Origin of the sequence: Enterobacter sp. ECC-219, assembly GCF_043966805.1 — a bacterium.
Taxonomy (GTDB): domain Bacteria; phylum Pseudomonadota; class Gammaproteobacteria; order Enterobacterales; family Enterobacteriaceae; genus Enterobacter; species Enterobacter cloacae_N.
The window spans coordinates 799,942-856,936 of record NZ_CP143680.1 but is presented as its reverse complement, the minus strand read 5'-3'; the positions used below and the strand labels follow the sequence as shown (position 1 = coordinate 856,936).

General features: G+C 56.3%; 53 protein-coding genes (2 of these 53 running past the window's edge). 27 read left to right on the top strand and 26 right to left on the bottom strand.

Features of this window, described 5'->3' with window-relative positions:
• The 4 genes from V1603_RS03965 to ghrB all read left to right on the top strand — a co-directional run.
• Window positions 1-509 carry the 3' portion of a sugar phosphate isomerase/epimerase gene (locus V1603_RS03965; RefSeq protein ID WP_116343074.1) on the top strand. Its footprint begins 241 nt before the window's first position, so the window shows 509 of its 750 coding nt (coding positions 242-750); its start codon lies off the left edge, out of view; the stop codon is at window positions 507-509.
• Window positions 510-512: 3 nt separating this feature from the next.
• Window positions 513-1,451 (top strand): sugar kinase, encoded by a 939-nt coding sequence (locus V1603_RS03960; RefSeq protein WP_233003606.1) that lies wholly within the window; start codon window positions 513-515, stop codon window positions 1,449-1,451.
• Window positions 1,452-1,568: 117 nt separating this feature from the next.
• Window positions 1,569-2,849: an MFS transporter gene (locus V1603_RS03955; protein WP_116343070.1), complete on the top strand. Its 1,281-nt coding sequence runs from the start codon at window positions 1,569-1,571 to the stop codon at window positions 2,847-2,849.
• A 26-nt stretch (window positions 2,850-2,875) separates the two neighbouring features.
• Window positions 2,876-3,850 carry a glyoxylate/hydroxypyruvate reductase GhrB gene (gene ghrB / locus V1603_RS03950; protein WP_166709726.1) on the top strand — a complete coding sequence of 325 codons (975 nt, stop codon included), beginning with the start codon at window positions 2,876-2,878 and terminating at the stop codon, window positions 3,848-3,850.
• A 58-nt stretch (window positions 3,851-3,908) separates the two neighbouring features.
• On the opposite strand, the gene cspA is transcribed toward ghrB, so the two are convergent.
• Both cspA and V1603_RS03940 read right to left on the bottom strand, forming a co-directional pair.
• Window positions 3,909-4,121: an RNA chaperone/antiterminator CspA gene (gene cspA / locus V1603_RS03945; protein ID WP_003860775.1), complete on the bottom strand. Its 213-nt coding sequence runs from the start codon at window positions 4,119-4,121 to the stop codon at window positions 3,909-3,911.
• A gap of 247 nt (window positions 4,122-4,368) precedes the next feature.
• Window positions 4,369-5,079 (bottom strand): DUF3053 domain-containing protein, encoded by a 711-nt coding sequence (locus tag V1603_RS03940; protein WP_045260020.1) that lies wholly within the window; start codon window positions 5,077-5,079, stop codon window positions 4,369-4,371.
• Between the two features lie 331 nt (window positions 5,080-5,410).
• Here V1603_RS03940 and V1603_RS03935 point away from each other — a divergent pair, with 331 nt between their 5' ends.
• The gene (locus tag V1603_RS03935) at window positions 5,411-5,698 is read left to right on the top strand and encodes an HTH-type transcriptional regulator (protein ID WP_116343066.1); all 288 of its coding nucleotides are present in this window, start codon (window positions 5,411-5,413) and stop codon (window positions 5,696-5,698) included.
• Between the two features lie 38 nt (window positions 5,699-5,736).
• Here the strand turns inward: V1603_RS03935 and V1603_RS03930 are convergent, their stop codons facing one another.
• On the bottom strand, window positions 5,737-7,356 hold the full coding sequence (locus V1603_RS03930) for an ABC-F family ATP-binding cassette domain-containing protein (protein ID WP_395313527.1): 1,620 nt from the start codon (window positions 7,354-7,356) through the stop codon (window positions 5,737-5,739).
• Between the two features lie 433 nt (window positions 7,357-7,789).
• Between V1603_RS03930 and V1603_RS03925 the strand changes: the two genes are divergently transcribed.
• Window positions 7,790-7,930, top strand: coding sequence for a hypothetical protein (locus tag V1603_RS03925; RefSeq protein ID WP_233003609.1), 141 nt, complete (start codon window positions 7,790-7,792; stop codon window positions 7,928-7,930).
• A 93-nt stretch (window positions 7,931-8,023) separates the two neighbouring features.
• Here the strand turns inward: V1603_RS03925 and glyS are convergent, their stop codons facing one another.
• The 3 genes from glyS to V1603_RS03910 form a co-directional block, all read right to left on the bottom strand.
• Window positions 8,024-10,093, bottom strand: coding sequence for a glycine--tRNA ligase subunit beta (gene glyS / locus V1603_RS03920; protein WP_163330050.1), 2,070 nt, complete (start codon window positions 10,091-10,093; stop codon window positions 8,024-8,026).
• Window positions 10,094-10,102: 9 nt separating this feature from the next.
• Window positions 10,103-11,014 carry a glycine--tRNA ligase subunit alpha gene (gene glyQ / locus V1603_RS03915; protein ID WP_003860141.1) on the bottom strand — a complete coding sequence of 304 codons (912 nt, stop codon included), beginning with the start codon at window positions 11,012-11,014 and terminating at the stop codon, window positions 10,103-10,105.
• 160 nt (window positions 11,015-11,174) lie between these two features.
• A complete protein-coding gene (locus V1603_RS03910; RefSeq protein WP_192984078.1) occupies window positions 11,175-11,480 on the bottom strand; it encodes a YsaB family lipoprotein in 306 nt (101 codons plus the stop codon).
• Between the two features lie 182 nt (window positions 11,481-11,662).
• On the opposite strand from V1603_RS03910, the gene V1603_RS03905 reads away from it, so the two are divergent.
• Window positions 11,663-12,658: an acyltransferase gene (locus tag V1603_RS03905; protein WP_316380438.1), complete on the top strand. Its 996-nt coding sequence runs from the start codon at window positions 11,663-11,665 to the stop codon at window positions 12,656-12,658.
• On the opposite strand, the gene V1603_RS03900 is transcribed toward V1603_RS03905, so the two are convergent.
• The 4 genes from V1603_RS03900 to xylA all read right to left on the bottom strand — a co-directional run bounded on the left by V1603_RS03900 (window position 12,651) and on the right by xylA (window position 17,052).
• Entirely contained in the window at window positions 12,651-13,571 is a 921-nt protein-coding gene (locus tag V1603_RS03900; RefSeq protein WP_233003611.1) for a GlxA family transcriptional regulator, read from the bottom strand. The genes V1603_RS03905 and V1603_RS03900 overlap by 8 nt on opposite strands.
• Entirely contained in the window at window positions 13,571-14,110 is a 540-nt protein-coding gene (locus V1603_RS03895) for an isochorismatase family protein (protein ID WP_233003612.1), read from the bottom strand. Before V1603_RS03895 ends, V1603_RS03900 begins: the two co-directional genes overlap by 1 nt.
• Window positions 14,111-14,213: 103 nt before the next feature.
• The gene (gene xylB / locus V1603_RS03890; RefSeq protein WP_395313526.1) at window positions 14,214-15,668 is read right to left on the bottom strand and encodes a xylulokinase; all 1,455 of its coding nucleotides are present in this window, start codon (window positions 15,666-15,668) and stop codon (window positions 14,214-14,216) included.
• Between the two features lie 61 nt (window positions 15,669-15,729).
• Window positions 15,730-17,052, bottom strand: coding sequence for a xylose isomerase (xylA, locus tag V1603_RS03885; RefSeq protein WP_116343112.1), 1,323 nt, complete (start codon window positions 17,050-17,052; stop codon window positions 15,730-15,732).
• Between the two features lie 371 nt (window positions 17,053-17,423).
• Between xylA and xylF the strand changes: the two genes are divergently transcribed.
• The 4 genes from xylF (at window position 17,424) to xylR (ending at window position 22,401) form a co-directional block, all read left to right on the top strand.
• The gene (gene xylF, locus V1603_RS03880; RefSeq protein WP_008502746.1) at window positions 17,424-18,416 is read left to right on the top strand and encodes a D-xylose ABC transporter substrate-binding protein; all 993 of its coding nucleotides are present in this window, start codon (window positions 17,424-17,426) and stop codon (window positions 18,414-18,416) included.
• Window positions 18,417-18,488: 72 nt separating this feature from the next.
• Entirely contained in the window at window positions 18,489-20,030 is a 1,542-nt protein-coding gene (locus V1603_RS03875) for a xylose ABC transporter ATP-binding protein (RefSeq protein ID WP_302219346.1), read from the top strand.
• On the top strand, window positions 20,008-21,189 hold the full coding sequence (gene xylH, locus V1603_RS03870) for a xylose ABC transporter permease XylH (protein ID WP_395313525.1): 1,182 nt from the start codon (window positions 20,008-20,010) through the stop codon (window positions 21,187-21,189). Before V1603_RS03875 ends, xylH begins: the two co-directional genes overlap by 23 nt.
• Before the next feature lie 33 nt (window positions 21,190-21,222).
• Entirely contained in the window at window positions 21,223-22,401 is a 1,179-nt protein-coding gene (gene xylR, locus V1603_RS03865) for a D-xylose utilization transcriptional activator XylR (RefSeq protein WP_021242460.1), read from the top strand.
• Between the two features lie 39 nt (window positions 22,402-22,440).
• Here the strand turns inward: xylR and V1603_RS03860 are convergent, their stop codons facing one another.
• Window positions 22,441-23,265, bottom strand: a complete 825-nt coding sequence (locus tag V1603_RS03860) for a protein bax (RefSeq protein ID WP_045630274.1) — start codon at window positions 23,263-23,265, stop codon at window positions 22,441-22,443.
• 314 nt (window positions 23,266-23,579) lie between these two features.
• Between V1603_RS03860 and V1603_RS03855 the strand changes: the two genes are divergently transcribed.
• Entirely contained in the window at window positions 23,580-25,610 is a 2,031-nt protein-coding gene (locus V1603_RS03855; protein ID WP_395313524.1) for an alpha-amylase, read from the top strand.
• A gap of 196 nt (window positions 25,611-25,806) precedes the next feature.
• A complete protein-coding gene (avtA, locus tag V1603_RS03850) occupies window positions 25,807-27,063 on the top strand; it encodes a valine--pyruvate transaminase (RefSeq protein ID WP_163330044.1) in 1,257 nt (418 codons plus the stop codon).
• 27 nt (window positions 27,064-27,090) lie between these two features.
• Here avtA and V1603_RS03845 read toward each other — a convergent pair whose 3' ends face one another.
• The gene (locus V1603_RS03845) at window positions 27,091-27,909 is read right to left on the bottom strand and encodes a helix-turn-helix domain-containing protein (protein ID WP_395313523.1); all 819 of its coding nucleotides are present in this window, start codon (window positions 27,907-27,909) and stop codon (window positions 27,091-27,093) included.
• Between the two features lie 221 nt (window positions 27,910-28,130).
• Between V1603_RS03845 and V1603_RS03840 the strand changes: the two genes are divergently transcribed.
• Together V1603_RS03840 and V1603_RS03835 are read left to right on the top strand one after the other, a co-directional pair.
• Entirely contained in the window at window positions 28,131-29,531 is a 1,401-nt protein-coding gene (locus V1603_RS03840; RefSeq protein ID WP_395313522.1) for an MFS transporter, read from the top strand.
• A gap of 10 nt (window positions 29,532-29,541) precedes the next feature.
• Window positions 29,542-31,491 carry a glycoside hydrolase family 127 protein gene (locus V1603_RS03835; protein ID WP_163330042.1) on the top strand — a complete coding sequence of 650 codons (1,950 nt, stop codon included), beginning with the start codon at window positions 29,542-29,544 and terminating at the stop codon, window positions 31,489-31,491.
• 29 nt (window positions 31,492-31,520) lie between these two features.
• On the opposite strand, the gene V1603_RS03830 is transcribed toward V1603_RS03835, so the two are convergent.
• From V1603_RS03830 to V1603_RS03820, 3 genes are all read right to left on the bottom strand, one after another.
• Window positions 31,521-31,925, bottom strand: a complete 405-nt coding sequence (locus tag V1603_RS03830) for a type II toxin-antitoxin system HicB family antitoxin (RefSeq protein ID WP_395313521.1) — start codon at window positions 31,923-31,925, stop codon at window positions 31,521-31,523.
• 14 nt (window positions 31,926-31,939) lie between these two features.
• Window positions 31,940-32,125, bottom strand: a complete 186-nt coding sequence (locus V1603_RS03825; protein ID WP_041911637.1) for a type II toxin-antitoxin system HicA family toxin — start codon at window positions 32,123-32,125, stop codon at window positions 31,940-31,942.
• Window positions 32,126-32,334: 209 nt separating this feature from the next.
• Complete coding sequence (locus V1603_RS03820; RefSeq protein WP_116343036.1) at window positions 32,335-33,075, bottom strand: MipA/OmpV family protein; 741 nt, start codon at window positions 33,073-33,075, stop codon at window positions 32,335-32,337.
• A gap of 117 nt (window positions 33,076-33,192) precedes the next feature.
• On the opposite strand from V1603_RS03820, the gene V1603_RS03815 reads away from it, so the two are divergent.
• Window positions 33,193-34,158 (top strand): LysR family transcriptional regulator, encoded by a 966-nt coding sequence (locus tag V1603_RS03815; protein ID WP_116343034.1) that lies wholly within the window; start codon window positions 33,193-33,195, stop codon window positions 34,156-34,158.
• Here the strand turns inward: V1603_RS03815 and aldB are convergent.
• The gene (aldB, locus tag V1603_RS03810) at window positions 34,155-35,693 is read right to left on the bottom strand and encodes an aldehyde dehydrogenase AldB (protein ID WP_166709708.1); all 1,539 of its coding nucleotides are present in this window, start codon (window positions 35,691-35,693) and stop codon (window positions 34,155-34,157) included. The two genes, V1603_RS03815 and aldB, sit on opposite strands and share 4 nt — an antisense overlap.
• Window positions 35,694-35,858: 165 nt before the next feature.
• Between aldB and V1603_RS03805 the strand changes: the two genes are divergently transcribed.
• Window positions 35,859-36,743, top strand: a complete 885-nt coding sequence (locus V1603_RS03805; RefSeq protein ID WP_316380427.1) for an ROK family protein — start codon at window positions 35,859-35,861, stop codon at window positions 36,741-36,743.
• Between the two features lie 3 nt (window positions 36,744-36,746).
• Here the strand turns inward: V1603_RS03805 and selB are convergent, their stop codons facing one another.
• Entirely contained in the window at window positions 36,747-38,585 is a 1,839-nt protein-coding gene (gene selB, locus V1603_RS03800) for a selenocysteine-specific translation elongation factor (RefSeq protein WP_166709704.1), read from the bottom strand.
• On the bottom strand, window positions 38,582-39,970 hold the full coding sequence (gene selA / locus V1603_RS03795) for an L-seryl-tRNA(Sec) selenium transferase (RefSeq protein WP_395313520.1): 1,389 nt from the start codon (window positions 39,968-39,970) through the stop codon (window positions 38,582-38,584). The genes selB and selA overlap by 4 nt, the downstream gene beginning before the upstream one ends.
• 226 nt (window positions 39,971-40,196) lie before the next feature.
• Here selA and V1603_RS03790 point away from each other — a divergent pair, with 226 nt between their 5' ends.
• Window positions 40,197-41,087 carry a hypothetical protein gene (locus V1603_RS03790; RefSeq protein ID WP_395313519.1) on the top strand — a complete coding sequence of 297 codons (891 nt, stop codon included), beginning with the start codon at window positions 40,197-40,199 and terminating at the stop codon, window positions 41,085-41,087.
• Between the two features lie 27 nt (window positions 41,088-41,114).
• Here the strand turns inward: V1603_RS03790 and V1603_RS03785 are convergent, their stop codons facing one another.
• The 3 genes from V1603_RS03785 to V1603_RS03775 form a co-directional block, all read right to left on the bottom strand.
• Window positions 41,115-41,723, bottom strand: a complete 609-nt coding sequence (locus V1603_RS03785) for a glutathione S-transferase (RefSeq protein WP_395313518.1) — start codon at window positions 41,721-41,723, stop codon at window positions 41,115-41,117.
• 90 nt (window positions 41,724-41,813) lie between these two features.
• Window positions 41,814-42,950, bottom strand: coding sequence for an HlyD family secretion protein (locus tag V1603_RS03780; protein ID WP_116343021.1), 1,137 nt, complete (start codon window positions 42,948-42,950; stop codon window positions 41,814-41,816).
• Between the two features lie 2 nt (window positions 42,951-42,952).
• Window positions 42,953-43,309, bottom strand: coding sequence for a DUF3302 domain-containing protein (locus tag V1603_RS03775; protein WP_116343019.1), 357 nt, complete (start codon window positions 43,307-43,309; stop codon window positions 42,953-42,955).
• A 636-nt stretch (window positions 43,310-43,945) separates the two neighbouring features.
• Between V1603_RS03775 and V1603_RS03770 the strand changes: the two genes are divergently transcribed.
• The 9 genes from V1603_RS03770 (at window position 43,946) to trmL (ending at window position 54,091) form a co-directional block, all read left to right on the top strand.
• Entirely contained in the window at window positions 43,946-45,853 is a 1,908-nt protein-coding gene (locus tag V1603_RS03770; RefSeq protein ID WP_116343017.1) for a PTS mannitol transporter subunit IICBA, read from the top strand.
• A 103-nt stretch (window positions 45,854-45,956) separates the two neighbouring features.
• Window positions 45,957-47,105 carry a mannitol-1-phosphate 5-dehydrogenase gene (mtlD, locus tag V1603_RS03765; protein ID WP_395313517.1) on the top strand — a complete coding sequence of 383 codons (1,149 nt, stop codon included), beginning with the start codon at window positions 45,957-45,959 and terminating at the stop codon, window positions 47,103-47,105.
• Window positions 47,102-47,692, top strand: coding sequence for a mannitol operon repressor MtlR (mtlR, locus tag V1603_RS03760; protein ID WP_047363332.1), 591 nt, complete (start codon window positions 47,102-47,104; stop codon window positions 47,690-47,692). Before mtlD ends, mtlR begins: the two co-directional genes overlap by 4 nt.
• Window positions 47,693-47,750: 58 nt before the next feature.
• On the top strand, window positions 47,751-48,113 hold the full coding sequence (locus tag V1603_RS03755; protein WP_395313516.1) for a YibL family ribosome-associated protein: 363 nt from the start codon (window positions 47,751-47,753) through the stop codon (window positions 48,111-48,113).
• 331 nt (window positions 48,114-48,444) lie between these two features.
• Window positions 48,445-50,100: an L-lactate permease gene (gene lldP, locus V1603_RS03750; RefSeq protein WP_116343013.1), complete on the top strand. Its 1,656-nt coding sequence runs from the start codon at window positions 48,445-48,447 to the stop codon at window positions 50,098-50,100.
• Complete coding sequence (gene lldR, locus V1603_RS03745; RefSeq protein ID WP_014882013.1) at window positions 50,097-50,870, top strand: transcriptional regulator LldR; 774 nt, start codon at window positions 50,097-50,099, stop codon at window positions 50,868-50,870. Before lldP ends, lldR begins: the two co-directional genes overlap by 4 nt.
• Window positions 50,867-52,054 carry a quinone-dependent L-lactate dehydrogenase gene (gene lldD / locus V1603_RS03740; RefSeq protein WP_006808631.1) on the top strand — a complete coding sequence of 396 codons (1,188 nt, stop codon included), beginning with the start codon at window positions 50,867-50,869 and terminating at the stop codon, window positions 52,052-52,054. The genes lldR and lldD overlap by 4 nt, the downstream gene beginning before the upstream one ends.
• 177 nt (window positions 52,055-52,231) lie before the next feature.
• Window positions 52,232-53,572, top strand: a complete 1,341-nt coding sequence (locus V1603_RS03735) for an MFS transporter (RefSeq protein ID WP_395313515.1) — start codon at window positions 52,232-52,234, stop codon at window positions 53,570-53,572.
• Window positions 53,573-53,617: 45 nt separating this feature from the next.
• Window positions 53,618-54,091 (top strand): tRNA (uridine(34)/cytosine(34)/5-carboxymethylaminomethyluridine(34)-2'-O)-methyltransferase TrmL, encoded by a 474-nt coding sequence (gene trmL, locus V1603_RS03730; RefSeq protein ID WP_116343009.1) that lies wholly within the window; start codon window positions 53,618-53,620, stop codon window positions 54,089-54,091.
• Here trmL and cysE read toward each other — a convergent pair.
• From cysE to V1603_RS03705, 5 genes are all read right to left on the bottom strand, one after another.
• Window positions 54,088-54,909, bottom strand: coding sequence for a serine O-acetyltransferase (cysE, locus tag V1603_RS03725; protein ID WP_008502718.1), 822 nt, complete (start codon window positions 54,907-54,909; stop codon window positions 54,088-54,090). The two genes, trmL and cysE, sit on opposite strands and share 4 nt — an antisense overlap.
• Before the next feature lie 75 nt (window positions 54,910-54,984).
• Entirely contained in the window at window positions 54,985-56,004 is a 1,020-nt protein-coding gene (gene gpsA, locus V1603_RS03720; RefSeq protein WP_116343007.1) for an NAD(P)H-dependent glycerol-3-phosphate dehydrogenase, read from the bottom strand.
• Entirely contained in the window at window positions 56,004-56,471 is a 468-nt protein-coding gene (secB, locus tag V1603_RS03715; RefSeq protein WP_003860835.1) for a protein-export chaperone SecB, read from the bottom strand. Before secB ends, gpsA begins: the two co-directional genes overlap by 1 nt.
• A gap of 32 nt (window positions 56,472-56,503) precedes the next feature.
• Entirely contained in the window at window positions 56,504-56,755 is a 252-nt protein-coding gene (grxC, locus tag V1603_RS03710; protein ID WP_028015037.1) for a glutaredoxin 3, read from the bottom strand.
• A gap of 11 nt (window positions 56,756-56,766) precedes the next feature.
• Window positions 56,767-56,995, bottom strand: the 3' portion of a protein-coding gene (locus V1603_RS03705) for a rhodanese-like domain-containing protein (RefSeq protein ID WP_014882007.1). 203 nt of this gene lie beyond the right edge of the window; 229 of the gene's 432 nt are visible here — the last part of the coding sequence; the start codon falls outside the window, past its right edge; the stop codon is at window positions 56,767-56,769.

The window sequence follows — 56,995 nt, the reverse complement described above, 5'->3', positions numbered from 1 at the left end:
CCCTCAACCCGGACCTGACCCGCTACCTCTCTGAGGCCAGCACCCTTAACGCCCTGTGGCTGAAGGTTTCCCTGGGCCATTTCCGCGACGCGCAGCCTCTCGACGCCCTGAGTAGCCTGCTGAACGCCAGCGGTATGGCGCTTGTCGTGGAGAACGATCAGACCGACTGCGGTCAGCTCGCGCCGATGCAGCGCTTCCAGGCCGCCTGTCGGGAAATGGCGTTGCCCGTCACGCTGACCTTCGACATGGGCAACTGGCTGTGGGTGGGCGATTCGCCTGAGGAGGCCGCGCGTCGCCTGGCCCCTGCGGTGAGCTATATCCACGTTAAAGCCGCCGTGCCGCATAAAGATAACTTCCGCGCCGTGGCGCCGGACCACGCCGATGCGCGCTGGCTGGATCTGCTCGGCCAGCTGCCTGCCGATGCCCCGCGCGGTATCGAGTTCCCGCTGGAAGGGACGGATTTAACCGCCGTTACCCGCCATTACGTCAATCTGCTGCGCGAGGAGTAAACCATGCACAAGACGCTGGATGTCATCACGATCGGCGAAGCCATGGCGATGTTTGTCGCCACTGAGACGGGCGAACTGAGCGCGGTAGAGCACTTTATCAAGCGCGTGGCGGGCGCAGAGCTGAACGTCGCGACCGGACTGGCGCGTCTCGGCCTGAACGTCGGCTGGGTCAGCCGCGTGGGGGACGACAGCTTTGGCCATTTCGTCCTCGACTCGCTGAAAAAAGAGGGTATTGATGCCGCAGGTGTCACCCTTGATGGACGCTTCCCTACCGGCTTTCAGCTTAAATCTAAAGTCGAAAATGGAACCGATCCCATTGTGGAGTATTTCCGTAAAGGATCGGCGGCAAGCCACCTCTCTGTGGCGGATTACCACGCCGACTATTTCGCCTCCGCGCGCCACCTGCACCTGAGCGGTGTGGCGGCAGCGCTCTCTGCCAGCTCGTATGAACTGCTGGATCATGCTGCAACGGCCATGAAGTCGCAGGGCAAAACGATCTCTTTCGATCCGAACCTGCGCCCGGTTCTGTGGAAAAGCGAAGCGGAAATGGTCGAGAAGCTCAACCGCCTGGCGTTCCGGGCGGACTGGGTGCTGCCGGGCCTGAAAGAAGGGATGATCCTGACGGGTGAAAATACGCCGGAAGGCATTGCCGATTTCTACCTCAATAAAGGCGTAAAAGCGGTAGTGCTGAAGACTGGTGCCGATGGCGCATGGTTTAAGACGGCCAACGGCGAACAGGGCGCGGTCGCGGCGGTGAAGGTTGAGAACGTTGTCGACACCGTCGGCGCGGGCGACGGTTTTGCCGTGGGCGTGATTAGCGCCCTGCTGGAAGGCAAAACGCTGCAGCAGGCCGTCGCGCGGGGCAACAAGATTGGCTCGCTGGCCATTCAGGTGCAGGGCGACAGCGAAGGATTACCAACGCGAGCAGAGCTCGGCGTTTAAATTCCCTCTCCCCGTGGGAGAGGGTCAGGGTGAGGGCAGCAAGCCGCACCAAATAATTAAGCCACCGTGTACCCTACAGACAACGGCGGTAACAACCTCAACAACAGAGGCAAGCCTATGAACAGTTCGACCAATGCAGTAAAACGCTGGTGGTACATCATGCCAATCGTGTTTATCACGTACAGCCTGGCGTACCTTGACCGTGCCAACTTCAGCTTCGCGTCCGCGGCGGGGATCACAGAGGACCTTGGCATCACCAAAGGTATCTCCTCCCTGCTGGGTGCCCTTTTCTTCCTGGGCTACTTCTTCTTCCAGATCCCCGGTGCGATTTATGCGGAACGCCGCAGCGTGCGCAAGCTGATCTTCGTCTGCCTGATCCTGTGGGGCGCCTGCGCGTCACTGACCGGCGTGGTGAACAATATTCCTGCCCTGGCCGCCATTCGCTTTATCCTCGGCGTCGTTGAGGCGGCGGTCATGCCGGCGATGCTGATCTACATCAGCAACTGGTTTACCAAATCCGAACGCTCGCGCGCGAATACCTTCCTGATCCTCGGCAACCCGGTCACGGTACTGTGGATGTCGGTGGTGTCTGGCTACCTGATCCAGTCCTTCGGCTGGCGCGAGATGTTTATCATCGAAGGGGTACCCGCGATTATCTGGGCATTCTGCTGGTGGGTGCTGGTAAAAGATAAGCCTGCACAGGCAAAGTGGCTTTCCGAAGATGAAAAAGCCGCACTGCAGGCGCAGCTGGATAAAGAACAGCAGGGGCTGAAGGCGGTACGTAACTACGGCGAAGCCTTCCGCTCCCGCAACGTTATCCTGCTCTGCGCGCAGTATTTTACCTGGAGTATCGGCGTGTACGGCTTTGTGCTGTGGCTGCCGTCGATTATCCGCAGCGGCGGTGAAAACCTCGGCATGGTTGAGGTGGGCTGGCTCTCTTCCGTACCGTATCTCGCCGCGACCATCGCCATGATCGTCGCATCATGGGCATCGGACAAGCTGCAGAACCGTAAGCTGTTTGTCTGGCCGCTGCTGCTGATCGCTGCCTTTGCGTTCATTGGCTCATGGGCCGTCGGCGCGAATCACTTCTGGGCCTCTTACGCCCTGCTGGTCATTGCCGGTGCCGCCATGTACGCCCCGTACGGTCCGTTCTTTGCCATCATCCCGGAAATGCTGCCGCGTAACGTCGCGGGCGGTGCAATGGCATTGATTAACAGTATGGGTGCGCTGGGGTCGTTCTGCGGCTCCTGGTTTGTGGGCTACCTGAACGGTGCCACCGGCAGCCCGTCTGCATCGTACATCTTTATGGGGGTAGCGCTTTTCGCCTCCGTGTGGCTTACTCTGATTGTTAAGCCTGCTAATAATCAACAGCACCCCGTCGGTGCACGCCACGCCTGAATCCTTAAAAATCAACGGAGATTAGCATGAAGCCGTCCGTCATTTTGTATAAAGCACTGCCGGAAGATCTGCAGAAACGCCTGGAAGAACACTTCACCGTTACGCAGGTGAAAAACCTGAGCCCGGAGACCGTGGCGCAGCACGCCGACGCGTTCGCAAGCGCCGAAGGCCTGCTGGGTTCAAGCGAAAAAGTGGATATCGCCCTGCTGGAGAAAATGCCGAAGCTTCGTGCTACCTCTACCGTTTCAGTAGGTTATGATAACTTCGACGTGGATGCCCTGAACACCCGTAAAATCCTGCTGATGCACACGCCGCATGCCCTGACGGAAACCGTGGCCGACACGCTGATGGCGCTGGTACTCAGCACGGCCCGTCGCGTGGTGGAAGTGGCCGAGCGAGTGAAAGTCGGCGAATGGACAAAAAGCATTGGGCCGGACTGGTTCGGCGTGGATGTGCACGGCAAAACGCTGGGCATCGTGGGCATGGGGCGTATCGGGCTGGCGCTGGCGCAGCGCGCGCATTTCGGCTTCAACATGCCGATTCTGTATAACGCGCGTCGCCATCACAGCGAAGCTGAAGAACGCTTTAACGCGCGTTACTGTCAGCTGGATACGCTGCTGCAGGAAGCCGACTTTGTCTGCCTGATCCTGCCGCTGACGGATGAAACGCGCCATCTGATCGGCAAATCCGCGTTTGAAAAAATGAAGAAGTCCGCCATCTTCATCAACGCGGGTCGCGGCCCGGTGGTGGATGAGAAGGCGCTGATTGAGGCGCTGCAAAACGGCGAGATCCACGCCGCGGGTCTGGACGTGTTTGAGCAGGAGCCGCTTCCGGTGGATTCCCCGCTGCTGAGCATGCCAAACGTCGTTGCCCTGCCACACATCGGCTCAGCCACCCATGAGACGCGCTACAATATGGCGGCGACGGCAGTAGACAACCTGATTGCCGCGCTTGCTGGAAAAGTGGATAAGAACTGCGTTAACCCTCAGATCCAACAGTAGAAACGAAAAAACCCGCCAGAAGGCGGGTTTTTGAATTTTGTGCTACTGGGTTGGAAGCTTACAGGCTTACAACGTTACCAGCTGCTGGGCCTTTAGCGCCGCTTTCGATGGTGAAGGAAACTTTCTGACCTTCGTCCAGAGATTTGTAGCCATCGTTCTGGATAGCAGAGAAGTGTACGAACACGTCTTTAGAACCATCGTCAGGAGTGATGAAGCCGAAACCTTTATCAGCGTTGAACCATTTAACCAGACCAGTCATTTTAGCAGACATAGAAATTACCTTATTAACAAATATATTGTGCCTTCCGGCTTGATGGATTGCGTTACAGATTTTTAAGCGATGAAGGAAGGGTCACTACGAAGGGTATCTATGGATAACAATCTGGACTGCTTTACTAAACTGCTTTAGGTCTGTGTAACAAACCGACGCAGACAGTTATACCGATGTGGTAGAGGAATGACAAGCGTTATTTTCTGAATGCCGAAAAAAAACCCCGCCTGAAGCGGGGTTTTTCAGTTTATTCTGTGGCAGCAACTGCTGCGCCCCACGCCTGGCTAAAGGCCTGGTGCTGGGCGGCCAGCGGCCCAATCAGCGTATTGTACTGACTTGCCTGCTGCGAGGTCGGGAACTGAATGCCGTTGGCAACAAAGCTCACCTGCGTACCCTGCTGGGAGATAAAATCTCCGACCTGAACCAGCTGCTGAGTGAAGACTTGCGCGGCCGGGATCAGCGGTTGTATCGCTTCAGACGGTTTCGTCACCACTTTCTCATACACTTTATCGAAGACCGGTTTGAGGTCCTCGCCCTGCTTCAGCGCAGAACGTGACGCGTCAGCCTGCATTTTCGCATTCTGCAGCTGCTGGCTCAGCACGCCGAGCGCGCCGTTGGACTGGCGCAGCGGCTCGCGCTGAGTCATATAATCCTGGGGAACACGGATGGCGTTCACGCTATCCACTACCGGGCGGATACCGGAGTCCATCGCCTGGCTCACCTGCTGTGAATACCCATAAAGAATGGCGTAATCGGACACAAAGGGGCCAAACTGTTTTTTCTGATCCGCAGTCAGCGTCGGCAACCGCTCGCCGCTGCGCATCACTGTATTCTGCAGAAAATCGATAAACGCTTTGCGCTGATCGCCTTCTTTATCAAAACACCCACTCAGGCTAACAACCATCAACAACGCCGCAATAGGCGCAAACCAGCGAGAGCAGGACTTTCCTGTCGCCATTTTATTACTCCTTTCACCCAAAAAAGCGCACACCGGCACACGCGTGCCCGACGCTGACAAGGATAGTCCAGGTCAGCCTTGCAAGATACTCTTTTCATGTAAAACGGCTATTGCCGATTTATTTCTTACTATTTACAAAAAAATACCTGGCGAAGCCGACATATGGTTAATCAGGTAATTAGCATAACTATCCATATAGCTGAATCGGATAAAGCGATCGTTACCGCACGATTAATCACAGCCGTTACGATCCTGGGTTTGTATTAGGGACTATTCTTAATTGGCTCTCTGATGTTCTTGATCACGATGTGAGATTTAAGAGGAGTTCTCAATGGAATATAAAGATCCTGAGTTTGAGCTGCTGAGCAGTCTGGAACAGATCGTTTTTAAAGATGTACCGCAGACCATTACCCTGCAACAAAAATCCAATCCCTTTACAGAATATGAGCAATTGCGCAAAGGGACAGGACTGAAAACGGAAGAATTCGCCAGAGCGATGGGTGTCAGCGTGGCTATGGTGCTGGAGTGGGAGTCAAAACGAGAGAAACCCACCCCAACCGAGTTAAGGCTGATGCGCCTGATTCAGGCCAACCCTGCACTCAGCAAACAGATAGCGTAGTGAAGATTGAATGCCCCCGCCTCTGCGGGGGCTTGTGTTTAAAGGCTCTCGAAACGCCAGCCCGTCTCCTCCCACACCATCTCATGCGTCAACGTTAACCCTTTTAAAAACGCATCATCGTGTGACACCACCAGCAGCGCGCCGGGGAAACACGCCAGTGCCGCTTCAATGGCCTGCACCGAGGCCAGATCCAGATGGTTGGTCGGTTCATCCAGCAGCAGGAGCTGCGTGGCCTCCGCGCGCCATAGCACGCAGGCCAGCGCAGCCTTCAGACGCTCGCCGCCGCTCAGTTCCGCCAGCGGAAGCGAAACTTTATTGGCCCCCAGCTGAAGCTGGGCTAAACGGGTTCGTAACATGCCCTCTTCCAGAGGCGTATTGCCCAGGTTGAGGTGCGTCATGACCGACTGCGAGAGATCGAGCCGGGAAAGATGCTGATCGAGATAAGCGCAGCTGACCGACACCTTACAGGTTCCTGAACGCGGGCGAATGTCGCCGAGGATTGTTTTCAACAGCGTCGATTTCCCGCAGCCGTTCGGCCCTTTTAGCGCCACGCGCATCGGTCCATCCATCCGCCAGTTGAGTGGTGGTAAAGACACATGCGGCAGCACCAGATCCTCCAGCACCAGCACCTGTTTGCCTTCCGGGATCTGGCTCCCCGGCAGGGTGAACATCACCGGGCTATCTTCTTCAACCCGCTCACGCGCCTTGTTTACCGCGGCGTTCAGGGCTTCATTTTGCTCGCTATGCTGCTTTTTCCATGAGCCGATCCGCTCCTTCGCCGCGCCTTTGTATTTGACCCGTTCAAACGACGCGATATTCAGGGTATCGACGGTGCGCAATGTTTTTGCTGAACGCCGCTGGCTGTCGTCATGCTCTTTTTGCATGCGTGCGCGGGTGCGTTTGCGCTCCGTGGCAGCATGCTCCAGCGCCGCTCGGGCCGCCTGCTGTTCGGCATCGCGCTGGGTTTGATAATCCGCATAATTCCCGCCGTAGCTGCGCAGGCCGCCGCTGCTCAGCTCAAGGATACGCGGCACCTTCGCCAGCAGTTCGCGGTCATGGGAGGCCACCAGCACACCGCCCTGATAACGGGCAAGCTGGTCGTAGAACCACGCCCTGCCTTGTCGATCGAGATGGTTTGTGGGTTCGTCCAGCAGCAGATAATCCGCTTCAACAGTAAATGCACCGCACAGCAGCGCGCGAATGCGCTCGCCGCCGCTGAGCTCACCGGCTGGCCTATCAGGATCAAACGGCGGAAGTTTCGCCCGGGCAAACGCCTCGCCCAGACGTTCAGCTAAATCCCACAATCCATCAAGCGTTTCCAGATCGTCAGGCTGGTAATCACCGCTGTCGATGCGTGCTCGCGCCGCGAAGATAGCCTCGTACCCGAGCAGTTCAGCCAGCGTCGTGTGCGGCAAAATGTCCTGCTGCTGAGCCACATAAACATGTGTTCCGGTACGTTCGACATGCCCGCTTGCAGGCTCATCAAGCCCCGCCAGCAGACGCAGCAGACGCGTTTTCCCGCTGCCGTTGCGGCCAACCAGCGCGCACAGGGAGGATTCCAGAGAAAGATTCAGCGGACCAAAAAGGGTATCGCCCGTCGGAAACTGACAGGTGACCTGATGCAAAATAAAAGAAGGGGACTGCGCAAAATGAGCCATAAGCACTCCTGAATGAAATCAAAACATCCCCTGCCGACGCGGTGGCGTTTAGCAAGGATCGAAATTCATCAGTCGTGTTTGTTCATTTTTGGGGGGCGCTCCAGAGCGAGAAATTTAACGGAGATAAGGATAGCGGTAATGGGCTGACCATTTCAAGGTTAAATTTTGGGCGACTTATACTCCCTCTCCCTTTGGGCTGAGGGATCCCCACCAAATATTGCCTGCACTGACGGCCCCCTCTCCCTTGAGGGAGAGGGCTGGGGTGAGGGGGAGCATACGGCTGTGGAGGTTGTTCCTTGCTACTCTGTAACGTCTGGATCCTGTTCCGGACGCTTTAAAAGCCAGCCTGACCGTGAAGGAACTCCCGTCACGCGTTCCGGCTTTCGAACCCGAATAAGATCAGCTGGGGTGCTACTGTCAGGAGCTTACGCAGATGCTGATGAACGGCTCACTGCCGCGACAATCTGAAATCGTGATGGAAGATTTGCTGTGCGAACTGGTAAGCTACTTTGCCGATACGCTGAAGGCACCGCGCTGGCTGCAGACAGACGAAGGCACAATCGCGATCGGCTAAACCTGCCGGATGACGCTGCGCTTATCCGGCCTACAAAAGCCCCATAAAAAAACCCGCCGAAGCGGGTTTTTAGCATTTGTAACAACGGGCACATTACTGCAGCAGCGAAATATCCGCTACGCGCAGGAACAGCTCGCGCAGTTTCTCGAGCATAGAGAGACGGTTAATACGCAGCTCTTTATCTTCTACGTTCACCATCACTTTCTCGAAGAAGGCGTCGATAACGTCACGCAGCTCGGCCAGCTCCACCAGCGCTTCCTGGTAGCGACCTTCCGCGAAGTACGGCTCGAGCTTGTCGCGCAGCACCACAACCTGCATCGCCAGAGCGATCTCTTCCGGCTCTTTCAGGGTTGCGGCGTTCACGCGCTCGTTCAGCGTCTCGTCGGATTTCGCCAGAATGTTGGATACACGCTTGTTGGCCGCGGCCAGGGCAGATGCCGCTTCCAGGGTACGGAAGTGGGAAACCGCCTTCATACGCGCATCGAAATCAGCCGGACGGGTCGGACGACGCGCCAGCACCGCCTGAATGGTGTCAACGGAGTAACCTTCGTCCTGATACCAGGCGCGGAAACGGCCGAGCATAAAGTCGATCACGTCATCCACAACGTTCGCGTTGGTCAACTTGTCGCCGTACAGACGCACCGCTTCTTCGGTCAGGGTCTGCAGATCGAGGTTCAGGTTCTTCTCAACGATGATACGCAGTACGCCCAGCGCAGCACGACGCAGCGCAAACGGGTCTTTGTCGCCTTTCGGATGCTGGCCGATACCGAAGATACCCGCCAGGGTGTCCATCTTATCGGCAATCGCTACGGCGCAGGCCACCGGGTTGGACGGCAGATCGTCACCCGCAAAGCGCGGCTGATACTGCTCGTTCAGGGCCACGGCCACGTCTTCCGCTTCGCCATCGTGACGCGCATAGTGCATGCCCATCACGCCCTGGGTGTCGGTAAATTCGAACACCATGTTGGTCATCAGGTCGCACTTGGAGAGCAGGCCCGCACGCGTCGCGTGGTTAACGTCGGCACCAATTTCACGAGCAATCCAGCCGGACAGCTCCGCGATACGGTCGGTCTTGTCGCGCAGCGTACCCAGCTGCTGCTGGAACAGCACGGTCTGCAGGCGCGGCAGGTTATCTTCCAGACGCTTTTTACGGTCGGTATTGAAGAAGAACTCGGCATCCGCCAGACGCGGGCGCACCACTTTTTCGTTACCGGAGATAATCTGGCTCGGATCTTTCGATTCGATGTTCGCCACGAAAATGAAGTTTGGCAGCAGCTTGCCGTCGTTGGCATAGACCGGGAAGTACTTCTGGTCACCCTTCATGGTGTACACCAGCGCTTCAGCCGGAACGGCGAGGAATTTCTCTTCGAACTTCGCGGTCAACACAACCGGCCATTCAACCAGAGAGGTGACTTCTTCCAGCAGGCTGTCGCTCAGGTCGGCATTACCGCCAATCTTGCGCGCCGCTTCTTCCGCGTCCGCCTTAATTTTGGCTTTACGCTGTTCGTAGTCGGCAATGACCTTACCGCGCTCCAGCAGGATTTGCGGGTACTGGTCGGCATTGTCGATGGTGAACTCAGGCTCGCCCATAAAGCGGTGGCCGCGGATCACGCGATCGGACGCCACGCCCAGAATGGTGGCCGGAATAACGGTATCGCCCAGCAGCAGGGTCACGGTGTGAACCGGACGCACGAAGTGAACGTCAGACGCGCCCCAGCGCATCAGCTTAGGAATCGGCAGCTTAGCCAGCGAGGTTGCGATCATGTTCGGCAGCAGCGCTTCCGCGCTTTCGCCTTTCACGTGCGCACGATACAGCAGCCACTCGCCTTTATCGGTGGTCAGACGCTCGGCCTGATCAACGGTGATGCCGCAGCCGCGCGCCCAGCCCTCAGCCGCTTTGCTCGGCTTGCCTTCCGCGTCGAACGCCTGGGCAATCGCCGGGCCACGTTTTTCGACTTCACGATCCGGCTGAGAGGCCGCCAGATTTGCCACTTTCAGCGCCAGACGGCGCGGTGCAGCAAACCACTCAATTTTACCGTGCGCCAGGCCAGCGTTATCCAGCTCGGCAGTCACGTTCGCAGCAAAAGATTCAGCCAGGCTGCGCAGGGCTTTTGGTGGCAGCTCTTCGGTGCCGATTTCCACCAGGAAAGTTTTCTCAGACATGGCCGCCTCTTATTTGTTTCGGTTGCACATCGGGAAGCCAAGGGCTTCACGGGACGCATAGTAAGCTTCTGCAACGGCTTTGGTCAGGGTACGAATACGCAGAATGTAGCGCTGACGTTCAGTCACGGAGATCGCTTTGCGGGCGTCCAGCAGGTTGAAGCTGTGGGCGGCCTTCAGAATACGCTCGTAGGCAGGCAGCGGCAGCGGAGTCTCCAGCGCCAGCAACTGCTGCGCTTCTTTCTCGTACTGCTCGAAGCAGGTGAACAGGAAATCTACGTCCGCGTATTCGAAGTTATAGGTGGATTGCTCCACTTCGTTCTGATGGAACACGTCGCCGTAGGTGGTTTTACCCAGCGGGCCGTCGCTCCAGACCAGGTCGTAAACGCTGTCTACGCCCTGAATGTACATGGCCAGACGTTCCAGACCGTAGGTGATTTCACCGGTGATTGGCTTACATTCCAGCCCGCCAACCTGCTGGAAATAAGTGAACTGGGTCACTTCCATGCCATTCAGCCACACTTCCCAACCGAGACCCCAGGCACCCAGCGTTGGGTTTTCCCAGTTGTCTTCCACGAAACGGATGTCGTGGATGGTTGGATCCATACCCAGCTCTTTCAGCGACCCGAGGTACAGTTCCTGAATGTTGTCGGGTGATGGCTTAATCACCACCTGGAACTGATAGTAATGCTGCAGACGGTTCGGGTTTTCACCGTAACGACCATCGGTCGGACGACGGGAAGGCTGCACATACGCGGTCGCCATTGGCTCTGGCCCCAATGCGCGCAGGCTGGTCATCGGGTGTGAAGTGCCGGCGCCGACTTCCATGTCCAAAGGTTGAACAATGGTACAGCCCTGACGAGCCCAGTAATCCTGTAAGGTCAGGATCAGGCCCTGGAAGGTCTTGGTATCAAACTTTTGCATAGTATTTCGTGCTGGATACGTGTGGTTTTAAATGGAAGGGACCAGTATACCCGCTGGCTGCAAGATATACAGTACGAAACGGGGTTGTTTAGGGAAAATTGGGAAATAAGCCTTCCGGCCAGAACGCTGGCGGCGTCTGGCTGTTGATTATGCGAGCAGGCTAGCGCATGGAGAGATGTAAAAACTGACCGTCCGCATCAAACGAGCAGACAAAGCCCTCTTTACGCGCAGTATACCCTCTAAGCTCATAGCTGCCCTGAAAGCGCTCAAACCCGATGACGTTAATTTTCTGAACGTCCGAGTTATAGCGCCGGGCGGCCTGGTCTTTACAGAGCGCTTCCATATTCAGTGAACGCTCCGGGCTTATTTTACCCTGCTGCGCTTTTTGCACGGGTACTTCCTGTGGCGCACTGCATCCTGCCAGCATAAATAGCAGAAAGAGTGATACCACACGCTTCATCATCATTTTTATTACCGTCCTGGTCAGCGGCTGTTATTTTTAGTATCAACACTTTTATAGATTAAGGTCTGCCATTCTGCGAATCTCGCGGTCTCCCGGCAAGCCTGCACATAAAACTCAGAATTTTCCAAACGAAGACTTTTGGACAATGGTAGTCACACTCAATTTACAGGGAATACGAGGAACTGATGCCGTCAAAAATTAACTGGATTGATAACCTGCGAGGAATAGCGTGTCTGATGGTGGTCATGATCCACACGACGACCTGGTACGTCACGAATGCCCACAGCATCAGCCCCGTTAACTGGGATATTGCCAATATCCTCAACTCCGCGTCGCGCGTCAGCGTGCCGCTGTTTTTTATGATTTCCGGCTTTCTCTTTTTTGGCGAACGCAGCGCGCAGCCGAGGCACTTCATCCGCATCGCGGCCTGCCTGGGCTTCTACAGCGCCGTTGCCCTGCTTTATATCACCCTGTTCACCTCTATTAACGCCGGGTTATCCCTCAAATATTTGCTGCAAAAACCGGTGTTCTACCACCTGTGGTTCTTCTTCGCCATCATCGTTATCTATCTGGTCTCTCCGCTCATTCAGGTGAAAAACGTCAGCGGGAAAATGCTCCTGGCCCTGATGGTGGTGATCGGCATCGTCGCCAACCCGAATACGGTCTCGCAGAAAATCGACGGTTTCGAATGGTTGCCGGTGAACCTTTATATCAACGGCGATACCTTCTACTACGTGCTTTACGGCATGCTGGGGCGCGCCATCGGGATGATGGACACGCAAAAACGCGGTCTGAACTGGCTATGCGGGGCGCTGTTTATCGCCGGCGTGGCGGTGATTTCACGCGGGACGCTGCATGAGCTTCAGTGGCGCGGCAATTTTGCCGATACCTGGTATCTCTATTGCGGGCCGATGGTCTTTATCTGTGCCGTATCGCTGCTTACGCTCGTCAAAAACACCCTGAATGCGCGTCCCCTGCCCGTGCTGAGTCTTATCTCTCGCCACTCTCTCGGGATTTACGGTTTTCACGCGCTGGTGATCCACGCGCTGCGCACGAGAGGCGTTGAGCTAAAAAGCTGGCCGGTGCTGGATATCGTCTGGATTTTTGCCGCCACGCTGGCGATCAGCCTGCTGCTGTCGATGCTGCTGCAAAAAATAGATGCTCGCCGCTTCGTCAGTTAATGCTCCGCTGCCGGGCGCGATGGTACTGGCGCGGGGAGGAAAACCCTGCCGCCAGTGAAGCCTGCTCCACGCCGCGTCCCTGCATCAGCCACTGCTCCGCCACCGCCAGACGCAGCTGCTCAAGATAATCGCGAACGCTAATCCCTAAATGTGACTGGAAAAGCCGGGTGAGATGGCGTGGGCTGACGTGCGCCAGTGCGGCGATATCAGGCAAGCTCCACGTTTTTTGCGGCTCGGCGGTGAGCGCATCCTGCGCCCGATGGATCGCCGGGTGAAGATGATTGCGGTAGCGTAGCCACGGAGATAGCTGAGGGTCGTCACCGGAACGGCGGAACCAGACCACCATCTCACGCGCCACGGCCAGCGCCTTTTCGGGGCCGCACAGGTGGTTGATCGTGTGCAGCGCCAGATCGATGCCCGAGGTGATCCCCGCGCTGGTCCAGATATTTTCATCCTGCACAAATATCCGGTTTTCTTTAATCGTCGCCGTAGGGGCCGCGGTGCGTAAACGGCTAATAACGTCATGGTGGGTTGTGCACTGCCGGTTATTCAGCAGGCCCGATTTCGCCGCCAGCAACGCTCCTGAACAGACGCACATCACGGTGATTTCCTGGCGCTGGATCTGCGGCTGCCGGCGCATCAGCCAGTGCTGAATCTGCTGCGCCTGCGGGGTTGAGAACTGAAAGCGGGAGTCGCTCACCCCCGGCAGGACCAGCAAGCTGCCCGGAGACAGGCTTTCCGGCAACGGCTGGATGCCGCTCATCGTCAGACCTATCGACGTCGGAACCTCCTGCTGCGGGCCAATGTAATGCAGACGAAACGCGTCGCCTGCCAGCACAAAGGTTTCTGCCGGGCCGGTCATGTCTAATGACAGCACTCCGGGCAACATCACGAACCAGACGTCGATGGGCATTACAGTGACTCCAGCGTCTCCGCTACCGTTTTAATTTCGGCAAAACGCCCGGACAGTACCGTTTCGGTACGGTGGTGAATTTCCGCTGCGCTAAGGGTAATGCCCTTGTAGGTCATGGGAAACGTCAGCGTTGCTTCGCTCACAAAGGTCACAGCATACCCCAGATCGGATGCCACCCGGGCGGTGGTTTCACAGCATTGTTCAGTGCGAATGCCGCAGATAATCACACTGTTGATATCACGCTCGCGCAGCCAGCGGTCAAGCCCGGTATCCGTGAAGGCATTATGGACGTGTTTCTGGAAAACCACATCCGGCTGATGACGCAAAAAGGCCATCGGTTTGACATAGCCGCTTTCCAGGGTAAAGGGACCGTCTTCATCAATGTGAAAAATATCAACGACCGGAATATTGCGCGCCTGGCAGCCTTCAATCAGCCCCAGCATCGCCTGCTGAAAGGCAGGAATTTCGTCCTCCTGCCAGTAATTGCGCTGATGGAAGGACTGCTGAGTATCAATGTTGATTAATGCGATGCGTGACATGATAAATCTCCTTGCCAGTGGGTGTAACACCATACTGGCAAGGAATGGAAGGCACGCACAGACCAAAAAAGGACATCCTCGTGCCTCTTCCGGACAAGCGTATTTAAGACATAAGCGGCAGCAGCTGCTGATAGATTTTGCGGAATACGTCGCGCCTTTCCGTGTACCGCGCATAGCGTACAGCGTCCGGGAAATGCGCCTGCTCAAGCGTAAGCTGCGGCAACAGCTGTGAAAGCGGTTTTTCCGGGTTCATGGCGATCTGCGCCAGTCGTGCAGCACCCAGCGCGGGGCCGACATCCCCTCCGGTGCGGAAATCCAGCTGCAACCCGCTGATATCCGCCAGCATCTGTCGCCAGTAAGGGCTTCGCGCTCCGCCGCCAATCAGGGTGACGCTCGTCGGCTTCAGGCCGCAGTCGTGCACCACGTCCATCCCGTCCGCCAGTGCATACCCCACACCTTCCAGAACCGCACGCGCCAGCTCTGCCGGGCCATGTTGATGGGTTAAGCCAAAGAACACCCCTTTCGCTTCCGGGTTGTTGTGCGGCGTACGCTCGCCGGAAAGATACGGTAAAAACCAGACCGTACCCGCCGCGTCATCCGCCTGCTGCGCCGCGGAGATGAGCGCCGGAACGTCGGCCATGCCGGTGATTTTTGCGGCCCAGTCCAGGCAAGACGCCGCACTGAGCATCACCGACATCAAATGCCATTTTCCAGGCAGGGCGTGGCAGAAGCTGTGTACGGCGCTTTCAGGGTTGCTGCGATACCCGTCGCTAACGGCAAAATAGACGCCGGAGGTTCCCAGCGAAAGCATCGCCTGCCCCGCCTCAACCATCCCGACACCGACAGCCCCCGCCGCGTTATCGCCGCCTCCGGCCACCACCGGTACAGCAGGCATGTTCCAGCGTTCGGCAACGTTCGGCAGCAGCGTGCCCGTCATCTCGCTACCTTCGAACAGCGCGGGCATGTGTTCGCGGGTCAGATTACAGGCATCCAGCATCGCCTCGCTCCAGTCGCGTTTCGCCACGTCGAGCCACATCGTGCCGGCGGCATCGGACATGTCGCTGGCGAAATCGCCCGTCATGCGAAAACGCAGATAGTCTTTTGGCAGCAGAACTTTCGCCACCTGACGGAAAATCTCCGGCTCGTGGCGCTGAACCCATAAGAGTTTTGGTGCGGTGAAGCCCGGCATCATCAGGTTGCCGGTAATTTCACGGGAGGCAGGTACGCGCTCCTCAAGAAGCGCACACTCTTCTGCGCAGCGGCCGTCGTTCCAGAGGATCGCAGGACGCAGCACGCGATGCTCGCTATCCAATAAGGTTGCACCGTGCATTTGCCCGGCCATTCCCAGCGCTTTCACGTCACGCAGAGAATGTTGCTCGCCTAACGCGGTAATTGCGCGATCCGTCGCCTGCCACCACTGTTCCGGGTCCTGCTCCGACCACAGCGGATGCGGGCGTGAAACCTGCAGCTTTTCAGTCTGCGTTGCTAACACCTCGCCCTGCTCGCTTAACAGGATGGCTTTCACACCCGATGTGCCCAGATCGATCCCGATATACATTGCGGTGACTCCTTTGACAGAAATGCCCGGTGGCGCTTCCGCTTACCGGGCCTGGATGCTGTTATTTATCGAACAGGTAGTGATTAACCAGATTTTCCAGCAGCTCCTGGTGCCCGCTCTGGTGCTGCGGCGCCAGCTGATGTTGTTCAGCGTACTTCGCGATTTCCGCAAGCGATAACTGACCTTTCAAAATTTGCTGGCCCAGCTCACTGTTCCAGCCGCTGTAGCGCTTCGCCACGCGTTTATCCAGCTCACCGTCTTCAATCATACGCGCCGCCACTTTCAGCGCCAGCGCCATGGTGTCCATCGCGCCAATGTGGCCGTAGAACAGATCGTATTTGTCGGTGCTCTGGCGACGCACCTTGGCATCAAAGTTCAGGCCGCCGGTGGTGAAGCCGCCCGCTTTGATGATTTCGTACATCACCAGCGCATTCTCTTCCACGCTGTTCGGGAACTGGTCGGTGTCCCAGCCCAGCTGTGGATCGCCACGGTTCGCATCGACAGAGCCGAAGATGCCCAGCGCAATCGCAGACGCGATTTCGTGATGGAAAGAGTGGCCCGCCAGCGTGGCGTGGTTGGCCTCAATGTTCACTTTAATCTCTTTTTCCAGACCGAACTGTTTCAGGAAGCCATACACCGTCGCCACGTCGTAGTCATACTGGTGCTTCGTCGGTTCCTGCGGCTTCGGCTCGATCAGCAGCGTGCCGCGGAAGCCGATTTTGTGCTTATGGTCGACAACCATCTGCATAAAGCGGCCAATCTGCTCGCGCTCCTGGCGCAGGTCGGTGTTGAGCAGGGTTTCATAGCCTTCACGACCGCCCCACAGGACATAGTTTTCGCCGCCCAGCTGATGCGTGGCGTTCATTGCCGTCACCACCTGCGTGGCCGCCCAGCTAAACACTTCCGGATCCGGGTTGGTTGCCGCACCCGCGCCGTAGCGTGGGTTGGTGAAGCAGTTTGCCGTGCCCCAGAGCAGCTTTACGCCGCTTTGCTGCTGTTTTGCCGCCAGCACATCCACCATCTGCGCAAAATTGTTCAGGTACTCTTTCAGCGACGCCCCTTCCGGCGACACGTCAACATCATGGAAGCAGTAGTACGGCACGTTCAGCTTGTGGAAGAACTCAAACGCCACATCGGCTTTGCGTTTCGCCAGCTCGATGGCCTCACCCGGCTGCTGCCACGGACGGTCAAAGGAACCGACGCCGAACATATCGGCGCCGTTCCAGCAGAAGGTATGCCAGTAACAGGCGGCAAAGCGCAAATGATCTTCCATGCGCTTACCCAGCACCAGCTCATCCGGGTTGTAGTGACGAAATGCTAAAGGATTGGTCGTTTTTGGGCCTTCGTAACGAACGCGATCGAGTTGGTCGAAATAAGCTTGCATATTGAGCTCCATAATCAGGGTATGCGGCGAGTCGTTGATACAGGAGTAATAGTGAATAGACATTTTGGGTTGCTCAATTACGTTATTTCACACTGCTATTGAGAGAATGCACAACTGTGCGCTGGCTCGCAAAATAATGCGCAGACAAACTATTTTTCGGCGCGCATTGCAGAATCAAATGTAATTAAGGCGTTACGAATTTTAAAATCCGATCGCGGTCATAAATTCAGAAATAAACCAAATATCGTAATGAGAAGATAAAAATCTGTAATTGCCAGCCCGCCTTTCCGCGTTAAAAATTTGCTGCGACCCAGCAGTGAATGTTTCTTTTATCTCAGCAACACATACCCCTACAAAAAGGCCTAATAATTATGAAGATAAAGAACCTGACCTTAACGCTCTGCACTACGCTCCTCCTTGCAAGCTTTGCAGGGCATGCCAAGGAGGTCAAAATTGGCATGGCGATTGACGACCTGCGTCTGGAGCGCTGGCAAAAAGATCGCGATATTTTTGTGAAAAAAGCGGAATCACTCGGTGCGAATGTGTTTGTACAGTCGGCTAACGGCAATGAAGAAACGCAAATGTCGCAGATCGAGAATATGATCAACCGGGGAGTCGATGTTCTGGTCATTATCCCTTACAACGGCCAGGTATTAAGTAATGTGGTGAAAGAAGCGAAGCAGGAAGGGATAAAAGTTCTCGCTTATGACCGCATGATTAATAATGCCGATATTGATTATTATATTTCCTTCGACAATGAAAAAGTGGGCGAATTACAGGCGCAAAGCCTGATCGACAAAGTGCCTCAGGGCAATTATTTCCTGATGGGCGGTTCGCCGGTGGATAACAACGCCAAACTGTTCCGCGAAGGGCAAATGAAGGTCCTTAAGCCGTACATCGACAACGGAAAAATTAAGGTGGTTGGCGATCAGTGGGCCGACGGATGGTTGCCAGAAAATGCCCTGAAGATTATGGAAAACGCGCTGACGGCCAATAACAACAAAATTGACGCTGTTGTGGCCTCCAACGATGCCACCGCAGGTGGGGCTATTCAGGCCCTGAGCGCCCAGGGGCTGGCTGGTAAAGTTGCGATTTCTGGCCAGGATGCCGATCTGGCAGGCGTAAAACGCATTATCGCAGGTACCCAGACCATGACGGTCTACAAACCGATTACCGAGCTTGCCAATACGGCGGCAGAAATCGCCGTTGAGCTGGGCAACGGTAAGCAACCTAAAGCAGACGCGACGCTGAATAACGGCCTGAAAGACGTTCCGGCTCGCCTGCTCACGCCAATTGAAGTCAATAAAGAGAACATTGACGCCACCGTGATTAAAGACGGTTTCCACAAGAAGAGCGAACTGTAATCCGGCGCTGCCCCTGCCCTGCAGGGGCGCATCACGTTGTACTGTTCTTCCCTCGGGTTATGTGGAGCAGTTATGCCTTATTTACTTGAAATGAAAAGCATCACCAAGCGCTTCGGCGCGGTGAAAGCCGTCGACAACGTCAGTCTCCGGTTGAACCCCGGCGAAGTGGTTTCGCTGTGTGGCGAGAACGGTTCGGGCAAATCAACGCTGATGAAAGTGCTGTGCGGGATCTACCCGCACGGCAGTTATGAAGGCGAAATCGTCTTTGCCGGTGAAGTCATCCAGGCGACACACATTCGCGACACCGAACGTAAAGGCATTGCCATCATTCACCAGGAGCTGGCGCTGGTGAAGCATCTCACCGTGCTGGAGAACATCTTCCTCGGAGCCGAGATTTCCCGCCACGGCGTGCTGGATTACGACACCATGACGCTCCGCTGTGAAAAGCTGCTGGCGCAGGTGAGCCTCCACATTTCGCCGGATACCCGCGTGGGCGATCTGGGTCTGGGGCAACAGCAGCTGGTCGAAATTGCGAAGGCGCTGAATAAACAGGTCAGGCTGCTGATCCTCGATGAGCCAACGGCCTCGCTCACCGAGCAGGAAACCGCGGTTCTGCTCAATATCATCCGCGATCTGCAAAACCACGGCATCGCCTGTATCTACATTTCGCATAAGCTGAACGAGGTCAAAGCCATTTCGGACACCATCTGCGTGATCCGCGACGGACAACACATCGGCACGCGTGAAGCCGCAGGCATGAGCGAAGATGACATCATCACCATGATGGTGGGCCGCGAGCTGACGGCACTCTACCCGAATGAACCCCACACAACGGGCGATGAAATCCTGCGCGTGGAGAACCTCACCGCCTGGCACCCCGTCAACCGCCACATCAAGCGGGTAAATAACGTTTCGTTTTCCCTTCACAGCGGCGAAATTCTTGGGATTGCGGGCCTCGTCGGTGCCGGGCGCACCGAAGCCGTGCAGTGCCTGTTTGGCGTGTGGCCAGGACGCTGGGAGGGCACAATTTATATCGACGGCCAGCCGGTGAAAATCGACAGCTGCCAGCAGGCGATTGCCCGCGGCATTGCCATGGTGCCGGAAGACCGCAAAAAAGACGGCATAGTACCGGTCATGGCGGTGGGTAAAAACATTACGCTTGCGGCACTCGATCGGTTCTCCGGCGCGCTGAGCAGCCTGGATGATGCCGCCGAGCAGCAGTGCATCCTCCAGTCGCTTGCCCGGCTGAAGGTCAAAACCTCTTCGCCGGAACTGGCAATCGGCCGCCTGAGCGGGGGTAACCAGCAGAAGGCGATTCTGGCGCGCTGCCTGCTCCTCAATCCACGCATATTAATCCTTGATGAACCGACGCGCGGGATCGATATCGGTGCCAAATACGAAATCTACAAACTGATTAATCAGCTTGTACAGCAAGGGATTGCCGTCATCGTCATTTCGTCTGAGTTACCCGAAGTGCTCGGCCTGAGCGACCGCGTGCTGGTCATGCACGAGGGAAAACTGAAAGCCAACCTGATTAACCAGAATCTGACGCAGGAGCAGGTGATGGAAGCCGCTTTAAGGAGCGAACGTCATGTCGAAAAGCAATCCGTCTGATATCAAAGTCGCTGTTCCGACGCCCGGCGCGTTCGCTGGGCTAAAAGCGCTGAACCTGCAGGTTTTCGTGATGATCGCGGCGATTATCGTCATCATGCTGTTCTTTACCTGGATGACGGATGGCTCGTACTTGAGCGCGCGAAACGTCTCCAACCTGCTCCGCCAGACCGCCATCACAGGCATCCTGGCCGTGGGCATGGTGTTTGTGATCATCTCTGCGGAAATCGACCTGTCTGTCGGGTCAATGATGGGTCTTCTCGGCGGCGTGGCGGCGATTTTTGACGTCTGGCTTGGCTGGCCGCTGCCGCTGACAGTGGCGGTGACGCTGGTGCTGGGGCTGGTTTTAGGCGCCTGGAACGGCTGGTGGGTTGCTTACCGTAAGGTGCCATCGTTCATTGTCACCCTGGCGGGGATGCTGGCCTTTCGCGGGATCTTGATCGGTATTACCAACGGTACCACCGTCTCCCCGACCAGCGCAGCCATGTCGCAGATTGGTCAGAGTTACCTCTCCGATAGCATCGGCTTTACGATCGGCGTGGTGGGGCTGCTGGCGTTTGTCGCGTGGCAGTGGCGTGGACGCATGCGCCGTCAGGCGCTGGGGCTTGCATCGCCAGCGTCAACGTCGGTGGTGGGACGTCAGGCGTTGACGGCGGTCATTGTGCTGGGTGCCATCTGGCTTCTTAACGACTATCGCGGCGTTCCGACGCCGGTGCTGGTGCTGGCGCTTTTGCTGCTGGGCGGCATGTTTATGGCGACGCGTACCGCGTTTGGCCGCCGTATTTATGCCATCGGCGGCAACCTTGAAGCTGCCCGCCTCTCGGGTATTAACGTCGAACGTACCAAGCTGGCTGTTTTCGCCATTAACGGCCTCATGGTCGCTATCGCCGGGTTGATCCTCAGCTCGCGTCTGGGGGCCGGTTCTCCCTCCGCCGGCAACATCGCCGAGCTGGATGCTATCGCCGCCTGCGTCATCGGTGGCACCAGCCTCGCAGGCGGTATCGGGAGCGTGGCGGGCGCGGTCATGGGGGCATTTATCATGGCGTCGTTGGATAACGGGATGAGTATGATGGACGTCCCGACGTTTTGGCAGTATATCGTCAAGGGGGCCATTCTTTTACTGGCAGTCTGGATGGATTCTGCCACCAAGCGACGGGCCTGATAACCGTATAGTGACTTAATTGGGAAGTGAGCCATGTTTGAAAAGCGTCACCGCATTACGTTGTTATTCAATGCCAACAAAGCCTACGACCGTCAGGTGGTGGAAGGTGTCGGTGAATATTTGCAGGCGTCGCAATCCGAGTGGGATATCTTTATTGAGGAAGACTTCCGCACCCGTCTGGAGAACATTAAAGACTGGCTGGGGGACGGCGTCATCGCCGACTATGACGACCCCGTCATCGAGCAGTTGCTGACCGACGTCGACGTCCCGATAGTGGGCGTCGGCGGCTCCTACCATTCACCCGAACACTATCCCCCGGTCCACTATATCGCCACCGATAACCATGCCCTGGTCGAGGCCGCCTTTCTCCATTTAAAAGAGAAGGGCGTCCATCGCTTCGCGTTTTATGGTTTACCCGCCACCAGCGGCAAGCGCTGGGCCGTTGAGCGCGAACATGCGTTTTGCCAGCTTGTCGCGCAGGAGAAGTACCGCGGCGTGGTCTATCAGGGGCTGGAAACCGCACCAGAGAACTGGCAGCACGCGCAAAACCGCCTGGCGGACTGGCTGCAAACGCTGCCACCACAAACCGGTATCATAGCCGTGACGGACGCGCGTGCGCGCCACGTGCTGCAGGTCTGCGAACACTTACACATTCCAGTGCCCGAAAAACTGTGCGTGATTGGCATTGATAACGAAGAACTGACCCGCTATCTGTCCCGCGTGGCGCTCTCCTCCGTTGCGCAGGGCACGCGTCAGATGGGCTATCAGGCGGCGAAGTTGCTGCATCGCCTGCTCGATAAAGAATCTCTGCCGCTTCAGCGCCTGCTGGTGCCGCCTGTCCGCGTTGTGGAACGTCGCTCAACCGATTATCGCTCCCTAAGCGACCCGGCTGTCATTCAGGCCATGCACTATATTCGCAACCACGCCTGCAAAGGGATTAAGGTCGATCAGGTGCTGGACTCGGTGGGCATTTCCCGCTCGAATCTGGAGAAGCGCTTCAAAGAAGAGGTGGGCGAGACTATTCATGCCGTCATCCATGCGGAGAAGCTGGAGAAGGCCCGCAGCCTGCTCATCTCCACGTCACTGTCGATCAACGAAATCTCGCAGATGTGCGGATACCCGTCGCTGCAGTATTTCTATTCGGTGTTTCGCAAAGAGTATGACACCACCCCAAAAGAGTATCGGGATCGCCACAGCGAGGTGCTGATATAGAAAAGAAAACGCCTTCCAGGTGGAAGGCGTTTTTTGACATTACATATGGGCGGCGATTAAGCGCTGGTTATCCTGGTACATAGCGAACAGATAGTTGTTATAGCTATTTCCCTTCGTCGAATAACCTTTCAGCTTGTGAATCATCGCACTGGCCGTCACTTCCTGATCCGCTTTACGCAACTGAGCGCGTGATTTACGGAACGATGAGTAGGCCGGGTGCGTATTAAGATTCACCGCGTAAGCATTCACGGAATCTTTTACTGATTCGAACTGAGAATAGCCCTTCACCTTACCGGGCGCATTATTACAACGACCTTTCGCACATTTCATGCCGAACAGGTTGTTGTTATTACGCGCCAGCTTAGACGTCCCCCAGCCGCTTTCGGCTGCCGCCATGGTCGCAACCATGCTGCCTGGGATAATGTCCACACGCTCAAGGAGAGCATTCCACGGTACGCGACGCGTGTTACCGTTCCAGCTCAGCTTGTAGCGCTTCGTGATGTCTTTCAGACGCGCGCGTTCAGACGGCGACCAGCGGCTATCGTACTGTTTTGAAATCAGCCAGTTACGATCCGCCGTAATCGCGGCATTTTGACTTGTTATGTAAGGCATTACCGTCCGGAGAAACGCTTTTTTTCTTGGTGTTCCGGAAGGGTATTTTCGCAAATCAGGAAGTGAACTACTCTTTGCACTATTGCGAGAATACTCTTGTTTACTGCTAACCTTACTACTTGTCGTCTTTATTACGTGGGCTTTCTTACTCGTTGTATCCGTGTGCGTCTTCGCAAGCACCCCACCCGAAAATGTCGTGGTGAGTAACATGAGTATCGCGGCCCCATATCGTCGAATGGGAGTCGATATCATTAGGTCTCCTGGTCGGATGTAATCATCCCAACACCTTATTTTTTTCACAAATTTGAGAGCGGAATCTCAAATCATATCAAAAATAGACTTCAAGAGCACGTATAGAAATAGTCCAATTCCGAAACTATGTCACCTGAAAATTGCTCACAAAAACATCATTCCTGAAAAAATGTGTGCGATATCGCAGATAACTGCCTCATTTTGCGCGGGATCACTCATCCTCACACGTCCTCCCGGGAGAAAGCGATGGGGGATGAGTTTTTCACCGCATCCTGATGGCACACTGGTCAAAAATGCCGCGACAGGAAAATGGAATGAAACGCACCGCATTAGCTCTTCTGCTGTTACCCGCTCTGGCACATGCCGACTGGTCATCGCCGGGGTTTAACGCATTTCGCGCCGAAGGCACCGGCATTTTCACCAGCCAGACAAAGCTTGCGAAGGGTACGCGCCCTCTGACGCTGAGTTTTGACAAGACGTGCTGGCAGCCTGCGGAGGCGATAAAACTCAATGAGATGCTGTCGCTTAAGCCCTGTGACGGCACGCCGCCGCAGTGGCGCCTTTTCCGCGACGGTGACTACCAGATGCGGATTGATACCCGCTCCGGCACGCCCACCCTGCTGCTGACAATTCAGAGTGCCGCAGAACAGTCGGTTGCAAACGTTATCCGCCAGTGCCCGAAGTGGGACGGTAAACCGCTGACGCTGGACGTCAGCCATACCTTCCCGGAAGGCTCCGTGGTGCGTGATTTTTACAGTAAACAGACCGCGACGGTGCAGAACGGAAACATTACCCTACAGCCCGCCGCCAGCAGTGGTGGCCTGCTGCTGCTTGAGCGCGCCGAAACCGACAAGCCAGCGCCGTTTAGCTGGCAGAACGCCACCGTCTATTTTGTGCTTACCGACCGCTTTGTGAATGGCGACCCGAGCAACGACAACAGCTATGACCGCCACAAAGACGGCATGCAGGAGATTGGTACCTTCCACGGTGGCGATCTCAAAGGGCTCGCCAGCAGGCTCGACTATTTACAGCAGTTGGGGGTGAATGCGCTCTGGATAAGCTCCCCGCTTGAGCAGATCCACGGCTGGGTAGGCGGTGGCACCAAAGGGGATTTCCCACACTACGCCTATCACGGCTACTACACCCAGGACTGGACGAAGCTTGATGCCAACATGGGCACCGAGGATGACCTGCGCCATCTTGTCGATGAAGCGCACAGGCGCGGCATTCGCATCCTGTTCGATATCGTCATGAACCACGCGGGCTACGCGACGCTTGCGGACATGCAGGCGTACCAGTTTGGCGCGTTGTATCTGCAGGGCGATGAGTTGAAAAAGACGCTGGGAGACCGCTGGACTGACTGGAAGCCTGGCGCGGGCCAAAGCTGGCATAGCTTCAACGATTACATCAACTTCAGCGACAAAGCCGCATGGGAAAAATGGTGGGGCAAGAAATGGATCCGCACCGACATTGGCGATTACGACAACCCCGGCTTCGACGATTTAACCATGTCGCTGGCATTTCTCCCGGACCTGAAAACGGAATCCACCGCCCCTTCAGGCCTGCCCAACTTCTATCAATACAAGCCCGATACCCACGCGAAAGCCATCCCGGGGTATACCCCACGCGACTATCTCACCCACTGGCTCAGCCAGTGGGTGCGCGACTACGGCATTGACGGTTTCCGGGTGGATACCGCGAAGCACGTCGAGCTTGATGCCTGGCAACAGTTGAAAGACCAGGCAAGCCATGCGCTGGCCGCCTGGAAAGGGGCTAACCCGGACAAAAAGCTCGATAACGCACCGTTCTGGATGACCGGAGAATCCTGGGGCCACGGGGTGATGCAAAGCGATTATTACCGCCACGGTTTTGATGCGATGATTAATTTTGATTATCAGGAGCAGGCGGCAAAAGCGGTGGATTGCCTGGCCGATATGGACCTTACCTGGCAGCAGATGGCGGAGAAGCTGCAAAGCTTCAACGTGCTGAGCTACCTCTCATCACATGATACGCGTCTGTTCCGCGAAGGGGGCCAGCGCGCTGCGGAGCTGCTCCTGTTAGCGCCGGGCAGCGTGCAAATCTATTACGGGGATGAATCCGAGCGTCCGTTCGGGCCGACAGGCTCCGACCCACTACAGGGTACCCGGTCAGATATGAACTGGCAGGACGTCACGGGCAAGCAGGCCTTAACCGTTGCCCACTGGCAAACGCTGGGCCAGTTCCGCGCCCGCCATCCGGCAATTGGCGAAGGCAAGCAAACCACGCTGCCGCTGAAAGAAGGGTATGGCTTCGTGCGCGAGCACAAGGGCGATAAGGTGATGGTGGTATGGGCGGGTAATCAGTAGATCATACCCCTCACCCTAACCCTCTCCCCAGAGGGGAGAGGGCCGGGATGAGGGGAATTCAACCAGAACTATTCACTACACAAATCCAAACCTACCATATAAAACGACAAATCCGACCACATCCCCCGATTTGCACCAGCACGGTGCTAGCGTTATGGTTACCCACTTTCAAAATAAGCTCGATAGAACACCTGCTATGACGTTTTCACTTTTCGGCGACAAATTCACCCGCCATTCAGGCATTACTCGCCTGATGGAGGACCTCAACGACGGGCTGCGCACTCCGGGCGCCATCATGCTCGGCGGCGGAAACCCGGCGCAAATTCCGGAGATGACGACCTATTTCCAGACACTGCTCGCACAGATGCTGGAAAACGGTAAAGCGACCGATGCGCTATGCAATTATGACGGTCCGCAGGGTAAAACCGAGCTGCTGACTCTCCTTGCCAAAATGCTGCGTGAAGAGCTGGGCTGGGATATCGAACCACAGAATATTGCACTGACAAACGGCAGCCAGAGCGCGTTTTTCTACTTGTTTAACCTGTTCGCAGGACGTCGCGCCGACGGCACGACCAAAAAAGTGCTGTTCCCGCTGGCACCGGAGTACATCGGCTACGCCGATTCCGGCCTGGAAGAGGATCTGTTCGTCTCCGCGCGTCCGAACATCGAGCTGCTGCCGGAAGGCCAGTTCAAATATCACGTCGATTTTGAACACCTGCATATTGGTGAAGAGACGGGGATGATCTGCGTATCGCGCCCGACTAACCCAACGGGCAACGTCATCACCGACGACGAACTGATGAAGCTGGATGCGCTCGCGAATCAGCACGGCATTCCGCTGGTGATCGATAACGCCTACGGCGTGCCGTTCCCGGGAATTATCTTCAGCGAAGCGCGTCCGCTGTGGAACCCGAACATTGTCCTGTGCATGAGCCTCTCCAAGCTGGGCCTGCCGGGCAGCCGCTGCGGCATCATCATCGCTAACGAGAAAATCATCACCGCTATTACCAATATGAACGGCATTATCAGCCTTTCACCGGGCGGCATTGGCCCGGCGATGATGTGCGAAATGATTAAGCGTAACGACCTGCTGCGTCTGTCTAATGAAGTGATCAAGCCGTTCTATTTCCAGCGCGTTCAGGAGACAATCGCGACGCTTCGCCGCTATTTACCGGAAGAGCGCTGCCTGATCCATAAACCTGAAGGGGCGATTTTCCTTTGGCTGTGGTTTAAGGATTTGCCGATTACCACCGAGCTGCTCTACCAGCGCCTGAAAAAGCGCGGCGTGCTGATGGTGCCGGGCGATTACTTCTTCCCGGGTCTGGATAAGCCGTGGCCACATACTCACCAGTGCATGCGCATGAACTACGTGCCCGATCCGGAAAAAATTGAAGCAGGCGTCAAAATTCTCGCCGAAGAAATCGAAAAAGCCTGGCACGAAGCCGGTCAGTAACGCGTTACGCCAGATTATGCCGCCGGGTCAGCCGGAGTTAATATGCTCCTTACAGTACCGCCGTTTCCACACGGCGGGGGTTAACCCGGTATGCTTAGAAAATATCTGCCGGAAATACCCCACGTCATTAAAGCCGCAGCGCATTGCGACCTCGGTTAACGATGCAGAATCGTTGAGCAGCAGTTTTTCCGCCGCCCTGACGCGCTGGCGATGTATCGCCTCCGTCAGGGTTAAATGGAAAGTCCGGCGAAATACACGCCCGAGATAATCTGCATTACAGTGCAACGCTTTTGCCAGCTGCGATGTGGATATTGGTAAATGAAACTGCGTACGAATAAGCTGTTTTGCCTTCCAGGCCATCGCCGCACCGGCCTGATCCGCGTTATCTTCATATCCTGACGAACGGGACACCTGCTGTAAAATCAATAATAAAATCATCTCCAGCGCCATACTTCGCTGTAATTTCTCCTGCTCGCTGAGGAATTGCCGAAATAGCGCAATCACATATTCCGCATCCCTTACGCGGCAATGTTGTTCTATTGCAAGAGGAGCGGCGTTGGGTAACGTTGAATCATGCAACTCCACCTCAAAATGGAGCCAGTAAAAGCGCAGGTCCGCCGGAAAATCTTCCACCCCCACGTGCCGACGGCCCGGCCAGAGCAGCAAACTCTCTCCTGCTTTTACCTCAAATAACGTGCTTTCTTCCTGGAGCGTTAATGTTCCTTTTTCGACAAAAATAATCTCCCATGACGTTAATTTTCGCGCAGGATGGCGGCCCACTCCGCGGGAAATAAACAACCCGCCGTTTTGGACCTTAACCGGAAGCGCTATGGATAATTCGAGCATGGATATTCACCATTCCGCTTTTATTACCGTTAATTTTCGACTTAGACGTTGATTATTAATCAATATTCGAACAACTGTCCGATCGGAATCACATTTTCATCATCAGGTCGGAATCGTCACCTTTTTATACTTTTCCCTTCCCTTGTTGGTCTGGCCGTTGAATGCAGAATAAACAGGGTACCTACAAATACGATAAAAAATCGTTTATCGAGGAGTTACCCATGACTTCCACACCGATTACAGACGCAGACGTTGCAAACCAGAAAGTCGATGACCGGCTCTCCGTCCGCGAGAAAATTGGCTACGGCCTGGGCGATGCGGGCGGCACGGTAATTACCTGCCTGATCATGAACTTTCTGACCTTTTTCTATACCGATGTATTTGGCCTCACCCCTGCGCTGGTGGGCACGCTGTTTATTGCCCTTCGCGTGTTTGACGCCATTTCCGATCCGGTGATGGGCGTCATTGCTGACCGCACACAGAGCCGCTGGGGACGCTTTCGCCCCTGGCAGCTGTGGGTCGCGCTCCCCATCGGGATCGTTGGCGTACTGACCTTCACCGTCCCGGACGCCAGTATGAGCGTGAAAATCGCCTGGGCATTCGGCACCTATTTGCTGCTGTCCGTGGGCTATACCGCCATCAACGTGCCCTACTGCGCGCTGATTAACACCATGACCACCCGCCACAACGAGGTGATCGCCTGCCAGTCCTGGCGCTTCGTGCTGTGCGGCGTGGCGGGCTTTTTGGTCTCCGTTGGCCTGCCGTGGCTGGTCGCGGAGCTGGGTCAGGGCAATGCTGCCCGGGGTTATCAGCTGGGCGTTGGCGTGCTGTGCGCCATCGCCGTGGTGATGTTCCTGTGCTGCTTCTTCTGGGTGCGCGAACGCGTCCCGCTGGCGCTGATGGGCAAATTCACCCTGCGCGAGCACCTGGCGGGTCTGCGTAAAAACGATCAGCTGCTGCTGATGCTGGTGATGTCGTTCCTGCTGATCAACGTCTTCAATATTCGCGGCGGCGGTTATATGTACTTCATCACTTACGTGCTGCAAGGCAGCACGGCGTACACCTCGCTATTTTTCACAATGGTGACCTTCGCCGCCATTCTGGGCGCGGTGATCGTCAGCCCGCTGTCGCGCCGCATTGATACCGTCAAACTCTACTACCACACCAACCTGGTGCTCGCGGTACTTGCGGTAGGTATGTGGTTCCTGCCGGGTGGCCCGGCGCACCAGACGCTATGGCTGATCGTCATTTTAAGCAACGGCGTGATCCTGGGCTTCACTCTGCCGCTGCACTTCTCGCTCATGGCCTTTGCCGACGACTACGGTGAATGGAAAACCGGCGTGCGCTCCTCGGGCATGAACTTCGCCTTCAACCTGTTTTTCATCAAGCTCGCATGGGCGTCCAGCGCCGGGATCATCAGCCTGGTGTTTATCGCCGTGGCCTATCAGCCAGGCACGGGCAACCAGACGCCAGCCTCATTGCAGGGCATCACCGCCATGGAGACGCTGCTGCCTGCCCTTTTCCACCTGCTGCTGGCGGTCGCTATCCGCTGGTGCAGGCTTAACAACTCTGTGATGTCGCGCATTGCCACCGATCTGCGCCAGCGTCACGTACCGTCCTGAGGAGAACGCTATGTCCATAATGGAACCCGATCTGCACCAGCTGAAAATCAACGACCCGTTTCTCGGGCAGTATCAACGGCTGGTCCGGGACGTGGTCATCCCCTACCAGTGGGATGCGCTGAACGACCGCGTGGCGGAGGCCGAACCCAGCCACGCCATCGCCAACTTCCGCATCGCGGCCGGTCTGGAACAGGGTGAGTTCTACGGGATGGTGTTTCAGGACAGCGACGTGGCGAAATGGCTCGAAGCCGTGGCGTGGTCGCTGTGCCAGAAACCGGATGCAGAACTGGAAAAAACCGCCGACGAGGTGATTTCGCTGGTCGCGGCGGCGCAGTGTGAAGATGGCTACCTCAATACCTACTTTACGGTAAAAGCCCCCGAGGAACGCTGGACGAATCTGGCCGAATGCCACGAGCTGTACTGCGCCGGACATATGATTGAAGCGGGCGTGGCGTATTTCCAGGGAACCGGAAAACGTCGCCTGCTGGACGTGGTGTGCAGGCTGGCGGACCATATCGACAGCGTGTTTGGCCCGGGCGAAACACAGCTGCACGGTTACCCTGGCCATCCGGAAATCGAGCTGGCGCTGATGCGGCTGTACGATGTCACGCAGGAGCCGCGCTATCTCAATCTGGTGAAATACTTTATCGAAGAACGCGGCGCGCAGCCTCACTTCTACGATACCGAATACGAGAAGCGCGGCAAAACGTCTTACTGGAACACCTATGGCCCGGCGTGGATGGTCAAGGACAAAGCCTACAGCCAGGCGCATCAGCCGCTTGCCGAGCAGCAAACGGCCATCGGCCACGCGGTGCGTTTCGTCTACCTGATGGCGGGCATGGCGCACCTGGCGCGCCTGAGTCATGACGAGGGTAAACGGCAGGACTGTCTGCGGCTGTGGAACAACATGGCGCAGCGCCAGCTGTACATTACCGGCGGGATTGGCTCGCAGAGCAGCGGCGAGGCGTTCAGCAGCGATTACGATCTGCCCAACGATACGGTCTATGCCGAAAGCTGCGCCTCCATTGGCCTGATGATGTTTGCCCGCCGGATGCTGGAGATGGAGGCAGACGGCCACTACGCCGACGTGATGGAGCGCGCGCTGTACAATACGGTGCTGGGCGGGATGGCGCTGGACGGTAAGCATTTCTTTTACGTGAACCCGCTGGAGGTGCATCCGAAAACGCTGGCCTTTAACCATATCTATGACCACGTGAAGCCGGTGCGCCAGCGCTGGTTCGGCTGCGCCTGTTGCCCGCCGAACATTGCCCGCGTGCTGACCTCGCTGGGGCACTATATTTATACCGTTCGCCCGGATGCGCTGTTGATCAACCTGTACGTGGGGAACGACGTCGCCATTCCGGTGGGTGATAGCACCCTACAGCTGCGCATTAGCGGTAACTATCCGTGGCAGGAGCAGGTGAAGATCGAAATCACCTCGCCGGTTCCGGTCACCCATACGCTGGCACTCAGGCTACCGGACTGGTGTGCGGAACCTGCTGTTTCGCTGAATGGCGAAGCCATGACTGGCGAGATATCCCGTGGATACCTCTATCTCAGCCGCCGCTGGCAGGAAGGCGATACCCTGACCCTCACGCTACCGATGCCGGTCCGCCGCGTGTACGGTAACCCCCAGGTGCGCCAGCAGGCGGGTAAAGTCGCGCTCCAGCGCGGCCCGCTGGTTTACTGCCTGGAAGAAGCGGATAACGGCGCCAACCTGCATAACCTCTCCTTGCCACGAGAGAGCGAGTTCCGGGTGTTTGAAGGCAAAGGCATTTTCGCGCACAAGATGCTGATACAGGCGGAGGGGATCGGGGGCCACGCGAAGGAGACAGAGGCGCTGTGGCAGTACGATCGCTCGCCGGTACAGCGTCAGCCCCGGACGCTGACCTTTATTCCCTGGTTTAGCTGGGCTAACCGGGGAGAAGGGGAAATGCGGATATGGGTGGACGAAGGCTGAATAGCCTCACCCACGGGAGAGGTTGAACGCTATGGCAGCACGCGACGTGCTGCCTCAGCCAGAAACGCACTTCGATTGCTGAACTGCGGATGCTCGCTGACAAAGGAATCAATCTTCATCAGTAAACGACGAGGCATCGTGATGTTGATACGCTCGGCCCTACCGTCGAACTGTTTCATATTAATATCCACCAGCAGCCATTGCCCGCCAGTGAAGTGGTCAGGGTGGCTTTCCAGGTGCGCTTCCACATTACCCGGGAGCGGCAATGCTTCATCCATTTCAAACAGCGCTTCGAAGTGCGCTGTGAGCGCCTCACGTGCATCCTGAAATGCGTCATCCAGGGAGTCACCTGCAAAAAAACAGCCTGGAACGTCAGGGAAAAAGCCGCTGGCACTGCCGTCGGTGTCAGAATGAATGTAAGCCGGATAAAACATAACTACTCCTGATATCAGTGTTTAATTCCCGCCTGCCGCCATATCTGCGCGAGCGTGCCCGGTTTAATATCCTTTTTAGGATGTGGGACGGTAACCAGCCCTTTCTGTTCGGGATGGCGAAACTGATGATGGCTTCCTTTCGTTCTGACACATTTCCAGCCGTGGCCGATCAGAACAGTAATGACATCCGCACTTTTCACATCCCAATCCTTCCATGATTATACACATGATACACACCATCGCTATCGGGTTAAATCACATTAGCGCACAAGGAACATCAGTGCAGCGGTGTTTTGACGGAACGGGAAGAAGCATCGAGAAATGAAAAAGGAATACATTGTATTGCAGACAAAAATGCAGGCACGATCGTAGGCCGGGCAAGGCAACGCCGCCACCCGGCTTTACCGCATCAGAAACGCCACGTCAGGCCGGTCATCAGCGCGAAGCTGTCGTCGCGGTCGATCATCGGGCTGTTCTTCACGTCGTCAGGCAACACGGTGTAGACCGCGCTGGCGTTGAGGTACAGCTTCTGGGTTAACTGATATTTAGCCGCCAGGCCAACGTAGGGCGTCCAGCTGTCACCGGCGGTGTATTGATCCAGACCTGAGCGGCGAGACTCGCTGCCGGATACGCCGTAGTAGTAGTCGTTATAGCTCTCGTCGCTATAGAAAATACCGACAGAGGGCGTAAGGGTCAGGCGTTCCATCCTGATTGGACGGAAGTAAGAGACCTCACCCACCACGCCACCGCTTTCATCCGTGGCATCACCCGAGACCGCCACTTTCAGCGACCCCCAGCTTTCATGGCGGTAGTACGCGCCGCCGAGGAAAGCTGACGCTTTACGCTCATCAAGCTGCTTCATCTGATGGTCGTCGTTGTCATCAGGATCGAAATGCAGCGGCATCCACGACGCGGTCAGGCTGAATTCATTTTTTGCGTCTTTCCACAGGATCCATCCTCCGGTGGTCTGACGAACGTAAAAACGATCGCCTTCGTAGCTAATTAACGGTACTGCGGTAGTATTTTCGTTATAGCCTTTGTAAGGAGACTCATTAAATACAGCCCCCGCTCCAAGTGAAAAATCTCCGGCCATTGCTGAAGATGCTGCAAATAACGTGGCAGCGATGAGTAAATTGTATTTAATAGTCATTACGTGTAATCCATTAAAATGCCAAACAAGCGGGGCGCATAATAATGGTTACAAATTTGCCAATGCAACGCTGCGGTTTATATAATATTATATATAAAATCATATAGATGGGTGCGCATGATGAGTAAATTACAGCTAAAGCCACGCGAATTAAAAATAATCTCCGTCATCGCAGCCACCCACAGCATTGGTGATGCCGCCGCCCTGCTGGGCATGGCGCAGGCCAACGTCAGTAAATATCTCTCTGATTTTGAAACGCGGGTTGGGCTTAAGGTTTTTGAGCGCACGACCCGTCAGCTCGCTCTGACACAGTTTGGTGAAGCGTTACTCCCGTATGTCGACGCCACACTGGACAAACACACTCAACTTGTTAATTTCATTGCCGATTATAAGCATGAAAAGCGTGGAAAAGTCACGATTTATGCCCCAACGGGCATCGTGACCTATCTCGCGCGCCAGGTGATCCACCAGATAAAGGACATCGGGGACATTCGCATCTCCCTGAAAACCTATAATCTGAACCGCAATGAATTTTCAGAAGGCGTTTCCTTTCCGGATGACTGCGATATTTTAATTACCTATGCTCAGCCGAAAGATGAAAACCTGGTCGCCAGCGTGTTAACAAAATATTCCGTCACGGCATTCGCAACCCAGGCATATTTAAATAACCACCCTTTATCCGGACCTGAAGATTTAATTAATCACTCGTGTATCCTGATTGACTCCATGCTCGTCGATGATGCCAATATCTGGCGTTTTCGCATGCATGGCAGCGATGATGTGCATGATTATCGGGTGACCGGAAATTATATTTGCGACAATACGCAGACGGCCCTGGAGCTGGCAAGAAATAATCTTGGCATTGTGTTCGCACCGAAAGAGAGCCTGAAAAGAGAATTAACGCAGGGCACGCTGGTTCCCTGCTTCCCGCACCAGGAAGAGTGGTGGCTCGATCTGACGGCCATCTTCCGCAAACGCGAATACCAGCCATGGCGTGTGCAATACGTTCTGGATGGCGTTCTGAACTGCCTGCGCCAGCAAATTGCTCAGGCCGCCCACGGACGGCCTGAGCTGGGCGATTAAAACAGCCCCAGCGGTTTATCGGAGTAGCTGACCAGCAGACATTTCGTTTGCTGATAATGCTCCAGCATCATCTTGTGGGTTTCACGCCCGATGCCCGACTGCTTGTAACCACCAAATGCCGCGTGCGCCGGATAGGCGTGGTAGCAGTTGGTCCAGACGCGCCCGGCCTGAATGCCCCTGCCCATTTTATAGGCCAGATTACCGTTGCGGCTCCAGACGCCCGCCCCCAGGCCATACGGCGTGTCGTTGGCAATTTCCAGCGCCTCCTCCATCGTTTTGAAGGTAGTCACGGCCAGAACCGGTCCGAAAATTTCCTCCTGGAAGACGCGCATGTTGTTCTGCCCGAACAGGATCGTCGGCTCAAGGTAATACCCTTCCTGCAGATCCCCGCCGAGCACCTTACGGCGACCGCCGGTCAGAATATCCGCCCCTTCTTTCTTACCGATATCAATGTAGTTAAGGATGGTTTCCAGCTGGCCATGCGAGACCTGTGCCCCCATCTGGGTGACGTTATCGAGCGGGTTACCGCTGCGGATTGACTCGACGCGGCGAATGGCCCGCTCCATAAAGCGCTCATAGATGGATTCCTGCACCAGCGCGCGGCTTGGGCAGGTGCAGACTTCGCCCTGGTTAAACGCAAACAGCGCAAACCCTTCCAGCGCCTTATCGAAGAAAGCGTCCTCTTCCTCCATCACGTCTGCGAAAAAGATGTTCGGGGATTTCCCGCCCAATTCCAGGGTCACCGGAATGATGTTCTGCGTGGCGTACTGCATAATCTGCTGGCCCACTTCCGTCGACCCGGTAAACGCCACTTTAGCGATCCGTTTTGAGGTGGCCAGATATTCTCCTATCTCACCGCCCGCGCCGTTCACCACGTTAATGACCCCCGGCGGCAGAAGATCGCCAACAATTTCCATCAGCAGCAGGACCGAGAGTGGGGTTAAACGCGCCGGTTTAAGCACAATGCAGTTCCCGGCGGCCAGCGCAGGGGCCATTTTCCAGCTCGCCATCAGCAGCGGGAAGTTCCACGGAATGATTTGCCCGACGACGCCCAGCGGCTCGTGGAAGTGGTACGCCACGGTGTCGCTGTCAACTTCGCTGATCCCGCCCTCCTGCGCGCGTATACAGGAGGCAAAATAGCGGAAGTGGTCGATAGCCAGCGGCACGTCTGCCGCCATGGTTTCCCGGATCGGCTTGCCGTTATCCCAGGTTTCTGCCGTCGCCAGCAGCTCCAGGTTCTGCTCCATCCGGTCGGCGATTTTGAACAAAATGGCCGCGCGGTCCTGAACGGAGGTATGCCCCCATTTATCTTTCGCTTTGTGCGCGGCATCCAGCGCCAGGTCGATATCACGCTTGCCGGAGCTGGCTATCTCGCACAGCGGCTGGCCGGTAACGGGGGTCAGGTTGGAATAGTATTCGCCGTCGACGGGGGCCACCCAGTTGCCGCCAATAAAGTTGTCATAGCGGGGCTTCAGCTTGAGGGGAAAACCATATTCGCCGGGCTGGATACGCGAAGAGGGAGGATTATTTGTCATGACCGTCTCCTTGCTGTTGTTATACAACAAGGGTAGTCCCGGCTGGCGGTTTTCTCGCCAGTGGGTGACGGGTTTACGAGCCGTATCACGGATTACCGTACTTTACGTTTCGTTTCTGCTACTGAGCCATACTTATCAGCTCAAGCGCTCATGAGGAACGATGCGATGCAGCTATTTATCGGTTTTGACGTAGGCGGAACCCACATCAAGCACGGCGTGATTGATGAAAATGGCAGGGAGCTGGCGACGGACGAGTACGATACCCCTGAGGATAAAAACACCTTTAAAAAGAAGTGGAAAGCGGTGGTTGAAGCGTATCAGGACGAACACGACATCGCCGGTATCGGCGTGAGTTTTCCCGGCCATATTAACCACCACAGCGGCGAAGCGGCGAAAGCGGGCGCGCTCGACTATCTCGACGGCGAAAACCTGTGCGAACTCTTCGCCGGGCTGACCGACCTTCCCGTCACTGTAGAAAACGACGCCAACTGTGCGGCGCTGGGCGAGCGCTGGCAGGGCGCGGGTAAGGATTACGAGCATTTCGTCTGCATTACCATCGGCACAGGCATCGGTGGCGGGATTGTGATGGAAGGCGATCTCTATCGCGGGTCACATTACCGCGCCGGCGAATTTGGCGTGCTACCCGTCGGGGATCAGGGCGAACCGATGCACGAGGTTGCGTCTGCCAGCGGCCTGATGAAAGCCTGCCGCCGCGTGCTGGCCGTATCAGAAGAAGAGATGCCTGACGGCGAGGAGCTTTTTAAACGTATGGAGAGCGACGTGCATCTGCGCGAAGCTATTGAAGCCTGGGCACATTTTCTCTCACGCGGCGTTTACAGCGTGATCTCGATGTTCGATCCACAGGCAGTGCTGATTGGTGGCGGGGTAAGCGAGCAGGAGAAAATCTATCTCCTGCTCGATAAATATCTACAGCGATTCGAGGAGTGGGAGGCACTCAAGGTGCCCATTCTGCCCTGCGAGCTGGGTAACCAGGCGGGAAGACTGGGCGCGGTATGGCTGGCTAAGCAGAAACTCTCCCGCAGCACGTAGCGCTCAGGGGAACAGCTGCGCGTCGCGAAGCAGATGGTCATTACCCCGGCGACGCGTAAACCCGATACGGTTGAAATATTCCAGGATCTGAATCGCCAGCTTGCGGCCTACGTTCAGCCGATCGCGGAAATCGGCTGCGCAGGTGGAGCCGCGCGCCTGATCCAGTTCGCGGATCAGGTTGGCAAATGCCACAATGCGATCGTTACGGTAATAACGATCTTTCACGATCGCGACTATCAGCCCCTGCTGCGCCGCATGCCGCAATACCTGACGCATCGCCTGCTCGTCGGTGTTCGTCTCACGCGCCAGATCGCGAACCCACCACGGTTCATCCCCAAACATTAAGGCCACTTTTTGCCATATAGCCTCCTGCTCTGCGGTGAACCCGGCCTTGTGATCCGGCAGATGCAGCCAGCCGTGATGGCTTTTAATCACCCCGCTTTCGCGCATGTTTTCAATCAGCAGCAGCACCAGCGCGTCATCTTCCATCGGCAGCGCCATGCGTCTCAGACGCTCACGACCAGGACCGGGCTCATCCTGATGCTGTTCATGGTACGTTGCGAGCGTGTTCAGTATCTTACGCTGCCAGTGTGCAGCCACCGGCGCATCGAGCAGGCTGTTGCCGGCCTGAATAAAGCCCGGCTGCCGGGTCAGCTGACGTAATCCTTCGTCGCTCAGCTGACGTGCCCATGCAAAATCACTCAGGCTCACCGCCCCGCGCTCAAGATGCACCCGCAGCGCGGCGTTATCATCCGGAGCCTGGGCCAGCGCTGCCAACCATTGCAGATATTCAGGCTTACGCTTGCCGCGTCGAGGCGGGTTAAGCGTCACTACCCGCGCCCCGGCCAGCGTTTCCCGCGCGGAAATATCCCGCAGCACCAGACGGTCGTTGTCCGCCAGCCAGAGCGGCGAATCAAAAACCAGTTCGGCAAGATCGTTTTCCAGCAGGGACACGCGCCCGGTGATATGGCTGGCCGCGTGGTGAATATGCAGCGGCTGCCATTGGGTCAGGGGTACGTGCGTCTGCAGGGAGACAATCACGCGTTCAGACGGCTCGGGCGGGGCGTCGGCCAGCAGCCAGTCGCCGCGGTTAAGCTGCTCTTTTTCTGCATCCCCGACAATGTTGAGCGCGATCCGCTGCCCGGCGTGGGCGTGCTCTGCGGGCTGGTTTTGCGCATGTAAGCCGCGCACGCGCATCGGTTTATTAACGCCCGTCAGCCACAGGCTATCTCCCACCTTCACTTCACCGCTCAGCGCCGTACCGGTGACCACCAGCCCCGCGCCTTTTACGGTAAACGCCCGGTCAATCGCCAGACGGAAACGGTGATGGCTGGCGTGGTCGCGCGACGATAATTGCTGCAAGTGGTGGCGAAGATCGTCGATACCGCGGCCTTCAGTCGCCACGGTGACAAAAAGCGGCGCCTCGGCAAAACCATATTCCCGTAAGGTCGCCCGCACCGCTTCACGCACCTCGCTGATGCGCGCCTCATCCACGCGATCGGCTTTAGTCAGCGCCACGGTCAGCTGCGGGTTGCCGGTCAGCTGGAGGATTGCCAGATGCTCACGGGTTTGCGCCATCACGCCGTCGTCGCAGGCCACCACAAGCAGCGCATGATCGATGCCCCCCACGCCCGCCAGCATGTTAGACAGAAACTTTTCATGCCCCGGAACATCAATAAAGCCCAGCACGCGGCCATCCGGCTGGGGCCAATAGGCATAGCCCAGATCGATGGTCATGCCGCGCTTTTTCTCTTCCGGCAGGCGATCGGCATTTATGCCGGTGATCGCCTGCAGCAACGTGGTTTTTCCATGGTCGACGTGACCGGCGGTGGCAATAATCATTTCAGCAACATCTCCAGAAATCGCTCTTCATCTTCAAGGCAGCGCAGATCCAGCCACATGCGGCCATCGTAAATCCGCCCGATGACCGGCGTCGGCAAGCCGCGCCAGCGCAACGACAGCGCCTCAAGGCGGCTGCCGCGCCCGTCACGCGGGGTGAACGTGAGCGCTTCACTCGGCAGCCTGTCCACCGGCAGCGAACCGCTGCCTATCTGCGACTGGCAGGACTCAATGCGGACGTCAAAATCGGGGTAGTGCGGGGCGACGCGCGGCAGCAGCAGTTCGGCCTGCGCGCGAATCGAGGCGGCATCCCGGCTTAACAGGCGCAGCGTGGGCAGACGGTCGGCAAGTTTCTCCGGGTGAAGATAGAGCCGCAGCGTCGCGTCCAGCGCGGCAAGGGTCATTTTATCGGCCCGCAGGGCGCGCTTGAGCGGGTGCTGCTGCAGCTGCGCAATCAGCTCGCGCTTGCCGACAATAATCCCGGCCTGCGGCCCGCCCAGCAGTTTGTCGCCGGAAAAGCTGACCAGGCTCACGCCTGCGGCAATCATCTCCTGCGGCATCGGCTCTTTTGGCAACCCGTACAGGCTGAGATCCACCAGCGAACCGCTGCCGAGATCGGCAATCACCGGAATATTCAGTTCCTGCCCAATCGCCGCCAGCTCGGCCTCGTCAACGGTTTTGGTGAAGCCCTCAATATGATAATTGCTGGTGTGGACCTTCATCAGCAGGGCGGTATTTTCATTCACCGCCGCGCGATAATCTTTCGCATGGGTACGGTTCGTGGTGCCCACCTCATGCAGCGTGCAGCCCGCCTGACGCATCACGTCCGGGATGCGAAACGCCCCGCCAATCTCCACCAACTCGCCGCGGGACACCACCACCTCTCTGCCGCTCGCGGTCGCCGCCAGCATCAACAGCACCGCCGCCGCGTTGTTATTCACAATGCAGGCATCTTCCGCGCCGGTTAGCTGGCAGAGCAGATCCGCCAGCGCGCGATCGCGATGCCCGCGCCCGGCGCCGTCCAGATCGTACTCCAGCGTCACAGGCGAGCGCATGGCCTGCACGACCGCAGCCACCGCCTCTTCCGCCTGCTGCGCGCGCCCCAGGTTGGTGTGCAGCACGGTTCCCGTCAGGTTAATCACCGGGCGCAGGGCGTGGGCATGGCTTTGGGAGAGATATTCTGAAACGGCTCGTACCCAGTCGTCATTCCATACCGGCAATACACCCTTCTCACCGATCGTCCTGCGCGCCTCGTCCTGTAAATCCCGCAGCACAGCGACCACGCGGGTGTGACCATATCTGGCGAGCAGAGGGCGAAATCCTACGTCTCGCAACAAGCGATCCGTAGAGGGGAGAAGACGATAAAGCGAGCTGTGCATCTGGTTCATAAGCCTGCCTGAGAGTAAGAAATCTGTGGCTATTTTAGCAGGTTGACCTGAGGGAGTCCTTATACATCCGCATACTTTAATTTACCCAGATCAATAATTACCGAGAATAATTAAAATTATTTCATAGCTTACTTGAATAAATAATTCAGAAAACATCAATATCAATCAATCAACGAAGCGAATATTATTATGAATCCTTTACCCCGTAACGCATGGAAGCATAAAGATGAAAATGAAGATCAAGGTGCTCGCTGCACTTTTATTATCGGCCTGCACTCTCTTTACCGCACAGACGCAAGCTGATCAGAAATTCGGCTTTGCCAAAAGGTGCTCACTACCCGACGCACCGATGCCGATTAAATTCAGAGTCGATGATTACATCGATAATTTCGTCGGCATGGCTTATAATATTATTTATGTTGCTGCAAACCAAAGAAATCGTGGCGATCTATATAATCTGTACAGTAACAGCGAGGGTTATAACTACCTGTCCACAAAACCGGCCACTACGCGCGATGTACTTACCGCCGGTACTTTGCTATACAACAACAACCCCGCAGGAACAACCGGTAGCTACCTTTCCAAACCTGTATGTATGGAAAAATCTGACTGTCAGCCATTTCCAGCGAGTTGGAACCCCACCGTTGGGCGAGGCTTGTCTGCTTATAATAAAGTTTTAGAAAAATATCCTAATGACTTTGTTTATGTGCATTCTGGCATGTTCCCATCCCTGTCTGACGACTCCATCGACACCACAATTTTCACCATGACCAGAAACTTTGAATATTTACGCGTAGAAATTTTCGCAGTAACAAAGTCTGGCGACCCTGACGTTACTAATGAATTTATGAAAAATTATGGTGCTGAGCCTATTGTATTTGAATATAGTCGCGCACAATTTGGTAACCCTGATTATTATATTGGTGCAGACTCTAACCACCTCACTCGCCCAATGGCAGGTAGTCTTCCCGAATTCCCTGACCATCTTGATAAAAATATCCAGGCGATGGATTTCTATATCAAATATCCAAAAGGTTTCCTGGGCGAAGTTGTCACCTCGGCTAAATTCTTTTATTTTTCAGACAAGCAAAAAGAAATTCTCTCGACTTGTAACTAATCTGCCCGGCTTAGCCGGGCAGCCGGGTTACGCTTTTGGTGGCTCGGTACGAGCGAAACTTTCGCGCTGAAAGAGCGTTTCTACCAGTTTCACCAGCAGCGGACGGTCCACGCACCAGCCAGGGGACACCCGGCGGAAGTTGAGATAGCCGATGGCGCAGGCGATGGCGATGGTTGCCAGGTTCAGGCTGTCGGTGTGGATCTTGCCCTCCCGGATAAGCTGTTCGCACATATCCAGACTGCGGCTGATTTTTTCCCGCTGGCGCAGCAATTCGTTTTCTGACTGCTGCGCGGCGGGACGCGCCTGCTCGCGTACGGAGGTGAGTGCCGCATCCATAATGCCATCGGCCAGGGCTTCAATTTGCTTCACCGCCAGCGCCGCTTTAGGGTCAGACGGCAGCATTGCCGGGGCAACGCCCAGCAGTTCGACATACTCCGCAATGATGGGGGAATCGAACCAGTATTCGCCCTCGTCCGTTACCAGCGCCGGAACTTTCCCCAGCGGGTTATACTGCGCGACGCCGTTTTCGGCGTTGTAGGGCTGCTCATTAACGAATTCAAATTCAATCCCTTTCTCCAGCAGGAGAATCGAGATTTTTCGCACGAAGGGACTGGTGTAGCTACCGATGAGTTTCATTGCCTGATCCTTGATGCCGGGAAAAAGTCAGTATGGATCAAGCGATGAAAAAAGGGCAGGTATGTGTGTCGCATTCCTGCCCCGGAAGGATTAGTGATCGAGATAGAGGTAGTGCATCCAGCTGGTCATACGCAGCAGCACTTTACGCATTACCGAGACGTGGGCGAAATGATCCGAATAGACCGCCACCTGGGCATAAATGCCGTCCGGCAAAGCATCGACGTCAGCGTTAGGCTCCAGCTCAATCAGCGCCTGTACGCCATCCGTACCCGGCGCGACGGTCAGTGCCTGCAACGCGCCCTGCGCCTGATACGACCCGCCCGGCACCACAGGCAGAACGCTGGTGAGCTTACCGGTGAACACCTGGCCCGGCAGCGCGTTAAACACCACTTCCGCTTCATCGCCCGGCTTCAGGCGCAGCAGCGAGTTCTGACGGAACTGGGCCACAATCTGACGCTTCTGTTCAGGAATGAAGACCATCACCGGGCGCAAAGGCAGCGCGGCGGCATAGGTTCCCGGACGAATCAGCACCTGGGTGATATAGCCGTTGCTCGGCGCGCGCACCACGGTCTGATCGAGGTTGTATTTCGCTTCAGCAAGCTGGGCGCGTAACGAGGCAATCTGCGACTGCTCGCCGTTCACCATGCTGTCCAGCTGGCTTTGAATCTGCGTCTGTTCAGCAACGGAACCTTTCACCATGGCATCCTGCGCCAGATAGTTCTGCCGCGCGTTATCAATATCGCTTTCAGAGAACGGATTCACCTTCGCCTGGCTGCCTTTCAGGTAGCGCTGATAATCTTTATACAGGCGATCGCGTTCAGCGGAGACGCGTGTTGTATTGGCAACCGCTTCCGACAGCTGCGCTTTCAGATTGTCGATATTGTGCGTCGCGGTCACCAGGTCTGCCTTCAGTCTGTCGACGCGCGCCTGATAGCGGCCCGGATCCAGTTTAAATAACACTTCGCCTTTTTTAATGAGCTGGTTATTTTTATCGGTCACTTCAGTCACCACCCCCGTGACCTGCGGCGTAATCGGAATGGAAATAACCGCTTTTTGCGCCGTAAAGGTATACGGATGGTTATAGTTCATTAGCAGAATAAGTCCGGCAACAATAAACACGCCTCCTAACGTCGCGGTAGCAAGCGTCCACTGGTTTACCGGAATACGGAATATTTTAAAGATTGCCCAGGCAAATGCCACATAGGTCAGAATAATCAACAGATCCATGATTAGCGCTCCAGCGTGTTTTTATCATCAGAGGGCTGAACCGCTGCCAGCTTGTGTTCTAACTCGGCCACGCGTTTGGCCAGCGCATCCATGCCCGGAACCTCATCCGCCCTGGTGATGTGGTTCTGCATACCCCAGCCGCGATCTTCGCGGTACAGGGTGGCCCAAATCCACAGGAACGGCCAGATGGCATGGAGCGTAAACAGGCTGATCCAGCCTGCCGTATGAATAGCATCGGCATGGGGATGATTGCGCTTTTTGGCCATATTATAGGGGATATCATGAATGGCGATGATTCCGTAAAAAAGAACCAGAAATACAAAAATCAACACGCCCAGAGCGAAATAGTTGAGAAACATATTCTCCTCACTTAAACAACGTCAACTCATTAAACTAATAAAACAGCACGCAGCCTAATTAATTTATTTTTAAATTTAAAAGGCACACTGATTATTTCAGAGCCGGGGAGTATCGTTTTTTATAATATCTCCATGCAAGTTTATAAGCGTGTCAAAATATATCCTGAATAATAATATACTCAACCTTACATAATGAGCGTAATTCAGGTTTTAGCTTTCCGCCATACTACATACGAAAAGTGTTTTTTTAGCTTTCCGTGTCACGGAAGGCCATCCTGACGCCGATCCCAGTCGGAGAAATCTGCATAAAAATATTTTGTGAAATCAGTCACAATCCAGAAACAAACTCACGAAACCAAAAAGAGATATACATCACAAAAATCCGTGGTTTTTGCTTCTTTTCTCGCCATCGTATTTTTTTTGCCCACTTATTTTGTGATTCAGATCACCATGAAGGGCGGCACACCCCCTGCATTTACGTGATGGGCATCACATAAATTTTCGCTGTCTGGACAGTTGAACGATTCAGTGCCAGATTTCACAGCATCAGAACAGGGCCCGGCTACCTCTGCCGCCGCACATTAACGATAAACCTCGGGCCGCAAGCCTAAGCGTAAACATAAGAAGGGGTGTTTTATGTCATCCGATTTCAAGATCAAAGTTCAAAGCTTTGGTCGTTTCCTCAGCAACATGGTGATGCCAAATATCGGCGCGTTTATCGCGTGGGGTATTATCACCGCATTGTTTATTCCGACAGGGTGGTTGCCTAACGAAACGCTGGCGAAACTTGTTGGCCCAATGATTACCTATCTCCTGCCGCTGCTCATCGGTTACACCGGTGGTCGTCTGGTGGGCGGTGACCGTGGTGGCGTAGTGGGTGCTATCACGACTATGGGTGTTATCGTCGGTGCGGATATGCCGATGTTCCTCGGTGCGATGATTGCCGGTCCTCTCGGCGGCTGGGCGATTAAGAAATTCGACGTCTGGGTTGATGGCAAGATCAAATCCGGCTTCGAAATGCTGGTGAACAACTTCTCTGCGGGCATCATCGGGATGATCCTCGCGATTCTGGCGTTCCTCGGCATTGGTCCTGCTGTTGAAGTGCTGTCCAAACTGCTGGCGGCGGGCGTTAACTTCATGGTGGCGCACGACATGCTGCCGCTGGCGTCTATCTTCGTTGAACCGGCGAAAATCCTGTTCCTGAACAACGCCATCAACCACGGTATCTTCTCGCCGCTGGGTATTCAGCAGTCTCACGATCTCGGCAAGTCCATCTTCTTCCTGATTGAAGCGAACCCGGGTCCGGGCATGGGCGTTCTGCTGGCGTACATGTTCTTTGGTCGCGGCAGCGCGAAGCAGTCTGCTGGCGGTGCGGCTATCATCCACTTCCTGGGCGGTATCCACGAAATTTACTTCCCGTACGTGCTGATGAACCCACGCCTGATCCTGGCCGTTATCCTCGGCGGTATGACCGGCGTGTTCACCCTGAGCGTGCTGGGCGGCGGCCTGGTCTCTCCTGCTTCTCCGGGCTCTATCCTGGCGGTGCTGGCGATGACCCCGAAAGGTGCGTACTTCGCGAACATCGCGGCGATCTGTGCCGCAATGGCGGTCTCCTTCGTGGTCTCTTCTATCCTGCTGAAAACCAGCAAAGTGAAAGAAGACGACGATATTGAAGCGGCAACCCGCCGTATGCACGACATGAAAGCCGAATCCAAAGGCGCAACCCCGCTGGCGGCTGGCGACGTCTCTAACGACCTGAGCCACGTGCGTAAAATCATCGTTGCCTGCGACGCCGGTATGGGTTCCAGCGCAATGGGTGCAGGCGTGCTGCGTAAGAAAGTGCAGGATGCGGGCCTGACCAACATCTCCGTGACCAACAGCGCCATTAACAGCCTGCCGCCGGACGTTGACCTGGTCATCACGCACCGCGACCTGACCGAACGCGCCATGCGTCAGGTGCCGCAGGCACAGCACATCTCGCTGACCAACTTCCTCGACAGCGGCCTGTACACCAGCCTGACCGAACGTCTGGTTGCCGCGCAGCGTCATGAAGATAATGAAGTGAAAGTGCGTACCAGCCTGCAGGACAGCTTTGACGAGAGCAATGCTCACCTGTTCAAGCTGGGCGCGGAGAACATCTTCCTCGGTCGTACCGCGGCCACTAAAGAAGAGGCGATTCGCTTTGCTGGTGAACAACTGGTGAAAGGCGGCTACGTTCAGCCAGAATACGTTGAAGCGATGCTGGAACGTGAAAAACTGACGCCGACCTACCTGGGTGAATCCATCGCGGTTCCGCACGGTACGGTTGAAGCGAAAGACCGCGTGCTGAAAACCGGCGTAGTGTTCTGTCAGTATCCTGACGGCGTGCGCTTCGGTGAAGAAGAGGACGACATCGCCCGTCTGGTGATTGGTATCGCCGCTCGCAATAACGAGCACATTCAGGTGATTACCAGCCTGACCAACGCGCTGGACGACGAAACCGTCATTGAGCGTCTGGCTAACACCACCAGCGTTGAAGAAGTTCTGGCCCTGCTCAACAAATAGCAGTCCCTCTTCCCTCTCCCCTTTGGGGAGAGGGCTAGGGTGAGGAGGTAAACGTTCCTCACCCCAGCCCTCTCGGGTAAAAACATTGATTAAGGTTAACACTATGAAAGCATTACATTTTGGTGCAGGTAACATCGGTCGTGGCTTTATCGGTAAACTGCTGGCAGACGCGGGCATTACCCTGACATTCGCCGATGTGAATCAGGTGGTTCTGGATGCCCTGAATGCCCGTCATAGCTATCAGGTCCATGTGGTGGGTGAAAATGAACAGGTTGAAACCGTCTCTGGCGTCAACGCGGTCAGCAGCATCGGCGATGACGTGATTGATCTGATCGCCAGCGTTGACCTGGTGACCACCGCTGTGGGCCCGGTCGTACTTGAGCGTATCGCTCCAGCAGTCGCGAAAGGCCTGGCAAAACGTAAGGCGCAGGGCAACGACGCTCCGCTGAACATCATCGCCTGCGAAAACATGGTGCGCGGTACCACGCAGCTGAAAGGTCACGTCATGGCGGCCGTGGCTGACGAAGATAAAGCCTGGGTTGACGCGCACGTTGGTTTTGTCGATTCCGCCGTGGACCGCATTGTTCCGCCGTCCGAATCCGCCACCCACGATCCGCTGGAAGTGACCGTAGAAACCTTCAGCGAGTGGATCGTCGATAAAACCCAGTTTAAGGGCACGCTGCCGACCATTCCGGGTATGGAATTAACCGATAACCTGATGGCATTTGTCGAACGCAAACTCTTCACGCTGAACACCGGGCATGCTATAACCGCGTACCTCGGAAAGTTGGCCGGTCATCAGACCATTCGTGATGCGATCCTCGATGAGCAGATCCGCGCGGTGGTAAAAGGGGCGATGGAAGAGAGCGGCGCGGTGCTGATCAAACGCTACGGTTTTGATGCTGATAAACACGCAGCATACATCCAGAAAATCCTCAGCCGCTTTGAAAACCCGTATCTGAAAGATGACGTTGAGCGCGTGGGCCGTCAGCCGCTGCGTAAGCTGAGCGCGGGCGACCGCCTGATTAAGCCGCTGCTCGGCACGCTGGAATACGGTCTGCCGCACGCCAATCTGGTGAAAGGAATTGCCGCCGCGATGCACTACCGCAGCGAGCAGGATCCGCAGGCGATTGAGCTGGCTCAGCTGATTGATGACAAAGGCGCGCAGGCTGCGCTGGCGCAGATTTCCGGTCTGGACGCCAGCAGCGACGTGGTGGCGGAGGCGGTTAACGCATATAACGCAACCAAATGATACAGAATCCGGCGCAGGTTAGCCTGCGCCCGAATAACAGATTGTCAGATATGCAGGCAATAATGGAACAAACCCAGGCCTTTGAAAATCGTGTGCTTGAGCGTCTGAATGCTGGCAAAACCGTACGAAGTTTCCTGATTGCCGCCGTCGAGCTGTTAACCGAGGCGGTGAACATTCTGGTGCTTCAGGTGTTTCGCAAAGACGACTACGCGGTAAAGTACGCTGTAGAACCGTTACTGGACGGAGACGGACCGCTGGGCGATCTGTCGGTGCGCCTGAAGCTGATTTATGGCCTGGGCGTGCTCAACCGACAAGAGTATGAAGATGCGGAACTGTTAATGGCGCTGCGCGAAGAGCTCAATCATGACGGTAATGAGTATACCTTTACCGATGATGAGATTCTGGGCCCCTTCGGCGAGTTGCACTGCGTTACCGCCCTGCCTCCTGCTCCCCATTTTGATAACAGCGACCCTGAACTGTACGCGATGCAAAAGCTGCGCTATCAACAGGTTGTCCGTTCCACTATGGTCCTCTCCCTGACTGAGCTGATTTCTAAAATCAGCTTAAAAAAAGCGTTTCAGAAGTAAGCCAGTTCACATTGGTGTATCCTTCCCTGTAAATTCCCCGTTTTCAGAGTCATTTGTCATGAAAGAAGTCGAAAAGAACGAAATTAAACGCCTGAGCGACCGCCTGGATCTGATCCGTCACCAGATGGCTGGCCTGTCGCTGGTCGATTCCGCCGAGAAGTACGCCGAGCTGGAGAAAGAGACCGCGAAGCTGGAAGCTGAAATCGAGCGCCTGCGCGAAGTGAAAGGCCAGAAGCTGAGCAAAGAAGCGCAGAAGCTGATGAACATGCCGCACCGCCGCGCGATCACCAAAAAAGAGCAGGCTGACATGGGTAAGCTGAAGAGAAGCGTCCGTGGCCTGGTGGTGGTGCACCCGATGACCGAGCTTGGCCGCGAAATGGGCCTGAAAGAGATGACGGGCTTTTGTAAGACCGCGTTCTGATACCTTCCCCCTCACCCTCTCCCCAAAGGGGCGAGGGGACTGTACGGTGCTGTTTTCTCCCTCTCCCCGTGGGAGAGGGCCGGGGTGAGGGCAGCAGGCCACACTCCCGCTTCAAATTGGCCCAACCAATCCCCCTTTACTTTCTTCCCTGGTTCACAATTCCATTATTTCCGCTCACAAAACCATTGCTAGCTCATAACATCTGGTTAACCATTCATTGTCATTAACCCTACAACACAATATTGGCAGGACCACTTTTACACAGTTTGTGATGCAGAGATGAGCGGAGACTCACCCGCAGCGCAGGCTGTCTGGTCCCCAGGAGACCTGCATGAGCCTCTGGCAACAAAACTACGACCCGGCCGGAAATATCTGGCTGTCGAGCCTGATCGCATCGCTTCCGATCCTGTTCTTCTTCTTTGCGCTGATTAAGCTCAAGCTGAAGGGCTACCTCGCCGCGACGTACACCGTTGCCATCGCCCTGCTGGTGGCGCTGTTCTTCTATAAAATGCCGATCGATCGCGCGCTGGCCTCCGTCGTCTACGGTTTCTTCTACGGCCTGTGGCCGATTGCGTGGATCATCATCGCGGCGGTCTTTGTCTATAAAATCTCGGTGAAAACCGGGCAGTTCGACATTATCCGCTCGTCGATTCTCTCCATCACGCCAGACCAGCGTTTACAGATGCTGATTGTCGGCTTCTCCTTCGGGGCGTTCCTGGAAGGTGCTGCCGGATTTGGCGCGCCGGTGGCGATTACCGCCGCGCTGCTGGTCGGCCTGGGCTTTAACCCGCTATATGCCGCGGGCCTGTGCCTGATTGTGAACACCGCCCCGGTGGCCTTTGGCGCGATGGGGATCCCGATTCTGGTGGCCGGACAGGTGACCGGGCTGGACAGCTTCGAGATTGGCCAGATGGTAGGCCGCCAGTTGCCGTTCCTGACCATTATCGTGCTGTTCTGGATCATGGCGATTATGGACGGCTGGCGCGGCGTGAAGGAGACCTGGCCTGCGGTGATGGTGGCGGGCGGTTCGTTCGCGATTGCCCAATACCTCAGCTCGAACTTCCTCGGACCGGAACTTCCGGACATTATCTCTTCGCTGGTGTCGCTGGTCTGTCTGACGCTGTTCCTGAAACGCTGGCAGCCGGTGCGCATCTTCCGCTTTGCCGACATGGGCGCGTCGCATGTGGATCAGACCCTCGCCCGCACGGGCTATACTGCAGGACAGATCGTTCGCGCCTGGTCACCGTTCCTGTTCCTGACCGCAACGGTAACGCTGTGGAGCATTCCGCCGTTTAAAGCGCTGTTCGCTCCCGGCGGCGCGCTGTACGACATGGTGATTAACATCTCCGTGCCGTTCCTCGACAAGATGGTCGCCCGTATGCCGCCGGTGGTGCATGCCGCCACGCCGTATGCCGCGGTCTATAAATTCGACTGGTTCTCCGCCACCGGTACCGCCATCCTGTTTGCGGCACTCCTTTCTGTTGTATGGCTGCGCATGAAACCAGCCGCCGCGGTACAGACCTTTGCGGCGACCATTAAAGAGCTGATGCTGCCGATCTACTCCATCGGCATGGTGCTGGCGTTCGCGTTTATCTCGAACTACTCCGGCCTGTCGTCGACGCTGGCGTTAGCGCTGGCCCACACCGGACACGCGTTCACCTTTTTCTCGCCGTTCCTCGGCTGGCTGGGGGTGTTCCTGACGGGTTCAGATACCTCGTCTAACGCCCTGTTTGCTGCCCTGCAGGCAACGGCGGCCCAACAAATTGGCGTGTCGGACATCCTGCTGGTGGCAGCGAATACCACCGGCGGCGTAACCGGCAAAATGATCTCTCCACAATCCATCGCCATTGCCTGTGCGGCGGTGGGACTTGTCGGTAAAGAGTCGGATCTGTTCCGCTTTACCGTGAAACACAGCCTGATATTTACCTGCATGGTGGGCGTGATCACCACCCTGCAGGCCTATGTCTTAACCTGGATGATCCCATGATAGTGATGCCCAGACGCCTGTCCGACGAGATTGCCTCTCGCGTGCGGGCGCTGATTGAAGAACAACAGCTGGAAGCGGGCATGAAGTTGCCCGCCGAGCGCCAGCTTGCCGCCCAGCTTGGCGTATCGCGTAACTCACTGCGCGAGGCGCTGGCCACGCTGGTCAGCGAAGGGGTGCTGGTGAGCCGTCGCGGCGGTGGCACCTTTGTGCGCTGGCAGCATGACGACTGGTCCGAGCAAAACATCGTGCAGCCGCTGAAGACGCTGATGGAAAACGACCCGGACTACAGCTTCGACATCCTTGAAGCGCGTCACGCCATCGAAACCAGTACCGCCTGGCACGCGGCGATGCGGGCAACCGAGGCCGACAAAGAGAAGCTCAAAGCCTGCTTTGAGGCCACGCAAAGCAGCGATCCGGATATCGCCTCCCAGGCAGACGTCCGTTTTCACCTGGCGATTGCCGAGGCATCGCATAACGTGGTTCTGCTCCAGACCATGCGCGGGTTCTTCGATCTGCTGCAATCCTCCGTCAAGCAGAGCCGCCAGCGCATGTATCTGGTTCCGCCGGTCTTTGCTCAGTTGACCGAACAGCATGAAGCCGTGCTCAACGCCATTCTGGCCGGTGATGCCGAGGCCGCGCGCAAAGCAATGATGGCGCATCTCGGCTTCGTACACACCACCATTAAACGATTCGATGAAGACCAGGCCCGACAGGCGCGTATTACCCGTCTGCCTGGCGACAGTGATATTTCCAGGGAGAACAAAGCATGATTATTTCAGCAGCCAGTGACTATCGCGCCGCGGCGCAGCGCATTTTGCCCCCGTTCCTGTTCCACTACATCGACGGCGGGGCCTATGCCGAATATACCCTGCGCCGCAACGTGGAAGATCTCTCGGAGGTGGCTCTGCGCCAGCGCGTGCTGAAGAATATGTCTGACCTGAGCCTGGAGACGAAGCTGTTTAACGAAACGCTCTCCATGCCCGTGGCGCTCGCGCCTGTAGGCTTATGCGGCATGTACGCCCGCCGTGGCGAAGTGCAGGCTGCTGCCGCGGCGGATGCCAAAGGCATTCCGTTTACCCTTTCCACCGTCTCAGTCTGCCCGATTGAAGAGGTCGCCCCGACCATCAAGCGCCCGATGTGGTTCCAGCTGTACGTCCTGCGCGATCGCGGCTTTATGCGTAACGCCCTTGAGCGTGCCAAAGCGGCAGGCTGCTCCACTCTGGTCTTTACCGTCGATATGCCGACGCCCGGCGCGCGCTATCGTGATGCCCACTCCGGCATGAGCGGCCCAAATGCTGCGCTCCGCCGCTACTGGCAGGCAGTTACCCACCCGCAGTGGGCGTGGGACGTCGGTCTTAACGGACGTCCGCACGATCTGGGCAATATCTCGGCGTACCTCGGTAAACCGACCGGGCTGGAGGATTACATCGGCTGGCTGGCAAACAACTTCGATCCGTCGATCTCCTGGAAAGACCTGGAATGGATCCGCGAATTCTGGGACGGCCCGATGGTGATCAAAGGGATCCTCGATCCGGAAGATGCCCGCGACGCGGTGCGCTTCGGCGCGGACGGGATCGTGGTCTCTAACCACGGCGGACGCCAGCTCGACGGTGTGCTCTCCTCTGCCCGCGCGCTGCCGGCCATTGCCGATGCGGTGAAAGGCGATATCGCGATTCTGGCCGACAGCGGCATCCGCAACGGGCTGGACGTGGTGCGCATGATTGCCCTGGGCGCGGACAGCGTGCTGCTGGGCCGCGCGTACCTGTATGCGCTGGCCACCAGCGGCCAGGCCGGCGTGGCGAATCTGCTCAACCTGATCGAAAAAGAGATGAAGGTGGCGATGACGCTGACCGGCGCGAAGTCGATTAGTGAGATCAGCAAGGATTCGCTGGTGCAGGAGCTGAGTAAGCTGCCTGCGGCGCTGGCCCCTCTTTCGCAGGGAAACGCGGCCTGATTTTCATCCGTTACTATTTTTTCTCATGCGCCCGACTCCCCCCGGGCGCTTTTTTTGTCGAAAATAACACCTATGTAACATTCTGGATAAGAAAATTTGACACACCCCACCCGCCCGCAATTGTATAGACAAGCAAATACAAGAACACAAAAACAACATTACATCGGAGGGGAGCGTATGACGTATTCAGGTAAGGTGGATAGTCAGCGGGTTATCGACGAGAGTCCCTTTTCAGGGTTTCACTGGCTTCTTATCGTGCTGGGCTTTCTGGTTCTGGCGATCGATGGTTTTGATACCGCAGCGATGGGCTACATCGCGCCTACGCTGTCGGCAGAATGGGGGATACACAAACAGGATCTGGGGCCGGTGCTGAGCGCGGCGCTGCTGGGGCTGTCGCTGGGCGCGCTGATTGCAGGCCCGGTGTCGGACCGGATGGGACGCAAGCGCGTGCTGGTCTTCTCGTGCCTGTTCTTCGGCCTGGCGAGCCTGGGCACGGCCTGGGCACAAAGCCTGAATACCCTGACGCTGTGGCGCTTTCTGACGGGTCTCGGGCTCGGCGCCGCAATGCCTAACGCCATCACGCTGATCTCCGAATTTGCCCCCCAGCGCTGTCGCGCCATGGCGATTAATACCATGTACTGCGGCTTCCCTCTGGGTGCGGCAGGCGGCGGTGCGATCTCTTCCTGGCTTATCCCCCATCACGGCTGGCGAAGCGTGCTGCTGACCGGCGCGATTGCTCCGCTCATTTTAACGCTGCTGCTGGCGCTGCTGTTGCCGGAATCGGTGAAGTTTCTGGTGCAGCGCGGGAAAGACGTTATGCAGGTCCGCCGCATCGCCAGCCGGTTCAGCCGCAGCACGCTGGAGAGCGTCACGGGCTTTTTCCTGGCGGAGGAGAAAGTCGCGTCTAAAAAAGGGAGCGTGGGGCAGCTGTTTTCCATGCCCTGGCTGCCCGGCACCCTGATGCTGTGGGTGACCTATTTTATGGGGCTGGTCATTTACTACGTCCTGCTGAGCTGGATGCCAACGCTGATGCAGGGGATGGGTTATGCGCTGGCGGAATCCGCCTGGCTCACCTCGCTTTTCACGTTCGGGGGTACCGCAGGCATTCTGCTCGCGGGCTGGATGATGGACCGCTGGGAGGCGCACAAGGTGGTCGCTGGAGGATTTGTCCTGACAATGGGATTGATCCTGTTACTCGGCCTTGAGCATAACCATATCGCCCTGTTTGGCGGGCTGATTTTCATGATGGGGATCGCCATGAACGGCGCGCAGTCGGGCATGCAAACCCTCGCGGCCACCTTTTACCCTACCGAGTGCCGCGCGACGGGCATCGCCTGGATGCAGGGGATTGGCCGCTTTGGCGGGGTGGCGGGCACCATGACCAGCGCCCAGCTTCTTTCTATGCAGTGGCAGGCAGACAGTATTTTAATGATCCTCAGCGTGCCCGCCCTGGTGGCCGCGGCGGCAACCGTCTACAAAATGCTGTATAGCCGCTCGCAAGAACCCGGCGTCGCGTAGTTCCTCTCTTTTCTGCTATTCTGCCCCCGCAATTAAGGGGGCAGCATGCTTAACATCGTTTTATTCGAACCAGAAATTCCGCCAAATACCGGCAATATCATCCGCCTGTGCGCAAACACCGGTTTTCGCCTGCATATCATCGAGCCGATGGGCTTTACGTGGGACGACAAACGTCTGCGCCGCGCGGGGCTGGATTACCATGAATTTACCGCCGTGGTTCGCCATCACGATTACGCCGCGTTTCTGGAAGCGGAGAAGCCGCAGCGCATGTTCGCCCTGACCACCAAAGGCACGCCAGCGCACAGCGCCGTGTGCTATCAGGAAGGTGACTATCTGATGTTTGGCCCGGAAACCCGCGGCCTGCCGGCCACGATTCTGGATGCTCTGCCCGCTGAGCAAAAAATCCGTATTCCGATGATGCCGGACAGCCGCAGCATGAACCTGTCAAACGCGGTGTCGGTGGTGGTGTATGAAGCCTGGCGCCAGCTGGGTTATCCCGGCGCCATTTTAAGAAGTTAAATGCCGTCACCATACTCGAAGGTATGGTGAATGCCGTTGAAGTGCTGATCCATATCCATCGACGGCTTATCGCTGTCTGGTTTACCGACGATGCGCGCCGGTACGCCAGCGGCAGTGGTGTGCGGCGGCACGGGCTGGAGCACAACCGACCCGGCGCCAATCTTCGCACCGCGCCCGACTTCAATATTGCCGAGAATTTTAGCGCCCGCGCCAATCATCACCCCCTCACGAATTTTCGGGTGGCGATCGCCGCTGGTTTTACCGGTACCGCCCAGAGTAACCGACTGCAGGATCGAGACATCATCTTCAATCACCGCCGTTTCACCCACCACAATGCCGGTGGCGTGGTCGAGCATGATCCCGCGGCCAATCTTCGCCGCCGGGTGAATATCGACCTGGAACGTCACGGAGACCTGGTTTTGCAGGAAGATCGCCAGCGCGCGGCGGCCTTCATTCCATAACCAGTGGCCGATGCGGTAAGCCTGCAGGGCGTGGAAGCCTTTCAGGTACAGCAGCGGCGTGGAGTATTTATCGACCGCCGGGTCACGGGTGCGCACGGCCTGGATATCGCAGGCGGCAGAGGCGATCATTTCCGGGTCAGCGGCGTAAGCCTCTTCCACCACTTCACGGATGGCGATAGCCGGCATGATGGAGGAAGCCAGCTTATTGGCGAGCATGTAGCTCAGCGCGCTGCCGAGATTTTCGTGCTTGAGTAACGTCGCGTGGTAAAAACTGGCCAGCATTGGCTCACAGTCGGCCAGCGCCCGGGCTTCGGCTTTAATATTATTCCAGACGATATCCAGTTCTTCACACGGCATTGCTAACTCCAGACGATAGTATAATGACCAGCCAGTTCTGCGCTGGCTGGGTCATTCAGGTGACAACGGTTCCGACTAGTTACTGCTGCGCTCGTCCTTGCGCGCACGACCTAATAAGGTCAATGCTGCCTCGCGCGCATTTTTTCCGCAATACAATACCTGATAAATTTCCTCGGTTATTGGCATTTCGACACCAAACCGGTGCGCCAACTCGCGAACTTCTTTGGTATTGCGGTAGCCTTCCACCACCTGTCCAATCTTCTCCTGCGCGCTTTTTACATCGCTGCCCTGTCCGAGCATCATGCCAAAGCGGCGGTTACGAGACTGGTTGTCGGTACAGGTCAGCACCAGGTCGCCCAGGCCCGCCATTCCCATAAAGGTGGCCGGATCGGCGCCCAGCGCTTCGCCCAGACGGGACATTTCGGTTAAGCCGCGGGTAATCAACGCCGTACGCGCGTTGGCACCAAAACCAATGCCGTCTGACATCCCGGCGCCAATCGCAATCACGTTCTTCACCGCGCCGCCCAGTTGCACGCCGATAAAATCGGGGTTGCTGTAGACGCGGAAGCTCTTGCCGCAGTGCAGCAGTTGCTGAAGATCGTCGGAGAAGGCCTGGTCAGTGGATGCCAGCGAGATCGCCGTCGGCAGGCCCGCAGCCAGCTCTTTGGCAAAGGTCGGGCCAGAGATGACCGCAAGCGGGATCTCATCACCCAGCGCTTCGCGGGCAACGTCCTGCAGCAGGCGTCCGGTCTCCGCTTCCAGCCCTTTGGTTGCCCAGACAATACGCGCATCCGGGCGCATCAGCGGCTTAATCTGATGCAGCACGTCGCCAAAGACATGGCTCGGGACCACAATCAGAATGTTGCGGCTGGCCGCCAGCGCGGTCGCCAGATCGCTTTCCAGGTGCAGAGAGTCAGGGAACGGAACGTCCGGGAGAAACGCCACATTGCAACGGTCGCGCTGCAGCGTGGCGATATGTTTTGGATCGTGGCCCCACAGGACCACATCGTGACCATTTCTTGCCAGCGTGATGGCAAGAGCGGTGCCGTATGAGCCGGCACCGATCACAGTCATTGACGCATTAACAGTGCTCATCAGGCATCCTGATGTTGTTCGGCACCTTCGCCAGCCTGCTGCTGCAGATAGTTCATGAACAGCGCATCAAAGTTCACTGGCGCAAGGTTCAGTTGCGGGAATGTACCGCGAGAAACCAGGCTGGTGATACATTCACGGGCATACGGGAACAGGATGTTCGGGCAGTATGCACCCAGGCAATGCGCCATCTGGTTGCCTTCGATGCCGCCAATGGAGAAGATACCGCCCTGCTGTACTTCACACAGGAATGCAGTTTCTTCGCCCAGAGAGGCGGTCACGGTCACACGCAGTACGACTTCATACACGTCATCCGCTAGCTGGGTGGATGCGGTATCCAGATCAAGTTTAACCTCTGGCTGCCAATCTTTCTGGAAAACGTGCGGCGCATTTGGCGCTTCGAAAGAGACATCCTTGGTGTAGATACGCTGGATCTGGAAAGTCATTTCGGTGTTGTTTTGTTCTGACATGGAAATACCCTTTTTAATTGTCCTAAAGTCTCTTAGCTCAGCAGCGGATCGAGTCCACCACGGGCGTCGAGCGCATACAAGTCATCACAGCCGCCAATGTGCTGCGCATCAATAAAAATCTGCGGAACCGTCGTACGACCACTACGTTGGATCATCTCTTCGCGTTTGATCGCGTCACCGTCGATAGGCAATTCCTGGAACGTGACGCCTTTGCTGCTCAGCAGCGCTTTCGCACGATGGCAGAACGGGCACGTCGCTTTGGTGTAGATCTCAATATTGGCCATGACTGAACTCCTTATTTACCGCGAACCAAAGGAAGATTTTCCCCGCTCCAGCCGGAAATACCTTCTTTCAGTACCGTTACGTTTTCGAAGCCCGCTTTATAAAGCGCGCTGGCAGATTCCTGCGCCTGCATACCGGTCGCATCCACAACAATAATGGGCTGAGCTTTGTGTTTCTCAAGCTCACCCACGTTGTTCGCTTTGATTTCAGCTGGCAACAGGTTGATTGCGCCGGCAATGTGA

Excerpts from the sequence above, each read along its gene's own strand:
- V1603_RS03960 (WP_233003606.1), top strand. The coding sequence starts at position 513 with ATGCACAAGACGCTGGATGTCATCACGATCGGCGAAGCCATGGCGATG.
- V1603_RS03955 (WP_116343070.1), top strand. The coding sequence starts at position 1,569 with ATGAACAGTTCGACCAATGCAGTAAAACGCTGGTGGTACATCATGCCA.
- ghrB (WP_166709726.1), top strand. The coding sequence starts at position 2,876 with ATGAAGCCGTCCGTCATTTTGTATAAAGCACTGCCGGAAGATCTGCAG.
- cspA (WP_003860775.1), bottom strand. The coding sequence starts at position 4,121 with ATGTCTGCTAAAATGACTGGTCTGGTTAAATGGTTCAACGCTGATAAA.
- V1603_RS03940 (WP_045260020.1), bottom strand. The coding sequence starts at position 5,079 with ATGGCGACAGGAAAGTCCTGCTCTCGCTGGTTTGCGCCTATTGCGGCG.
- V1603_RS03935 (WP_116343066.1), top strand. The coding sequence starts at position 5,411 with ATGGAATATAAAGATCCTGAGTTTGAGCTGCTGAGCAGTCTGGAACAG.
- V1603_RS03930 (WP_395313527.1), bottom strand. The coding sequence starts at position 7,356 with ATGGCTCATTTTGCGCAGTCCCCTTCTTTTATTTTGCATCAGGTCACC.
- V1603_RS03925 (WP_233003609.1), top strand. The coding sequence starts at position 7,790 with ATGCTGATGAACGGCTCACTGCCGCGACAATCTGAAATCGTGATGGAA.
- glyS (WP_163330050.1), bottom strand. The coding sequence starts at position 10,093 with ATGTCTGAGAAAACTTTCCTGGTGGAAATCGGCACCGAAGAGCTGCCA.
- glyQ (WP_003860141.1), bottom strand. The coding sequence starts at position 11,014 with ATGCAAAAGTTTGATACCAAGACCTTCCAGGGCCTGATCCTGACCTTA.
- V1603_RS03910 (WP_192984078.1), bottom strand. The coding sequence starts at position 11,480 with ATGATGATGAAGCGTGTGGTATCACTCTTTCTGCTATTTATGCTGGCA.
- V1603_RS03905 (WP_316380438.1), top strand. The coding sequence starts at position 11,663 with ATGCCGTCAAAAATTAACTGGATTGATAACCTGCGAGGAATAGCGTGT.
- V1603_RS03900 (WP_233003611.1), bottom strand. The coding sequence starts at position 13,571 with ATGCCCATCGACGTCTGGTTCGTGATGTTGCCCGGAGTGCTGTCATTA.
- V1603_RS03895 (WP_233003612.1), bottom strand. The coding sequence starts at position 14,110 with ATGTCACGCATCGCATTAATCAACATTGATACTCAGCAGTCCTTCCAT.
- xylB (WP_395313526.1), bottom strand. The coding sequence starts at position 15,668 with ATGTATATCGGGATCGATCTGGGCACATCGGGTGTGAAAGCCATCCTG.
- xylA (WP_116343112.1), bottom strand. The coding sequence starts at position 17,052 with ATGCAAGCTTATTTCGACCAACTCGATCGCGTTCGTTACGAAGGCCCA.
- xylF (WP_008502746.1), top strand. The coding sequence starts at position 17,424 with ATGAAGATAAAGAACCTGACCTTAACGCTCTGCACTACGCTCCTCCTT.
- V1603_RS03875 (WP_302219346.1), top strand. The coding sequence starts at position 18,489 with ATGCCTTATTTACTTGAAATGAAAAGCATCACCAAGCGCTTCGGCGCG.
- xylH (WP_395313525.1), top strand. The coding sequence starts at position 20,008 with ATGTCGAAAAGCAATCCGTCTGATATCAAAGTCGCTGTTCCGACGCCC.
- xylR (WP_021242460.1), top strand. The coding sequence starts at position 21,223 with ATGTTTGAAAAGCGTCACCGCATTACGTTGTTATTCAATGCCAACAAA.
- V1603_RS03860 (WP_045630274.1), bottom strand. The coding sequence starts at position 23,265 with ATGATATCGACTCCCATTCGACGATATGGGGCCGCGATACTCATGTTA.
- V1603_RS03855 (WP_395313524.1), top strand. The coding sequence starts at position 23,580 with ATGAAACGCACCGCATTAGCTCTTCTGCTGTTACCCGCTCTGGCACAT.
- avtA (WP_163330044.1), top strand. The coding sequence starts at position 25,807 with ATGACGTTTTCACTTTTCGGCGACAAATTCACCCGCCATTCAGGCATT.
- V1603_RS03845 (WP_395313523.1), bottom strand. The coding sequence starts at position 27,909 with ATGCTCGAATTATCCATAGCGCTTCCGGTTAAGGTCCAAAACGGCGGG.
- V1603_RS03840 (WP_395313522.1), top strand. The coding sequence starts at position 28,131 with ATGACTTCCACACCGATTACAGACGCAGACGTTGCAAACCAGAAAGTC.
- V1603_RS03835 (WP_163330042.1), top strand. The coding sequence starts at position 29,542 with ATGTCCATAATGGAACCCGATCTGCACCAGCTGAAAATCAACGACCCG.
- V1603_RS03830 (WP_395313521.1), bottom strand. The coding sequence starts at position 31,925 with ATGTTTTATCCGGCTTACATTCATTCTGACACCGACGGCAGTGCCAGC.
- V1603_RS03820 (WP_116343036.1), bottom strand. The coding sequence starts at position 33,075 with ATGACTATTAAATACAATTTACTCATCGCTGCCACGTTATTTGCAGCA.
- V1603_RS03815 (WP_116343034.1), top strand. The coding sequence starts at position 33,193 with ATGATGAGTAAATTACAGCTAAAGCCACGCGAATTAAAAATAATCTCC.
- aldB (WP_166709708.1), bottom strand. The coding sequence starts at position 35,693 with ATGACAAATAATCCTCCCTCTTCGCGTATCCAGCCCGGCGAATATGGT.
- V1603_RS03805 (WP_316380427.1), top strand. The coding sequence starts at position 35,859 with ATGCAGCTATTTATCGGTTTTGACGTAGGCGGAACCCACATCAAGCAC.
- selB (WP_166709704.1), bottom strand. The coding sequence starts at position 38,585 with ATGATTATTGCCACCGCCGGTCACGTCGACCATGGAAAAACCACGTTG.
- selA (WP_395313520.1), bottom strand. The coding sequence starts at position 39,970 with ATGAACCAGATGCACAGCTCGCTTTATCGTCTTCTCCCCTCTACGGAT.
- V1603_RS03790 (WP_395313519.1), top strand. The coding sequence starts at position 40,197 with ATGAAAATGAAGATCAAGGTGCTCGCTGCACTTTTATTATCGGCCTGC.
- V1603_RS03785 (WP_395313518.1), bottom strand. The coding sequence starts at position 41,723 with ATGAAACTCATCGGTAGCTACACCAGTCCCTTCGTGCGAAAAATCTCG.
- V1603_RS03780 (WP_116343021.1), bottom strand. The coding sequence starts at position 42,950 with ATGGATCTGTTGATTATTCTGACCTATGTGGCATTTGCCTGGGCAATC.
- V1603_RS03775 (WP_116343019.1), bottom strand. The coding sequence starts at position 43,309 with ATGTTTCTCAACTATTTCGCTCTGGGCGTGTTGATTTTTGTATTTCTG.
- V1603_RS03770 (WP_116343017.1), top strand. The coding sequence starts at position 43,946 with ATGTCATCCGATTTCAAGATCAAAGTTCAAAGCTTTGGTCGTTTCCTC.
- mtlD (WP_395313517.1), top strand. The coding sequence starts at position 45,957 with ATGAAAGCATTACATTTTGGTGCAGGTAACATCGGTCGTGGCTTTATC.
- mtlR (WP_047363332.1), top strand. The coding sequence starts at position 47,102 with ATGATACAGAATCCGGCGCAGGTTAGCCTGCGCCCGAATAACAGATTG.
- V1603_RS03755 (WP_395313516.1), top strand. The coding sequence starts at position 47,751 with ATGAAAGAAGTCGAAAAGAACGAAATTAAACGCCTGAGCGACCGCCTG.
- lldP (WP_116343013.1), top strand. The coding sequence starts at position 48,445 with ATGAGCCTCTGGCAACAAAACTACGACCCGGCCGGAAATATCTGGCTG.
- lldR (WP_014882013.1), top strand. The coding sequence starts at position 50,097 with ATGATAGTGATGCCCAGACGCCTGTCCGACGAGATTGCCTCTCGCGTG.
- lldD (WP_006808631.1), top strand. The coding sequence starts at position 50,867 with ATGATTATTTCAGCAGCCAGTGACTATCGCGCCGCGGCGCAGCGCATT.
- V1603_RS03735 (WP_395313515.1), top strand. The coding sequence starts at position 52,232 with ATGACGTATTCAGGTAAGGTGGATAGTCAGCGGGTTATCGACGAGAGT.
- trmL (WP_116343009.1), top strand. The coding sequence starts at position 53,618 with ATGCTTAACATCGTTTTATTCGAACCAGAAATTCCGCCAAATACCGGC.
- cysE (WP_008502718.1), bottom strand. The coding sequence starts at position 54,909 with ATGCCGTGTGAAGAACTGGATATCGTCTGGAATAATATTAAAGCCGAA.
- gpsA (WP_116343007.1), bottom strand. The coding sequence starts at position 56,004 with ATGAGCACTGTTAATGCGTCAATGACTGTGATCGGTGCCGGCTCATAC.
- secB (WP_003860835.1), bottom strand. The coding sequence starts at position 56,471 with ATGTCAGAACAAAACAACACCGAAATGACTTTCCAGATCCAGCGTATC.
- grxC (WP_028015037.1), bottom strand. The coding sequence starts at position 56,755 with ATGGCCAATATTGAGATCTACACCAAAGCGACGTGCCCGTTCTGCCAT.